Raw genomic sequence first — 55807 nt, 5'->3', positions numbered from 1 at the left:
GGTGCGGGGCTCCCCGTCGATGTCCAGCGTCACCGCCTTGTCCTCGGCGACGAAGGCGGTCGTCCCGCCCGCCAGGAACGCGACCACGAGGGCCCGCGGCACCAGGCGGCTCAGTTGCCCGGGACGGACGGACACCCGCCGCCGCGCGCCCCGCCGGCCGGACCTGGCGCCGGGGGCGGGCACGGTGAGAGCGGTGACGGTGGGGGCCTGCGCGGGGTGACCCGTGCCGCCGGTCGCGACCGCGGTCCACCCTGTCGGCACGTCGACGACGGTGGGTGTGCGCAGGGGCCACGCGGCGAGCGTCAGCTCCTCGTGCGGGGGCACGGGGGACGGGCCGGGCACGACGACGGTGGCGGGTCCCCGCGCTCCGGTGACCGCCGTACGCCCTTTGCCGCGTGCTGCACGGTGACTGCCCTGCGAATTGCTCACGACGCTCGCTCCAGAAGGTCCGTACCGGCCGGCTCGCTCTTGGCGCCCGGGAGGATAGCGGAGCGGTACGTCACTCTCCAATGCGGAGCGATCACCCAGCGTGTCGGGCCCTGGCTCAGTAGTCGAACGCGCGAGCCGTGTTCCCGTCGATCGCCGACGCCAGGGTGTCCTCGTCGACGCCCTTGACCGCGGCCATGGCGCGCAGCGTGACCGGAATCAGATAGGGCGCGTTAGGCCGTCCGCGGTACGGGGCGGGGGTGAGGAAGGGCGCGTCGGTCTCGACCAGGACCAGTTCCATGGGTGCCACGACAAGCGCGTCGCGCAGCGGCTGGGCGTTCTTGAACGTCATGTTGCCCGCGAAGGACATGAAGTACCCGGCGTCCGCGCAGATGCGGGCCATGTCGGCGTCGCCGGAGTAGCAGTGGAAGACGGTCCGCTCGGGGGCGCCCGCGTCTGCCAGGATGCGCAGCACATCGGCGTGCGCATCGCGATCGTGGATGACGAGCGCCTTGCCGTGCCTCTTGGCGATCTCGATGTGGGCCCGGAAGGACTCCTCCTGGGCGGCCATGCCCTCGGGGCCGGTCCGGAAGTGGTCGAGCCCCGTCTCGCCGACACCGCGTACGTGGTCGAGCGCGGCCATGGCGTCGATCTCGGCGAGCGCCTCGTGGAGTGCCGCGGTCCCGCCGCCCTCGCGCGCCCCCTGCCGCGACCAGCCGTCCGGGTCCCCGTGCACGATCCGCGGCGCCTCGTTGGGATGCAGCGCCACGGCGGCGTGCACGCTCGGATGCGCGGCCGCGGTCTCGGCCGCCCAGCGCGAGCCCTTCACGTCGCAGCCGACCTGGATCACGGTCGTCACGTTCACCGCGGCGGCCCTGGCCAGGCCCTCCTCGACGGTGCCGTCCTGCATGTCCAGGTGGGTGTGCGAATCGGCGACCGGCACCCGGAGGGGCTCGGGCAGCGGCGGGGCTTCGGTGCGGCTCATGGCCACGATCGTACGAGGACCGTGGCCCGGAGCGTCACCGGCGGTGGAAGGGGTGGAGCAGGTCGGAGAGGTGCCAGTGACGGTCGCCCCCGGGAGCGGCGGTGGCTGCCACGGCCTCGCCCTCCGGCACCTCGGGCTGCGGATCGGCGGGCGACTGCCGGCGGTTCTGGTTCTGGAGCAGCTGCTGCACCGTCGAGACCCGGCCGGCCCGCATGATCCGTACGACATGTCCGCCGCAGTTCGTGCAGGTCGGCGTGGAAAGTGGCGACGGCACTCGTTCGCCGTCCGCCTTGTACACCACGAATGCGTGGTGGGAGGCGTCGACGTGGTGCTCTATTTCGTAGGCCTGTTCCCAGCCGTATCCACACCTCATGCAGGCGAAGGCATACGCCTCGTGCACGGTGGTTGCTGCGATCTCGCTCATGCCTGCTCCTCTTGTCCGCCGGACAAGCACTCCGGAGAATGCGTCCTGGATCCAGTGGACGCCCTTACCGGCGGGAGCGCACCGGGCCCTGTCGAGTGTTGGAGCGGTTTTGGCCTTCTCGTGGCAAAAGGGGCCGGAACGCGGCTCGCGCTTTGCCTTTCACGATAGTCCTTTGCCGTCCGCCGGGCCGGTCCGAGCCGCATTCTTTGCTGCGACGACCGCGTCGAACACCTCGCGTTTGGGCAGCCCCGCCGCCGCGGCGACCGCGGCGATCGCCTCCTTGCGCCGCTCCCCCGCCTCCTCGCGCACCTGCACCCTGCGCACCAGCTCCTCGGCGTCCAGTTCCTCGGCTCCGGAGTCGGCCGCGCCCTCGACGACGACGGTGATCTCTCCGCGTACGCCCTCCGCCGCCCAGAGGGCGAGCTCGCCCAGCGGACCGCGCTTCACTTCCTCGTACGTCTTGGTCAGCTCCCGGCACACCGCGGCGCGCCGGTCCGCGCCGAAGACCTCGGCCATCGCGGCAAGGGTGTCGTCGAGCCGGTGCGGGGCCTCGAAGAAGACCATCGTGCGGCGCTCGTCGGCGACCTCGCGGAGCTTTCCGAGGCGCTCACCGGCCTTGCGCGGCAGGAAGCCCTCGAAGCAGAACCGGTCCACGGGCAGGGCGGACAGGGCGAGTGCGGTGAGCACCGCCGAGGGGCCAGGCACCGCGGTGACCTTGATGTCCTTCTCGACGGCGGCGGCGACCAGCCGGTAGCCGGGGTCGGACACGGACGGCATTCCGGCGTCCGTGACCAGCAGCACCCGGGCGCCGCCCATCAGCGCCTCGACGAGTTCGGGCGTACGGGCGGACTCGTTGCCCTCGAAATAGGAGACGACACGCCCCGTCGTGTGGATGCCCAGCGCCTGGGTCAGCCGGCGCAACCGGCGGGTGTCCTCCGCGGCGACGACATCGGCCGTCTCCAGTTCTGCCGCGAGGCGTGGCGGGGCGTCCGCCACATCGCCGATGGGGGTCCCTGCGAGTACGAGCGTTCCAGTCGTTCCAGTCACAACGTCCATCCTCCCAGCACGGGCGGCAGCACTCGCACAGATGCGTTCCCTACGATGGCGCGGTGACGAGTACTGCGCCCGAAGCCCGGCAGGGCCAAGACGCCGGGGAAGAGCACGGCCCGGAGCCGACTTCCTGGCAGCAGCGGCTGCGCCGCTTCGGCCATTTCCCGCTCCCCGGTATCGGCCTGCGGGAGCGGCTGGTTCCGCCGTACACCCGCCCTGGGGGCCAGTTGTGGGCGGTGCTCGGGGTGCCCCCGCTGCTCGCGGACCGGCTGGTGCGCTGGTCGGCCTGGGGCGGTCCGCTGCTGGTCGCGGCGGTCGCCGGAGTGCTGCGGTTCTGGAAGCTGGGCAGCCCGCACGCGGTGATATTCGATGAGACGTACTACGCCAAGGACTCCTGGGCGCTCATCAAGCAGGGGTACGAGGGGTCGTGGCCCAAGGACGTCGACAAGCTGATCCTCAACGACCCGTCGCAGGTGCCGGTCCCGACCGATCCGGGATATGTGGTGCACCCGCCGGTCGGCAAGTGGATCATCGGGATCGGTGAGCAGCTCTTCGGTTTCACGCCGTTCGGCTGGCGGTTCATGGTCGCCGTGCTCGGCACGCTGTCGGTGCTGATGCTGTGCCGGATCGGCCGCAGGCTGTTCCGTTCGACGTTCCTGGGCTGTCTTGCGGGCGCACTGCTCGCGGTCGACGGGCTGCACTTCGTGATGAGCCGCACCGCGCTGCTCGACCTGGTGCTGATGTTCTTCGTGCTGGCCTCGTTCGGCTGTCTGCTGATCGACCGGGACTGGGCGAGACGCCGGTTCGCGGCCGCGCTCCCGGTCGACGAGGACGGCGTGCTGCGGCCGGACACCGGGGTCGCCGAGGGGCTGCGGCTCGGCTGGCGTCCGTGGCGGATCGCGGCGGGGATCTCACTGGGGCTGGCCTTCGCCACCAAGTGGAACGGGCTGTACATCATGGTCGCGTTCGGCCTGATGACGGTGTTGTGGGACGTGGGCGCGCGGCGGACCGCGGGCGCGGTGCAGCCGTACAAGGCGGTGCTGAAGCGGGATCTGGTGCCGGCGTTCGTCTCCACGGTGCCGGTCGCGGTCCTCACGTACATCGCATCGTGGACCGGCTGGATCATCCGCAACGACCCGGACCGGCACGGCTACTACCGCGACTGGGCGGCGACCGACGGCAAGGGCGGCAGCTGGACCTGGCTGCCGGACTGGCTGCGCAGCCTGTGGCACTACGAGAACCAGGTCTACGAGTTCCATGTGAACCTGACGTCCGGTCACACCTACCAGTCCAATCCGTGGAGCTGGATCGTGCTGGGCAGGCCCGTCTCGTACTTCTACGAGGAGCAGAACGGCTGCACCGCCTCGGCGAACGGCAAGTGCGCGCGTGAGGTGCTGGCGCTCGGCACGCCCCTGCTGTGGTGGGCCGCGTGCTTCGCCCTGCTGTACGTACTGTGGCGCTGGTTCTTCCGCCGCGACTGGCGGGCGGGCGCGATCGCCTGCGGGGTGGCCGCGGGGTGGGTGCCGTGGTTCCTGTACCAGGAACGCACCATTTTCCTTTTCTACGCGGTCGTGTTCGTACCCTTCCTCTGCCTCGCGGTCTCGATGATGATCGGCGCGATGCTGGGGCCTGCGGCGGGCACCGGGCCGAGACACGAACTGGGTCTGGAGAAGAGCGATCCCTCGGGTGAACGACGCCGGACTCTGGGGGCGGTCGCGGCCGGCGTGCTGGTCCTTCTGATCGTCTGGAATTTCATCTATTTCTGGCCGCTGTATACGGGGACCCCCATTCCGGAGGACTCCTGGCGGGATCGCATGTGGCTGGATACCTGGATTTGACCGGTCTGTTCACGCCATCCGGGATCGCATTCCGATAACAACCGGCTCCGCTGTCACGGCAGTCCCGTAAAGTTCCCGGAACGACCCCCTTGAACATGTTCAAGGGGGTCTCCTGGGGAGGGGGACTGCGGGATGCGCAGTGGAGCGAAGGTAGCCGTCGTCGGCGGAGTGTTCGCGGTCGTGGTCGGCGGCGTGGGTTACGGGGCGTACAACATCCTGGACGGGCTCGGCGACAGCGGTGTCGGGGGCGGCTCGGACACCAGAGCGACTTCGGCCGAGGTGAAGACGGGCCCGGTCACCGAGGACGAGATCGCCGAGACGTCCGAGAAGTTCCTCGCCGCGTGGGCGAAGGGCGATGCGGCGGTCGCCGCCGAGCTCACCAACAACAAGGGCGACGCGGAGCCCGCACTGGCCGGCTACAGCGAATCCGCCCATGTCACCGGGGCCGTGATCACCCCGGGCCCGGCGACCGGCTCGAAGGTCCCGTTCACCGTCAAGGCGACCGTCTCCTACGAGGGGAAGACGAAGCCCTGGTCGTACGCCTCCGAGCTCACCGTGGTACGCGGCCTGACCACCGGTCACCCGCTCGTCGACTGGGTCCCCTCCGTCATCCACCCGGAACTGGACAAGGGCGAGTCGCTGGAGACGGGCGAGTCGAAGACCGCGTCGATCGAGGCGGTCGACCGCAAGGGCAATGTGCTCACCAAGGAGAAGTACCCGTCGCTGGGCGGCATCCTGGACGAGCTCCGCAAGAAGTACGGCGAGAAGGCCGGCGGCACCACGGGCATCGAGACCTGGATCAACAGCGCCAACGCCGATGGCGCGGACCAGACTCTGCTGACCCTGGTCAAGGGCAGGCCGGGCCGGGTCCCGACCACACTGGACGCGGGGATCCAGGCTGCGGCCGAGAAGGCCGTGAAGAAGTACGACAAGTCGTCCGTGGCGGCCGTCGAGCCGTCGTCCGGCGCCATCCGCGCCATAGCCAACAACCCGGCGAGCGGCTTCGAAGCGGCGCGCTGGGCCAAGGTGGCGCCGGGCTCGACGATGAAGATCGTGACGGCGGCGATGATCATCCAGAACGGCCTGGGCAGCGCGAACGCGCCGGCCGAGTGCCCGTCCACGGTTCCCTGGGAGGGCCGGACCTTCCACAACCTGGAGGACTTCTCGCTGCCGAACGCCACGCTGAAGCGAGCCTTCGCGAAGTCCTGCAACACCACGTTCATCAAGCCGGTCCTGCCGCTGGGCAGCGGCAAGCGGGACACGGCGCTCGGCAACGAGGCCTCGCAGTACTTCGGGATCGGCCAGGTCTGGAACACCGGCATCGTCACGTGGGACGGCAAGGTACCGCCCTCCGAGGGCGCGGAGACCGCCGCGTCGTTCATCGGCCAGGGCAAGATCCAGATGAACCCGCTGAACATGGCGTCCATCACCGCCACCGCCGTCAACGGCCGGTTCCTCCAGCCCTACATCGTCCCGAAGGACCTCGACAACCGGAAGTTCGCCGCCGCGAGCCCACTGCCGACGGGGGTGGCGGCGCAGCTGAAGGACATGCTGAAGTACACGGCCACCAGCCCGGAGGGCACGGCCACGAAGGCCATGGCGGCCGTGGGCGGCGAGAAGGGCGGCAAGACCGGCTCGTCGGAGATCGGCGGTCAGGCCACGTCCGACAGCTGGTTCACCGGATTCAGCAACGACCTCTCCGCGGCGGCCCTCGTCCAGTCCGGCGGCCACGGCGGGGACGCGGCCGGTCCGGTCGTCGCGGAGGTCCTGCTCGCGGGGCCGTGAACGTACGGCAGGGGAGAAGAAGCACCATGATCGCCGGCTGCACACTGCTGCTCGTACTGGCCGCCGCTGACCGGAACCCGGGTACCACGTGACTCCGCTCGTCGCCCTCGCCGTCCTGACGGCCGCCTTCACCCACGCCGGCTGGAACGCCATCGCCCATGCGATCAAGGACCAGTTGCTCTCCTTCACCCTGATCTCCGGAGGCGGTCTGCTGATCGGCGCGGCCGCCGCCTGCTTCGTACCGCTCCCGGCCGCCGAGGCCTGGCCGTACCTGCTCGTGTCCGCCGCCCTGCACGTGGCATACATGCTGCTGCTGATGCGGTCGTTCACGCTGGGTGACTTCGGCCAGATGTATCCGATCGCCCGCGGCACGGCCCCGCTCGTGGTCACCGTCCTCGCCGCCGTCTTCGTGGGCGAGCGCCCGGACGGCTGGGCGGCGGCGGGCGTCGCCGTCGCCTCGGCGGGGCTGGTCGGGCTGGCGCTCTGGGGCGTCCGGGGCGCCGGCAAGCGCCCCCAGTGGCCCGCGATCCTCGCCGCGCTCGCCACCGGCCTGGCCATCGCCGGATATACGACCGTCGACGGCGTGGGGGTGCGCGCCTCGGGCAGTTCGCTCGGGTACGTCGCCTGGCTGATGATCCTCGAGGGCCTCGCCATCCCCCTCTACGCCCTGTACCGCCGCCGCTCCGCCCTTCCGGCCCAGCTCCGCCCCCATGCCGTACGCGGCCTGCTGGGCGCGGCCCTGTCGGTCACGGCGTACGGCCTCGTCCTGTGGGCGCAGACCCGCGCGGCGCTCGCCCCGGTCGCGGCGCTGCGCGAGTCGTCGATCATCGTGGGCGCGGCGATCGGCGCGGTGTTCTTCAAGGAACGCTTCGGCGTCCCGCGCATCGCGGCGGCCGGGCTGATGGTGGTCGGCATCGGGCTGATGCTGCACACGAGCTGAGGCAGGCCGGGACCCGCTCGGGACAGCCCTTGGAGGCTATGGGCGCCATTCCTGCCGGCAGGCGGGGTGTTCGGCGTATGGCCGGCCAAGGACGCGCAGCGCGTGGCGAGTTCTGTGCTCCGCGCTTCGAAGTGGTCCTCGACCGCGATGGGGTGTGCGCTGCTGATCGGTCGGCGGGTGGCCCCACCGTCTCGGCGCTGAAGCACCGTCGGCGTGCTCGCACGGACGGACGGGCCAAGGTACGGGCGCGGCGCCCTGTTCGTCGGTGACCGGCCTGGACCGGCCGGGACGCTCGACGTCGGGGGTGCCGGGGCCCGGGAGCACACCCCCCAGTTCGTCCGATGCGAGGGAAGACCGCGTCGAGGAGCCGGGGGGTCATGCCGGGAGCTCCGAGACGGATCAGCTCGATGAACCTGCAGCGGTCGGCATGTGGCGGGCCGACCGGGGATCCGGGTGCACTCGGCGGCCCAGTTCAGCAGCCGCCTCGAGAACGAAATTGCGAGGCGTGAACACCGTATCGCCGGGCACAAGGCCTATCGCACAGCAATCCTGGAAGTCGGAGCCAGCCGGGATCAACCAAAAGCACACTTGGGCCGTTGTGGAAGCCTGAGTCGGACTTGACGATGGGAGCTTAAAATGATCATTCTTGGGCTAATTCTCCTGATCATCGGCCTGCTTGTCGGCATGGGGCTGCTGACGACGATCGGCGGTATCCTCATTCTGGTGGGCGTCATCCTGTGGATCCTGGGTGCGACCGGTCGCGCGGTCGGTGGACGGAAGCACTTCTTCTGACCCCGGGCTTTCGCTTGACGGGTTACCCAAGGCTTGGACAAATAGGCATAGGGTGCTCCTGACCTGCGACGATGGGACTTCCCTAAGGGCTGTCCCGCAATTCCTGGTGAAACAGCGCGCGGCGTCAGATGCGGTGCATCGCAAAGCGGAGAGGCGCCCGAATGCTCGATGCATTCGGGCGTTTCGACAATGCGGCGAGGTGTCGTAGCTGTCGCCGCACGCCCGCCAGGAATTGCGGGACAGCCCTTACTTCATCGTTTCCGTGGCGAGGAAGACCGCGACCTGTCTCAAGTTCTCGATGATCTGCTGCTGCTCACGGTTCCCGCCGTCGCAGTCGTGCGAACTCGTCCTTCTCCGCGCCGGTCAGTGCGACACGGGGCCGCGGCAGGAGCAGCACCTGGGTGTTCCCGTCCGAGGGGGCGGGCGCACCCTGCGCACCGGCCTCCCGGGACTGCCCCCGGGAGGCCGGTGCCGTGTGAGGCCCTACTCCTGCGTGAGCGCCTGCCGGAAGCCCGTGTTGACCGCGGTCAGCCCGCCGTCCACGCACAGTGTCGTGCCGGTGACCCACGCGGCGTCGCGCGAGGCGAGGAAGGCGACGGCCGCCGCGATGTCCTCCGGTTCGCCGACCCGGCCGAGCGGGTACAGGCCGCTCACCCGGGCCAGTTCGGCCTCCCGGTCGGCCCAGCCGCCGGTGCGGACCGTGCCGGGCGCGACCAGGTTGACCCGCACCCCGCGCGGTCCCGCGTGGCCGGCGAGCGTACGGGTGAGGCTTGCCAGGCCCGCCTTGGCAGCGCTGTAGGCGTGGTTGCCGAAGTCCTGCACACCGTTGACCGAGCCGATGCTCACGATCGCGCCCCTGCCCGACGCGGCGAGGTGCGGCAGCGCCGCACGCGCACACCGGTAGGCACCGGAGAGCGTGATGTCCAGGTCGCGCTGCCAGACCTCGTCCGGCTCGTCCTCGAAGAGCGCCGCGTCCGGTGTGCACGCGTAGGCGTTGTTGACCAGCACGTCGAGCCCGCCGAACACCGAGACGGCGTGGGCCACCGCCGCCTCGACCGCCGCCCGGTCGGCCACGTCGCAGGAGAGCGCCTCGGCCGCCCCGCCGCTCTCCCGGATCTGCGCCGCCACCGCCTCCGCCCGGTCGCCGTCCAGGTCGGTGACCAGGACGCGGGCCCCCTCGGCGGCCAGCCGGCGGGCGGTGGCGGCGCCGATGCCCTGGGCGGCGCCGGTGATGAGGACGCCGTATTCGTCGAAGCGCGGGAGCGCGGCAGAAGTCATGCGACCGAACGTAGTGCGCGCACCAGTGCCTGGGCACGGGGGTCGGCGGTGACTCCCTTCTGCAGACCGTTCGTCACATAGCCGAAGGCGATGCCTGATTCGGGGTCGGCGAAGCCCAGCGAACCACCCCGGCCCGGGTGGCCGAAGGAGCCCGGGGCCAGGAACGGGGAGGCCGACCCGTGGAGCATGTAGCCGAGGCCGAACCGGGTGCCCACGACCAGGACGCGGTCCGGTCCCGCCGACTCCTCGGTGCGGGCCAGGGTGAGGGTGGCGGGGGCGAACAGCCGGTGGCCGTCGACGGGGCCGATCATCGCGGCGTAGCAGCGGGCCAGACCGCGGGCGGTGGCGATGCCGTTGGACGCGGGGAGTTCGGCGGCCCGGTAGCCGGGATCGTTCTCGTCGGGGAACGGGTCGATGGCGCCGAACGCCCGGCGGGTCAGCGACTCCGGGTCCCGGTACGCGTCGACGACCGAGCGTTTGGGCCGCATCCGCAGCGCGCCCGTGCCGTCCCCGGCGGGCGGTTCGACCGGGCCGATCCGTCCGGCCCGGTGCGCCTCGTCGGCCGGGATCCCGAACCAGAAGTCCAGGCCGAGCGGGCGGGCGATCTCCTCGGCGACCCAGCGGCCGACGGTCCGGCCGGTGACGCGCCGCACCAGTTCACCGACGAGCCAGCTGTAGGTCTGCGCGTGGTAGCCGTGGTCGGTGCCGGGCTCCCACTGGGGGCGCTGGGCGGCGACCGCCCTCGGCCCGCTCACCCCGTCCGCCGCCTCCTCGGGCGTCAGGGGCCGGTCCAGGGCCGCGATCCCTGCCCGGTGGGCGAGGAGGTGGCGGACGAGGACGCGTTCCTTGCCGTTCGCCTTGAACTCCGGCCAGTACGTGCCGACCGGGGCGTGCAGGTCGATCTGGCCGCGCTGGTGCAGCAGCAGCGGGACGGCGGCGGCGATGCCCTTGCCGGCCGAGCGGACGATCTGCACGGTGTCGACCGCCCACGGTTCCGCGCCGTCGACGTCTCTGGTGCCGGCCCACAGGTCGACGACCTTCTGCCCGTGCCGGTAGACGGTGACCGCCGCCCCGCGGTCACCCCGCTGTTCGAAGTTCCGGATGAAAGCATCCCGGACCGGTTCGAATCCGGGTGCTGCCGTGCCCCGTACGTCCACGCCTGCTCCTGCGCTCCCGCTCATCCCCCCATGGTGCATTGCGCCGCAGGTCGCGGGTGGGGCGGGTCACCTCATGTTCACCGTCACGGAACGCGGATCGAACCCGAAGGGGAGCTCCAGCCGGTGGGCGCGCATGAGTTCCTCGTCGCACAGGAGGTCCTGGGTGCGGTCGTCGGCGGCGATGACTCCCTCGCTGAGGATGACCGCGCGGCCGCAGAGCTCCAGGGCGTACGGCAGGTCGTGCGTCACCATCAGCACGGTGACGTCCAACGACCGGAGGATGTCCGCGAGTTCGCGTCGCGCCGCGGGGTCCAGGTTGGAGGAGGGTTCGTCCAGGACGAGGATCTCCGGTCGCATGGCGAGGACCGTGGCGACGGCGATGCGGCGGCGCTGGCCGAAGGAGAGGTGGTGCGGCGGCCGGTCGGCGTACTCCTCCATGCCCACCTGCTTGAGGGCCTCGGTGACCCGCTCCTCCAGCTCGGCACCGCGGAGCCCGCCGGCGGCGGGCCCGAAGGCGACGTCCTCGCGGACGGTCGGCATGAAGAGCTGGTCGTCGGGGTCCTGGAAGACGATGCCGACGCGGCGGCGGATCTCGGCGAGGTTGCGCTTGTCGACCGGGAGTCCGGCGACGTGGACGGTACCGGCGCCCGCGTCGAGGATGCCGTTGAGGTGGAGGACGAGAGTGGTCTTGCCGGCCCCGTTCGGGCCGAGCAGGGCGACCCGCTCACCGCGCGCGACGGTCAGGTCGACGCCGAAGAGCGCCTGGTGGCCGTCGGGGTAGGCGTAGGCGAGACCGCTGACCTCGAGGGACGGCGGCAGGGTCGGCTCAGGGGCGGCGGGGGGCTGGCTCATAGGGTCCATCCCAGCAGACAGACGACGAGGGCGAGCACGGGGAGTGCCGAGGCGTACGCCCACTGGGCGCGCGAGGCCGTCACCTCGTCGATGACCGGCATCGAGCCGGTGTAGCCGCGGCTGACCATCGCGAGGTGGACGCGCTCGCCTCGTTCGTACGAGCGGATGAACAGGGCGCCCGCCGACTTGCCCAGGACCCCCCAGTGCCTGATTCCGCGTGCCTCGAATCCGCGCGAGCGGCGGGCGATGGACATCCGGCGCATCTCGTCGGTGATCACGTCGCCGTAGCGGATCATGAAGGAGGCGATCTGGACGAGCATCGGCGGCAGCTTCAGGCGCTGGAGGCCGAGCAGCAGGGAGCGCAGTTCGGTGGTGGAGGCGAGGAGGACGGAGGCGGCGACGCCGAGGGTGCCCTTGGCGAGGACGTTCCAGGCGCCCCAGAGGCCGGGGACGCTGACGGAGAGACCGAGTACGTGCGTCTGCTCGCCGGGTACGACGAACGGCATGAGCAGCGCGAACGCGACGAACGGCACCTCGATCAGCAGCCGCTTGAGCAGGAAGCCGGCCGGGACGCGGGCTGCCGCGGCGGCGCCCGCGATCAGCAGTGCGTAGAGCGCGAAGGCCCACATCGCCTCGCGCGGGGTGATGACGACGACCACGACGAAGGCGAAGACGGCGGCGAGTTTGCAGTGGGGCGGCAGGTCGTGGACCGGCGAGTGCCCGTGCCGGTAGAGCTTGTGGGCGTGCCCGGCGCCCATCAGACCTTCTCGCCGGTACGGGAGTCGCCCACGGGCTCGTCCGTCGCACGGCGGCGACGGCTGACCACGTAGAACGCGCCGCTGCCGACGACGAGGGTGGCTCCGACGCCGATGATTCCGGCCAGTCCGCCGGAGATCCTGGCGTCGGAGACGTCCTTGACGCCGTAGTCGGCGAGCGGGGAGTCCTTGGCCGCGTGGTCCTTGGCCTCCTTGTCGATGCCCTGGTCGGTGGCGACCTTCTCCAGGCCGTCCGGGTTCGCCGAGGCGTAGAAGGAGACGAAGCCGGCCAGGACGAGCGCGGTCACCAGGCCGGTGGCCCACACGCCCCGGTGGGAGCGGTGTGCGGCGACGGGTTCACGGGTGGGCGCGGCGGGCGCGTCGACGAGCTCACCGTCGACGCGGAGCTTGAGCGGGGCGGTCAGACCGCGGGCGCCGTACACCAGGTCGGGGCGGACGGCGATGACGGCGCCGACGGTCAGCGCGGTGATCACGGCCTCGCCGAGACCGATCAGGACGTGGACCCCGACCATGGCGGTGAAGACCTTGCCGATCGGGATGTCGGTGGTTCCGCCGATCCAGTACATCAGCGTGAACGCGGCGGCGGCGGCCGGCACGGAGACCAGCGCGGCGACGAAGGACGCCGCGGTCATGGAGCGGCGGGTGCGCGGCAGCACGCTCACGAGGCCGCGGAAGAGGGCGTACGCGACGACGGTGGTCACGACGCCCATGTCGAGGATGTTCACACCCAGCGCGGTGAGCCCGCCGTCCGCGAAGAGGATGCCCTGCATCAGCAGGACGACGGATATGCAGAGCACGCCGGTGTACGGACCGACGAGGATCGCGGCCAGTGCCCCGCCGAGCAGGTGCCCGCTGGTGCCGGCCGCGACGGGGAAGTTCAGCATCTGCACGGCGAAGATGAAGGCGGCGACGAGCCCGGCCAGTGGCGCGGTGCGCTCGTTCAGTTCGCGCCGGGCCCCCTTGAGGCTGACGGCCACCGCACCGGCGGCCACGACTCCGGCTACGGCGGAGACGGGTGCGTTGATGAATCCGTCGGGTACATGCATGGGGGAGGCTCCGCTTCCTGCGTTCCTGCATTGCTGCGCGGGGTCGTGAACCTCTCAATGATAGGACCTTGTTGCGAAACGTTTGCAAGAGCGGGGGCGTCACAACTGCCCAGAGTTCTCACAGTGCTCTTTAATGAAAATATGGGACATTAGAGGACGAAGACGTATATACAGGAGGAGCCGGCCCATGTCCCCCGTGATCAAAGAACATGCCCGCGCCCGGCTCGTCACCGACGCCCGCGACCTGCCCGTGGTCCCGGTGGAGTTGCGCTACGACACCGCGAACGCCCCCGACACGATCCGGATCGCCTTCCCCGGCGGCTCCGAGTGGGACGTTCCGCGCGATCTGCTGGAGCGCGGGCTGCGCTCCCCCGTCGAACACGAAAGCCTCCGGATCTGGCCGTGCGGCCGGGTCCAGCTGGTCGTCGAACGTCATGCGGCGGGCGGCGTCGAGGTGGTGCAGTTCGACTGCGCGCCACTGATCCGCTTCCTGCGGCGCACCCACAGCACCCACAGCCGGGCCGGAGCCGAGACCGCGCCCGCCTGATCCACGACGGCAGGACGAGAGCCCCCGTGCGCATGCGCACGGGGGCTCTCGTCGCCCCGGTCCCCCGTCCCCACAGGTAACCGGCGCTTCCGGGGCCTCGTTCCGCTCAGACGCGGCCCCGGAGGTCAGCGGCTCATCGGCCGGACCGGACCGGCCGTCGGACCGGCCGGTTCAGGCCGGCCCGATCGGCCCGGCCGGATCAGACGCGGGTCAGCTCGCGCTCGCCCCCGGCCTCCGGGCCGGCGTCGCCCGCGTCGTCGGAGGGGGTGGCGAGCTCCTTGCGCAGGCCCTCACCCTCGACGTCCACGTTGGGCAGCGCCCGGTCCAGCCAGCGCGGCAGCCACCAGGCACGCTTCCCGAGCAGCGCGAGGACCGCGGGCACGATGGCCATGCGGACGACGAACGCGTCGAAGAAGACGGCGATGGCGAGCGAGAAGCCGATCATCTTGATCATCGACTCGCTGGATCCGATGAACCCGGAGAAGACCGCGATCATGATCACCGCTGCGGCCGTGACGACCCGGGCACCGTGCTTGAAGCCGGTGACGATCGCCTGGCCGGGCTTCTCCCCGTGGACGTACGCCTCCCGCATCCGGGTGACGAGGAAGACCTCGTAGTCCATCGCGAGACCGAAGACCACACCCACCATGAAGATCGGCATCATCGACATGATCGGACCGGTCTGCTCGACCCCCAGGAGCGAGCCGAGCCAGCCCCACTGGAAGACCGCGACGACCGCACCCAGGGCGGCGACCACCGAGAGCAGGAAGCCGAGCGCCGCCTTCAGGGGCACCAGCACCGACCGGAAGACCAGCATCAGGAGCAGGAAGGCAAGGCCGACGACGAGCGCCAGGTACGGCAGCAGCGCGTCGTTCATCTTCTGCGAGAAGTCGATGTTCATCGCGGTGGAGCCGGTGACCAGGACCTCGGCGCCGGTGTCGGACTTGATGTCCTTGCCCGCGTCGCGGATCGCGTGGACCACGTTCTCCGTCTCGACGGAGCTCGGCCGGTCCTTCGGGACGACCGTGATCATCGCGGCGTCGCCGGCCTTGTTGAAGTTGGCCGGGCTGACCGCGACGACACCCTTCATGCCGGAGATCTCGTCGGTGACCTGCTTGGCGGCGGCCTTGCCGTCCGAGCTGTTCGCCGTGTCGACGACCACCATCAGCGGGCCGTTGAAGCCGGGGCCGAAGCCGTCCGAGAGCAGGTCGTAGGCGCGGCGCTGGGTGGTGCTGGTGGGCTGGGAGCCGTCGTCCGGCAGGCCCATCTCCAGGGACGCGGCCGGGACCGCGATCGCACCCAGGCCGAGGACGCCGACCAGGAGCACCCACACCGGCTTGCGCAGCACGAACCGCGCCCAGCGGGTGCCCATGTTCGGCTTGGCGTCGGGCCTGTTCTCCGCCTCGGCGGCCTTGCGCGCCTTGCGTCCCATGACCCGCTTGCCCACGAAGCCGAGCATGGCCGGGACGAGGGTGAGGGCGATGAGGACGGCGATCGCGACCGTGCCGGCCGCGGCGAAGCCCATCTTCGACAGCATCGGGATGTTGACGACGGCCAGGCCGACCAGGGCGATGACCACGGTGAGCCCGGCGAAGACGACCGCGGAGCCCGCGGTGCCGACGGCACGTCCGGCCGCTTCCTCGCGCTCCCGGCCCTCGGCCAGTTCGGCCCGGTAGCGGGAGACGATGAAGAGCGCGTAGTCGATGCCGACCGCGAGGCCGATCATCATCGCGAGGGTGGAGGTGGTCGAGCCCAGGTCCAGGACATTGGCCAGCGCGGTGATCGACGAGACGCCGATCCCGACACCGATCAGGGCGGTCAGCAGCGGCAGCCCCGCCGCGATGAGCGAGCCGAAGGTGATGACGAGCACCACCGCGGCCAGCGCGATGCCGATGACCTCGGTGGCACCCGTCTCCGGCATCACCTGGAGCGCGTCACCACCGATCTCCACGGTCATCCCGGTCTTCTGCGCGCTCTCGCCCACGTCCTCCAGGGAGTCGCGGGTCTTGTCGGTCAGCTCCATGGAGTTGACCTTGTAGGTCACCGAGACGTACGCGGTCGTGCCGTTCTTGGAGACGGCGTTGCCGGTGTACGGGTCGACGACCGAGGCGATCTGGTCCGAGCCCGACTTCAGCTCACCGGTGAGCTTCTGGACGTCGGCCTTGTTGGCCGGGTCCGTCATCTTCTCGCCCTCGGGGGCCTTGAAGACGATGCGCGCGGTCGCGCCGTCGGCGCTGGCCGCGGGGAATCGCTGTTCCAGCAGGTCGAAGGCCTTCTGGGCCTCCGTACCCGGGATCGAGAAGGAGCTGGAGGTGGCGGTGGACGCGGAGGCCGCGCCGAATCCGGCGAGCGCCAGCAACGCCACCCAGATCAGGGCGACATAGCGGCGGCGCCGGAAGGCGAGCCGTCCGAGCTTGTAAAGGAATGTGGCCACGGAGGCGTACTCCCGGTCAGGTCGTTGAGTGGAAAAGGGCGTGAGGAACCAGCCCGACGACGAGAGCGGCGTGTCAGGTGGGGCTTGGGGAGGGGCCGTACGGGGTGGAACAGGGACGGGGGGTCAGACTCCGAGAGCGGGGAGGATCACGGAGTCGACGTAGTCGAGAAGGAACGCCTGGTCGACGGCGCGGTCCTCGACCAGTTGGCGCGCGACGAAGGCGCCGATCATCATGTGGGGTACGTACGGCAGCGCCGGGTTCTCCGGACGCAGCTCTCCCCGGTCCACGGCTCGGCGCAGCAATATGTCGAGACCGGTCATCTCCGGCTCGATCAGCAGTTCGCGCAGGGCCTGGTGCAGATCGGGGTTCTCGTGGACGGCATGGCTCAGGCCCCGCATCAGCGCGGAGTCCTTCTCCATCTGACAGTCGTCACTACGGCTCAGGACGGCATGGAAGTCGCCGCGCAGCGTGCCGGTGTCGACATCGCCGAGGGAAACGGGCTTGTTGTGCCGCAGGGCCGTGACGACGAGCTCGGGCTTGCTCCCCCACTGGCGGTAGAGGGTGGCCTTGCTGGAACGGGTGCGCGCGGCGACGGCGTCCATCGTGAGGGCGTCGTAGCCGACCTCGCGGAGCAGGTCGAGCACGGCGGCGTACAGCTCGCTCTCACGCTCGGGCGTGAGCCGTGTGCGTGCCATGGTCGACCTCCTGTTCCCTGAGCTCGGGTGTTTCGTACGTCAGTCAATCGAACGAAACTGTTTCGTACACCTCGACGGTACTCCGACCATCCAGCGAAACGAAACCGTTTCGCTTGTGTTCCGCACCACAAGTTGCCGCGGTCCCCTCCCACCGAAAGCATTGGGGGGTGAGTGACGACGTCTCGTATCTCCGGTTCCCGCACGTCCACGAGGATCTGCTCTGCTTCGCGGCGGAGGACGATCTCTGGGTGGCCCCCCTCGTCGCCGAGGGCGAGGTTCCCGGACGCGCCTGGCGTGTCACCGTCGATCGCACCAGAGTGAGCCATCCGCGCTTCTCGCCCGACGGCACCCGGATCGCCTACACGACCTGGCGCAGCCTCGACCCCGAGATCCACCTGGCGCCCGTCGCCGGCGGCCCGGCCCGCCGGCTCACCTACTGGGGTTCCACGGACGCCCGGGTCTGCGGCTGGACCCCCGACCCCGGGGACAGCGCGCAGATCCTCGCCGTGTCCTCGCACCGGCAGCCGTTCTCGTACTTCTCCTGGGCCTACAGCGTGCCCACGGACGGCAGCCCCGGCGGCCGGCTGCCCTGGGGCCCGGTCTCCGACATCGCCGTCGCGGAGATCGAGGGCGAGCGCCGCACCCTGCTGCTCACCGGAAAGCCGCCGCACGAGCCGGCCGCCTGGAAGCGGTACCGGGGCGGCGCGACCGGACGTCTGTGGCTGCACGGTGAGCGGCTGCTCCCGGACATCGGCGGACACCTGGACTCCCCGATGTTCGTCGGGGGCCGCATCGCGTTCCTCTCCGACCACGAGGGCGTCGGCAACCTCTACTCCTGCCGGCCCGACGGCGGCGATCTGCGCCGCCACACGGACCACGACGCGTTCTACGCCCGGCACGCCTCCAGCGACGGGCGGCGCGTCGTCTACCAGTGCGCGGGCGAGCTGTGGCTGGTCGACGATCTCCAGTCACCCGACGCCGTGCCCCGGAAGCTGGAGGTCCGGCTCGGCGGACCGCGCGCGGGGCGCCGCACGTACCAGGTGCCGGCCGCCAGCAACGTCGACTCCCTCTCCGTGGACGAGACCGGCCGGGCCAGCGCCGTATCGGTGCGTGGCAGCCTGTACTGGCTCACCCACCGCGACGGCCCCGCCCGCACCATCACGGACACTCCCGGCGTCCGGGTCCGGCTGCCGGAGATGCTCGGCAGCGGCGGCCAGGTCGCGTACGTCACCGACGCGGACGGCGAGGACGCGATCGAGATCGCCACCCTGCCACGGGCCAGCGGCGACCGCCCACGGATCCGGCTCGCCCCCGGCATGCTCGGCCGGGTCCAGGAGATGATCTCCGACCCGGACGGCGAACGGCTGGCGATCGCCTCGCACGACGGCCGGCTGCTCCTCCTGGACACCGACGAGGAGACGTCCACCGGCGAGCCCACGGAACTGATCCGTTCCGACAACGGCCCGGTCCGTGATCTGGCGTTCTCCCCGGACGGCGCCTGGCTCACCTGGTCGCACCCCGGCATCGGCCGCTCCCTGCGCCAGATCAAGCTCGCCCGCATCCAGGGCCCCGGCGCCCCCTCCGTCGTCGACGTCACCAACGGCCGCTTCGAGGACGAGAACCCCGTCTTCACGGGCGACGGGCGCTATCTCGCCTTCCTCTCCTGGCGCGGCTTCGACCCGGTGTACGACGTGCACACCGGCGACCTCTCCTTCCCCCTCGGCTGCCGCCCCTACCTCGTCCCGCTCTCCTCGGCGACCCCCTCCCCCTTCGCCCTCTCCCCCGACGGCCGGCCTGCGGCGGGCGGACTCGACCCGGTGGACTCCGCCGAGGCGGGTACGGCGGAAGGCTCCACGGTCACCGTGGAGTTCGAGGGCCTGGAGAGCCGGGTCACGCCGTTCCCGGTCTCCGCGTCCAAGTACTCGGCGCTGTACCCGGTCAGCGGGGGCGGCCTTGTCTGGCTGCGCTGGCCGATCTCCGGCGCGCTCGGCGAGACGTTCGCCAACCCGGCGGACATGTCGGGCCGGCCGACCCTGGAGCACTTCAACATCGCCAAGGCGAAGAAGACCGAGCTGGTCGACCACCTCGACTGGTTCGCCGTCAGCGGAGACGCCTCCCGCCTCGTCGTCATGGACGACGGCGAACTGCGCGCGGTGCCCGCCACCGAACCCGGCGACAACGACTCCACCGTCTACATCGACCTGCGCCGCATCCTGCACGAGGCCGATCCGGCGGCGGAGTGGCGGCAGGCGTACGGCGAGGCGGGCCGCATCATCCGCTCCTACTTCTGGGAGCCGGACATGTGCGGCATCGACTGGCCCGCGATCCTCGACCAGTACCGCCCCCTGGTCGAACGGGTCGCCACGCCCGACGAGTTCGCGGATCTCCTGCGAGAGGTGCTCGGCGAGCTCGGCACCTCGCACGCGTACGTCTCCCCCGCCCGCCGCAACGAGGGCCCGCCGCACTACCAGCGGGCGATCGGCCTGCTGGGCGCCAACTTCCTCTGCCGGGACGGCGAATGGACCCTCCGGCGCATCCTCCCCGGCGACTCCTCGGACTCCAAGGCCCGCTCCCCGCTGGCCGGTACGGGCATCCGTGAGGGCGCGGTCCTCACCCACGTCGACGGCCGCCCGGTCGACCCGGTCACCGGCCCCTACCCCCTCCTCTCCGCAGCGGGCGGCACCACGGTCGAGCTGACCTTCAGGCCCGCCGAGGGCGAGGGCCGCTCCCGTCGCGTCGCGATCGTCCCGCTGGTCGACGAACGCCCGCTGCGCTACCAGGACTGGGTCGCCAAACGCCGCGAGGTCGTACGGGAGCTGAGCGACGGCCGCTGCGGCTACCTGCACATCCCCGACATGGGCGGCTCCGGCTGGGCCCAGTTCAACCGGGACCTGCGCCTGGAGGTATCCCGCCCGGCCCTGATCGTCGACGTACGCGGCAACGCGGGCGGCCACATCAGCGAACTGGTGGTGGAGAAGCTCACCCGCAAGATCCTCGGCTGGGACCTCACCCGCGACGCCCAGCCGGTGTCGTACGCCTCCAACGCCCCCCGCGGCCCGGTGGTCGCCCTCGCCGACGAGGCGACGTCCTCCGACGGCGACATGATCACCGCCGCGTTCCGGCTGCTGAAGCTGGGCCCCGTGGTGGGCCAGCGGACCTGGGGCGGGGTCGTCGGCATGACCGGGCGCCACCGCCTGGGCGACGGCACGGTGATCACGGTCCCGATGAACGCGGCCTGGTTCGACACGTACGGCTGGTCGGTCGAGAACCACGGCGTCGAACCGGACCTGGAGGCCCTGCGCACCCCGCTCGACTGGGCGGAGGGCCGCCACGCGGTGCTCGACGACGCGGTCCGGGTCGCCCTGGACCTGCTCGCCGCGCACCCGCCGGCGACGCCACCGACCTACGAGACGGCCCCGAACCGAAGGCGGCCGCCGCTGCCGCCGCGGCGGGAGCGCTGAAGCAACTCCGAGCCGGCACCCACGAAAAGCCGGAGCCGTACGAGACGCCCGGTCCGGCCCCACTGGCTTGACAGTTGTGTCCGCATACTCGCTTGTCCGTGGCCCGACACACCCTTACCATGACGTTCGCTTTTGCGAACTTCACATGTGTTTCGGGTGCCGGGGGCGGGTATGGCGTTGGTGATGGCAGTCGCTGCTGTCTGGGGTGTGCTGCAACTGTTCGCGCTGTCGTGGCCTGCGCGGTCGGTACGGCTCTCGACGGTGCTGCTGGCAGTTGCGGTGGGGGCGTACGGGTGCGGTGTGGCGACGGCCCTGCTGCAGCTTGCCTACACCCGCCTGTATGCGGACCAGTCCGCGCGGCCGCTGTCCGACGTGGTGGGGTCCTCCAGCTACACGGTCGCTCCCTGGCTGGAGGAACTGGTCAAGGTATCCCCGCTGTTGCTCGTCGGCCTGTATGCCAAGGTCCGCAGGCAGTGGGGGCTCACCGACTTCGTCGTTCTGGGTGCGGGACTGGGAGCCGGGTTCGGGCTCCTGGAGGCGGTGCTCCGGTACGGACTGGACGCGAACCGGGCGATCCCGCGCGCAGGCGGCGGGTGGGTCATCCCCGACAGTCTCTTGCCGCCGTACATCCCAGGTCCGGAGCAGGTGTTCACCGCTTGGCTGCCCGGCCCCACCGGCCGGTCGGCCATCGTCGGGCCACAGGTCGCCGAGACCTTCTCCCACCTCGTATGGACGGCCTTGGCAGGGCTGGGCGTCGGCTTGCTGTGGCGAGCCCGGGGCTGGTTGCGCTCACTGGCGGTCCTGCCCGTGGCGGCCGCGTCCGCGCACCACACGGTGAACAACTACGTGGCCGAGAAGCCCGGGGGGCAGGCCGAGCACTGGCTGCAGGCCCTGAACGAGCAGGCCTGGGCGGTGCCCCTGGCGTGTCTGGCCATCGCCATGATCCTCGACATGTATCAACTGCACCGCGGCAAACGCACTGTTCCGGGAGTGCTGCCGACTGCCGAACGGACCGACGGCGACGCGGCGGCCGCCATGCTCCGCTACGCCTCCTGGCGCCCGAGATGGACGCTGCTCATCGCATTGCGCTACATCCGGCTCCGCCGCTCCCTGCTGTACGCCACCGCCCTCTCGCCTCCACGCGAGACCGAGCCGCTCCGCCAGGCAGTAGCCCGGATCACCGAACAGATGGACGCCACCGACCGGCAGAGAGCCTGGCACCCCGAAGAGATACGCGCCCGCCTCAAGGCCGCCCGCTCCGGCACTCAAGGGCGCAGATGGCTGCTCCTCATTCCTTGCGTGCTCATGCTCCCCGGGCTGCTCGTCCTGGGCGTCGGCTCGTTCACCTCCACCGCCGAACTGCAGGAGCACTTCGCCACGGGCAACGGCCCGAAGATCCTGATGGGCTTCGGAATCGCAGCCCTGGCCTGGATCGCCTGGCAGCTGATCACTCTGCTCCGCACCTGGCAGCCGACCTCGATCCAGCCACACGGCGAGCCCCTGGCCGCCCACCGCTTCCGCATCGCGACCGCCCTGGGAGGCGCCACCACCGGGCTCCTGCTCCTCTACCGGGGACTGGGCGACGCCGGCCCCGGCGGCAAGGCCGTCCCCACCACGCTCCACCTGCTCGATGCCCTTGACGACTTCTTGGTCCACCTCGGCTTCGCCCTCCTCCTGATCTCGCTCCTCGCCCTGTTCCCGCCCGGCGGACTCGCACTCGCCGGCGTCGGAGTGGTGGGCGCCGTCACCGCCGAAGCCGCTGTCAATGCCGCCCTCCTCGGCACTGCGGGCGTGGTCCTCATGGCGGCGGGGTCCCAGGTGGCGAGTACGAGTGGGTCGGGCGGCGAGGGTCGCACGACGCCGCAGTGGCTCAAGGAACGGTGGAAAAAGGGACGTCAGTTCAACAGCGACAATTGGCCCCGCTACCCTGCCAACGAGATCTATCTCGAGAATGGAAAATACCTTGACTCGTATCGCCCGGGCAGAGAAATCGTGTCGCGAAAGAATACGCAGATAGCCAAGATCAAACGAAGCACGTTCCGGAGGAACCTGAGTGAACTGCTTGGCAAATACAAGGAAGGCACCAAGATCCCGGACACAGCAAAGGCGCGTAAGGAGTACCCGGATCTCATAGGCAAGAGACTGGAAGGTGATTACTACCTTGAGGTCCCCGTTCAAAATTCCCCAGTCCCGAAATGGGCGCTCAAGGACGCAGAGAACAGCGGCGTGATAATCAGAGACATCAAGGGATTCATCCACAAACTCCCGACGGGATAGGATCAGGAACCATGAACTGGACGTACAGCGAACGATGGAACAAGCTTCTCGAACGCCCCATCACTCCGTTGACCGAAAAGAAGGCCCGCGCCCGGCACTCGTCCGGTCAGCTGTACACCGCCATTCCCGCCCCCGATGGGCAGCACTCTCCGACCCTGCGCGTCGAGATCCGCTGGGAGACCGAATACGCCGGAGTCATCTTCATGGACCACTACGGCCGCGACGAGTTGCGCTATTCATTCTCATTGATCAACGGCCTACTCTTTCTCGACGGAGCAAGGCGATACGAATACGGAGATTCGCAGGTACGCGGAGGATACGCGGACGCCACCTACACGGAATCGTACGACTTCACCCCCGACGGCGTCGCCCATCGAACCATTGAGTCCGGGGAAGAATCCTCCAAGGAGAGCCGGGAAATCGATGTCACCCTTAACTGGGAGAGAATTCCAGAATTCGGGGAATATGATTCGCTCGTGCGACGTGACCGCAACCAACCCTGACTGCCAGCTCTATCAAGGTCGTCCTCATCCTCGCCCACGCGTCAGCATGTGACCGGAAGAGGATCACCGGAAGACCTTGTACTTGACGCCATGGGCGGCATCAACCGGACGCAGCCCGCAGCTCGCATCAGGCTGTTCTCCCGGGCTGCCGCTGCGAGTTGCACGCGCACGTTCGTCAGCAACTCCGACACGGCCACCCCGGCCACGTCCCCATCCGCGATGCGAAGCGCCCCCACGGGCCCGTGCTCGTCGTGGACGCGGCCGCCCGGGCGCCCTTCGTCGAGCCGGCAAGTCGTCCTGAAGCACCTCGTGAACGGTGGTCAGCCGTAGTAGCCGGCGACCACCGCCCGCACCTCCTCCAGCAGCGCCGGTCCCTCCTGCGGCACGGGCCGGCGGCCGCTGCCCGGCCTGATGTCCAGGAGCTGTGCGCCGGACAGGGCGAACACCACCCGCCGCAGCCCCGCCTGCTGGATGACCGCCTCGCACATCGTGCACGGCTCGCAGCTGGTGTACATCGTGGTGGCCGCCGCCGTGGCCGCGTCCAGTTCCCTCGCCGCCCACCTCGCGAGCTTCAGTTCGGGGTGCGCGGTGATGTCCCGCTCGGTGAGCGTCGTGTTGCGGTCCTCGGCCAGGACCGTCCCGTCCGGGGCCGCCAGCAGCGAGCCGAACGGCGGGTTGCCGCTCTCGCGTGCCTCGGCCGCGAGGGCGATGGCGCGCCTGAGGAGGGTGTGGTCGGCGGGCGTGGTCATGACTGCTCCGTCAGGTGGAGGTGAGCGGCCACCGCGGCGAGTACGTCCCAGGCCGGCTCCGGGTGGCTGATCTCGCGCGGGTCGCCGTTGTACGGGTCGAGGACGACCGTGTCGGCGCCCAGCAGCCTCAGTTGGTCGAGGTCGTCCATGATCTGGTCGATCGTGCCCTCACCGGCGAGGCGTTCCGGGCCGATGACCGGTGCCGTGGTGGGGCGGAGCGCGATCCGGGGTGCGAAGGCGGGTACGGGCAGGTGGTGTTCGTCCGCGCACACCTTCAGCCGGTCCGCCGCTTCCCGCAGCCAGGGCATCGTGCAGCGCAGCGGGTGCCAGGCGTCCCCGAGTCTCACGGCCCGGCGCATTCCCGCGTCGCTGTTGCCACCGACCCACAGCGGGATCCTCCTGTTCCCGTATCCGGCCGTGTCCGCCCAGGCCTCCCGCACGTCCCGCAGTACGCCGTCGGTCAGCCGTCCGCGCTGCTCGAAGGGGATGCCGAGGGCGGCGAACTCCTGGCGGGCCCAGCCCACCCCCACACCGAGGACCAGGCGACCGCCGCTCAGCTCGTTCAGGTTGGCCGCCATCCGGGCGGTGAGCAGGGCGTGCCGGTAGGGGGCGATGAGGACAGTCGTGCCGAGCCTGACCCGGGTGGTGAGGCCGGCCAGCCAGGACAAGGTGGTGAAGGGCTCGTAGAAGGGGGCGGGATACTGCTCGGCGACGTCGGGCGTGATGGCGATGTGGTCGGACAGCATCAACAGGTCGAAGCCCTGGCCCTCCACCGTCCGGGCCCAGTCGCGCAGGACTCCGGGGTCGGTGCCGGGTCCGAAATTGGGGACGTTCACTCCGGTCTTCACCCGGTCGAGCCTAGCCACGCCGTACGGGCCGGCAGAAGTGATTCCTGCCTGTCCAGGCCGACTTCACCCGTGGATCTCCCGGTAATCTGGGCAGATGGCCGAGAATCTCGACGCGACGGACTGGGCGATCCTGGACGAGCTCCAGCGGGACGGCAGGATCGCCTTCACGGAGCTGGCCCGGCGGGTGAACCTGAGCGCCTCGGCGACGACGGAGCGGGTGCGGCGGCTGGAGGCGGCCGGGGTGGTCACGGGGTACCGGGCCGAGGTGGATCTGGAGCGGGCCGGGTATGTGGCCCTGGCGGTCGTCCGGCTCAAGTACCCGGGGAGCAGGCACGAGCCGTTGCGCCGGATGCTCAGGGAGCGTCCGGAGATCCTGGAGTGTCTGCGTACCACCGGGGACGACTGCTACGTCCTGAAGGTGGCAGCCACCTCGATGGCCCATCTGGAGGAAGTCGTGGACGCGCTGGCCGAGTTCGGGAGCACGACCACCAATCTCGTCTTCAGCCGGACACTGCCGTTCCGGGGCCCGCGGGAGCCCTGCGCTCCGCCTTCGAAGGAAGCAACACTCCCTTGACCACGTGCGGTTCGGCGAAACGGCCGAGCCGTGCAGGACAGCGAGTGGGGCGAGGACGAACGGTCCCGGGCCCGAGCCCCGACCTCGCCGCGAGCAATCGCGCCGGTGGCGGTGACGGGGGCCTTGCGATCGAGTGGACGGCTCGTACGAGGCCCGGGTGGGGGCGCCATGTCAGAGATCGCTCAGTGGCTCAAGAGCTGACATCCCGCCCATGATCACGAGCTCCGCTCTCGTGGGATCGACTCCACAGTGAAGCTGCCGGACCCGGGGACCCCGTCGCTACGGCGGCCGAAAGCCATGGCAGCGAGGCTGACGCTGGAATCGGGCGAGCGCACGGGGATGGTGGCCCTGTGGCAGTCGGGTGCCGCTTCCCTGCTCTTCGTCGACTCCGGCACCGAGCACACCTGGCAGGACCGGCCGGTGCTTGCCTCGGAGGACGACCTGCCACGGCTGCTCGGGCCCCTCGTGAAGCCGGTCGAAGCAACTGCCGAACGCACTTGAAGGACCGGCCGGGGTACGGCACCCGCGCCACGCGGAAGGGCGCACCCGGAACGAACCGGGTGCGCCCCTCAGCACGCAACGCTCAGAAACGCGACGTCAACGGTCGAAGCGCTCCTGCACGTCGTCCGCCGCACCATGGGCGCGGTCACGACCCTGCTCGGACGCCTGACGGGCCCGGTCGGACGCGTCCTGGCGACGGTCCTGGCCCTGGCCCTGGCGCTGGCTCTCGCCCTTGCCGCCCTTCATCTTCTTCTGACCCTGGTCGGCAAGCTCCTGCGCCTTGTCCTTGAACTGGTCGGCGATGCCCATGCTGTTCACTCCTATGTGAGGGTGCTTGGGGGTGGCCCGGTGGGGGCCTCGACCAGACTTACACGGCAGGACATCCCACGCATTTCGATCACTTACGCTGCGTGTTCGGCGCCCGTCGCGCCGCCCGTTCGTCCTGGTCAGCCGCTCCTCCGGCGCCCACGAGCCCCTTGCCGACGCCCTCCAGACGGGACCCGAACCGCTTCATCTCGCGCTGGCCGACGATGCCGATCAAGGACGGCAGGTAGCCCCGTACGGACTGCATCCCGCGCAGCCACCACTGGGCGTACACATGCGGCGAGCGCCGCTCGATGCCGGCCACGATGCGGTCGACGGCCGGGCCCAGCGGGTACGTGCGGTTGGACGGCCACGGCAGCCGCTGGCGCAGCTCCCGCATCACGTCGTCCTCGTCCGCGCCGCGCACCATGTCGGTGTCGGTCCAGGAGAGGTAGCCGACGCCGACCTTCACGCCCCGGTAACCGACCTCCGCCCGCAGGCTGTGTGCGAACGCCTCGACGCCCGACTTGGAGGCGCAGTACGCCGTCATCATGGGCGCCGGGGTGATCGCGGCCAGGGAGGCGATCTGGAGGAAGTAGCCGCGGCTCTCCATCAGCACCGGCAGGAATGCCCGGCCGGTGACCGCGCCACCGATCAGGTTGACCTCGATGACCCGCCGCCAGGCCACCGGATCGGAGTCGACGAACGGCCCGCCCGAGGCGACGCCCGCGTTGGCGACGACGATGTCGACCTTCCCGAAGCGTTCCTTGACCTCCTGCGCGACCCGCTCCATCGCCTCGTGGTCCGTGACGTCCGCGTGCCAGTGGTCGCTGTCCCCGTGCAGCCGCTCGGAGACCTTCTTCAGCTCGTCCGGCTCCAGGCCGACCAGCGCCAGCGTGGCCCCCCGCGCCGAGAGCTTGCGAGCCAGCAGCTCGCCCACGCCGCGCGCCGCGCCCGTGACGACGACGACCTGTCCTTCGAGACTCCGCGTGCCGCTCATACGACCTCCTCCTTGCCCTCGACATCGGCCGTGCCCCGTACCGGGAGGTACGTGGTCACCAGTTCCCGGATCTTCGCCGTGACGATCTCCGGTGCCTCGACCGGCGTCATGTGGCCCATGCCCGCCAGTTCGGTGAGGCCGAGGCAGTCGGGCAGCGCCGCAGCGAGGTCACGGGCGTGGACGGGCGGGGTCAGCCGGTCGTCCGTCCCCGCGATCACCGCGGTGGGCACCCGCAGCTCCCGTACGCCCTCGACGAGATCGAGGTCCGCGAGCACGTGCCCCCAGGCGACCCGGGCCGCCCGCGGGCAGTCGTGCACGATCCGTGCGCAGGCGTCGACCCGGTCCGGGGCCGAACCAGCCCCCATCGTCGCGTACTTGAGGATTCGCCGGGAGACCGGCGTGACCGGCCCGAGCGGCGCCCGCGCCCCGAGGATCGCACGCGTCATCCGGGTGCGCACGGCGCCGGGCCGCAGCGGCACGACCAGGGACTCCGCGATCAGCCGGGCGCTGCCCGTGCTGCACAGCAGGGCGGCGGCCGCGTGCTCGCGCAGCCCGGCCCGCCGCGAGGCGGACATGATCGTCATGCCGCCCATGGAGTGCCCGGCCAGGACGGCCTTCTCGCCCGGGGCGAGGGTGGCCGCGAGCACCGCTTCGAGGTCGTCGGCCAGCGCGTCGGTGCTGTAGCCCCGGGGCCCCACGGCGGGCGAGGTGCCGTGCCCGCGCTGGTCGTAGGCGATGACGCGGTGGTCCACGGCCAGGTCGCGGATCTGGGCGTCCCAGAAGTGGGTGTTGCAGGTCCAGCCGTGGGCGAGGACCACGGCCGGGGCGCCGTCCTGTCCGTGCACCTCGACGTGGATGCGGGAGCCGTCGGCGGAGACGGCCATCAGTTCGCGCACCGGCACCGGCCGGACGTCGGCGCTGCGCAGCTGCCGGCTCATCCCGCCACCTCCTCGGCGACGGCCCGCTTCGCGTCCCGCTGCGCGGGCACCCGTACGACCTCGTACTCCGCGAGGTCGACCTCCCGCGTCACCTTGCGGAACTCGGCGGTGGTGCCGGGCCAGACCGTGGTGTTGCGGCCGTTGGCGTCCAGGTACCAGCTGTTGCAGCCGCCGGTGTTCCACACCGTGCGCTTCATGCGCTCCTGGACGCGACGGTTCCAGGCGCCGACGGACGAGGGGCGCGCGTCGAGTGCGACGCGGCCTCCCAGCACGTGCAACTGCTTCATGTAGTCGGCCATGTAGTTCAACTGTGCCTCGATCATGAGGATCATCGAGGAGTTGCCGAGCCCGGTGTTGGGTCCGATGATCGTCATCCAGTTGGGGAAGCCGGCCGCGCTCGCTCCGCGCAGCGCCTGCATTCCGTCCTTCCAGGACTCGGCGAGCGTGATGCCGTCCGCGCCCACCACCCGCTCGGCGATCGGCATGTCGGTGACGTGGAAGCCGGTGCCGAAGATGATCGCGTCGACCTCGGTCTCCGTGCCGTCGGCGGCGACGACCGTGGAGCCGCGCACCTCGCTCAGGCCGGAGGCGACCACATCCACATTGGGCTGGGCGAGCGCCGGGTAGTAGGCGCTGGAGAGCAGGATGCGCTTGCAGCCGATGCGGTACGAGGGGGTCAGCTTGGCCCGCAGCGCGGGGTCCTTGATCGCCCTTGCCATGTTGGACTTGGCTATCCGCTCGACCAGGCCCAGTTCGTTCGGGTGCTTGGTGAAGGCGCTGACCTGCAATTCCCTTATGCCCCACAGCAGACCGCGGCGCGCGGTACCGGTGAAGGGGAGCGTGCGGTGCAGCCAGCGCTCGGCTCCGCTGATCTGCCGGTCCATGCGCGGCATGACCCACGGCGGGGTGCGCTGGAAGAGCGTCAGCTTGCCGACCTTCGGCTGGATGGACGGCACGATCTGGATCGCGGAGGCGCCGGTGCCGATCATCGCGACGCGCTTGCCGGTCAGATCGGCGTCGTGGTCCCAGCGTGCGGAGTGGAAGACCTTGCCGGGGAAGTCGGCGAGCCCCGGGATGTCGGGCATCTTCGGGTCGGAGAGCGGACCGGTCGCGGAGACGACGACGTCGGCGACGATCGTGGTGCCGTTCGCGCTGTCGATGACCCAGTTCAGTTCACCGTTGTCCCAACGCATCTGCTTCACCTCATGGTTGAGCCTGAGGTGGGGTCGCAGCCCGAAGGTGTCCGCGACGTGCTCCAGGTAGGCACGGATGTGTTCCTGCCCGGAAAAGGTGCGCGGCCACTCGGGGTTGGGTGCGAACGAGAACGAGTAGAGATGGGACGGGACGTCACAGGCGCAGCCCGGATAGCTGTTGTCGCGCCAGGTACCGCCGACCGAACCGGCCCGCTCCAGGATCACGAAATCGGTGATGCCTTCGCGGCGCAGCCGGACGGCGGCGCCGAGGCCCCCGAATCCGGATCCGATCACCGCCACGCGTACATGCTCGTGCTGGGCCATGCTGCCGCCTCCTGCGGTACGTCACACGACTCTGCCAGCAATCACTGGCATTGTTGGGAGACTAGAGCAGCTTCGTACCGATGGGTAGGGGTCCGGCGAGGGAAAGTTACCGGCGGTACAACAAGCGGCCCCCCGATGGCGGAGGCCGGTAGGGTGCGGGGGTGGCAGAAGGACGCGCGCACCGCGAATACCGCATGGAGGAGCTGGCCAAGGAGGCCGGCATCCCCGTGCGGACCCTGCGCTTCTACCGGGAACGCGGCCTGATCTCGCCGCCCCGGCGCGAGGGCCGCATCGCGTGGTACGACGACCATCACCTGGCCCGCCTGCGCACCATCGCGGGCCTGCTGGAGCGCGGCCACACCCTCACCGGCATCGCCGACCTGGCCCGCACCTTCGAGAGCGGCCGCGATGTCGCCGAGGTGCTGGGCCTGGGCGAACCGACCGAGGAGACCCCGATCCGGCTGACGCCCGAGCAGCTGGCGGACTACTTCAGGGACGAGTCCACCCCGGAGAACCTCGCGACGGCCATGGAGCTGGGCTACCTCGGCACGGACGGCGACGAGATCGTGCACATCAGCCGCCGCCTGCTGGAGGTGTCGGCCGAACTCGTACGCGAAGGGGTCCCCCTCGCCGAGGTGCTCGCCTCCGGCCGCCGGGTCCGCGAGCACGCGGACGCCCTGGCCGACCTCTTCGTCGCGACCCTGCGCGCCCACAGCACCGAGGCCGAACCACCCCAACTGCGCCCACTGGCCCGGGCGGTGGTGGACGCGGAACTCTCCATGGCCCTGGACCGGCGGCTGCGCCGCGACGCGGAGGCCCCGCAGCCGCCGGCGTAGCCCGTACGGCGCCCTACCGCTCGTACACCACCGTCACCGGGGCGTGGTCGCTCCACCGCTCCCCGTGCGTGGCGGCCCGCTCGACCAGGGCCTTCACCGCACGCGCGGCAAGACCGGGCGTCGCCACCTGGTAGTCGATCCGCCAGCCCGTGTCGTTGTCGAAGGCGCGCCCGCGGTAGGACCACCACGAGTACGGCCCCTCGACGTCCGGGTGCAGGGCGCGCACGACGTCGACGTACGCGGCCTCCTCGAAGACCCGGGTCAGCCACTCCCGCTCCTCGGGCAGGAAGCCGGAGCTCTTCCTGTTGGCCTTCCAGTTCTTGAGGTCGGCCTCCCGGTGCGCGATGTTCCAGTCGCCGCACACGACGACCTCGCGGCCCTCTGCGGCGGCTCGCGCCTTCAGTCCGGTGAGGTAGGGGAGGAAGGCCGCCATGAAGCGTTCCTTCTCGTCCTGCTTCTCCGTACCGACCTCGCCAGAGGGCAGGTACAGGCTCGCGACCGTGACTCCGGGAAGGTCGATCTCGACGTACCGGCCGCTCGCGTCGAACTCCTCGCTCCCCTCGACCCCGAATCCGCCGAAGCCGATCTGTACGCGCTCCGGCGCCCGGCGGGAGTAGAGCGAGACCCCGGCCCGGCCCTTGGCGGCGGCCGGCGCGTGGACGGTGTGCCAGCCCTCGGGCTCACGCACCTCCTCGGGCAGCTGCTGCGGCTCGGCCCGCACCTCCTGGAGGCAGATCACATCGGCGTCGGTCTGCGCCAGCCACTCGACGAAGCCCTTTTTCGCGGCGGCGCGGAGACCGTTTACATTCACGGAGGTCACAGTGAGCATTCCGGCACGATACCGACCCCATCGCGCGCATACATGTACCATCTAACGCATGATTATCCAGCAGCGCCCGTACGATCACCCCGACGCCGTCAAACTCAACGATCTCGTGCAGCTCGAATACGCCGAGCGTTACGGGGACGAGGGCGACATCACACCGCTGGACGCCACGATGTTCGACCCGCCGCACGGCCTGTATCTGCTCGCCTACGACGCGTCGGACCGCCCCGTCGCCACCGGCGGCTGGCGCTCGCAGGAACGCAACGACGAGGGTTACTCGGACGGTGACGCCGAGCTCAAGCGGATGTTCGTGATACCCGAGGGGCGCGGGCAGGGCCTGGCCCGCCGCATCCTGGCCGCCCTGGAGGCCGACGCCCGCGCGGCGGGCCGCACCCGCATGGTCCTGGAGACGGGCGACCAGCAGCCCGAGGCGATAGCGCTGTACCTCTCCAGCGGCTACACGGCCTGCGAGAAGTTCGGCCACTACCGCACGTACGACAGCAGCCTCTGCTTCGCGAAGCCGCTCCAGCCCGACGGGCTTTCGTAGGGCCCTCGGATCCGCCGCCCACCTCTAGGCCCCGACGCCCACCCTCGCCAGGAAGGTCACCACCGCGTCGCTGAACGGCTCGGGCCGCTCCAGACCCGGCAGGTGCCCCGCCCCCTCGACCACGACCAGCTCCGCGTCCGGGATGAGCCCGTGCAGGGCCCGGGCCTCCGAGACGGGCGTGTAGACGTCGTCGGCACCGACCACGACCAGGACGGGCACCCCGGCCCCGGCGAGCGAGTCACGGTAGTCGGGCCGCTCCGCCCGGCCCCGCAACGCGGCGGCCGCCCCCTGGGGGTCGGTCATCCGCATCATCCCCGTCACGTGCGCGGCGACGTCCGGCAGCCCGGTGACGTTGTACGGAGCCAGCATCTTGTCGATGACCTCGTTCGCGTACCCGTCCATCCCTTCGGCGAGCAAGCGGTCGGCGAGGCGGTTGCGGAACGCCTTGCCCTCCTCGGTCTCGGCGACCGGCGAGGTGTCGGCCAGGACCAGCGCCGCCACCCGGCCCGGGTGCGAACGGTGGAACTCCATGGCGATCTGGCCGCCCATGGACACCCCGCCCACCACCGCCCGCGCAAGGCCCAGCCGGTCCAGCAGCGCGGCGATGTCGTCGGCGAACTGCGCGAACAGGGTCCGCCCCGCGACGACGCCGCTCTCCCCGTACCCCCGCAGATCGGGCACGATCACCCGGTACCCCGCCGCGACGAGCGCGGTCGCCTGCGGCTGCCACATGCTCCGGTTGAACGGATGCCCGTGGACGAGGACGACGGGCGGCTGATCACCGGCCTTTCCCAGGTCGTCGTACGCGAGCACGGTGCCGTCCTCCGCCGTGAACCGCGTACTCACCGGACCACCCGCCCCACACCCACGTAGAAGCCGCTGCGCTCCACGACGGGCGCCGGCTCCTCCCGGTACCACTCGGTCGCCGGGACGAGGCCCGGCTCGACGAGCTCCAGCCCCTCGAAGAACTGCTCGACCTCGGCACGCGTACGCATCCGCAGCGCGATGGCGCCCTTCCTGTACGCCGACTCCGTCTCCTGCTTCAGCTCCGGGTGCTGATCGGCGGTGCCGTGCGACAGGGCCAGGTAACTCCCGGTGGGCAGGGCGTCGACCAGGGTGCGGGTGATGCCGTACGGGTCCTGGTCGTCCGGCAGGAAGTGCATCAGCGCCAGCAGCGACAGGGCGATGGGCCGCTCGAAGTCCAGGAACTCCTTGGCCCGTTCGAGAATCGCCTCCGGCTCACGTACGTCGGCGTGGAGGTAGTCGATGGCCCCCTCGGGAGCACCGGCGAGGAGGGTCTCCGCGTGCCGGAGGACGATCGGGTCGTGGTCCGCGTAGACGATCCGGGCCGTCGGAGTGATCGCCTGCACGACCTGGTGGAGGTTGGGCTCCGTGGGGATGCCGGCGCCGATGTCCAGGAACTGGTCGATCCCGGCACGCGCCAGCCAGGCGGAGGCCCGGTGCATGAACGCCCGGTTGCGCGCGGCGTTCCCGCGCGTCTCCTCCGGCAGAGTCCGCGCGAACTGCTGGTCCGCCGGGTAGTTCTCCTTGCCGCCCAGGAACCAGTCGTAGACGCGGGCGGGGTGGGGCTTGCCGGTGTCGATCCGGGGCTGGGGCTCGGGTATGCCTGCCGTCACAAATCGCTCCTCGGTGCGGAGTGCTTCACATGCGGGTCAACGCGTTCAGCCTAGGCGACGGCCATCAGGCTCCGTCAGCCGATTTCCTGCCGACACCCTTGCCTTGAAGCGCACTTCAACAAGCACACTCCCTTCCGCGGCCACCGGACGACGGTGACCGGAACCGGAGGGGAACGTCATGAAGTACCGCACCATCGGCACAGATCCCGCCACCCGCCGGGAGGTGAGCGTCCTCGCACTCGGCGCCATGCTCTTCGGGTCGGTCACCGACGAGAAGACCTCGTTCGCGATCCTGGACCACTTCGTGGAGGCCGGCGGCACGTTCATCGACACCTCCGACAACTACGCGTACTGGGTCGACGGCGGTCTCGGCGGCCAGAGCGAGCGGCTGCTCGGCAAGTGGCGGCGCAGCCGTGGGATCGGGGACGAGATCGTCATCGCCACCAAGCTGGGCGCCGAACCGCTCGCGCCCGGCACCGGGTTCGTCGACAACCCGGAGGGCCTGTCGGCGAAGGCGGTCCGCGAGGCCGTGGAGCGCAGCCGGGACCGCCTCGGGGTGGAACGGCTCGACCTGCTCTACGCCCACATCGAGGACCGGACCGTCCCGCTCGCCGAGACCGTCGAGGCACTCGGGGAGCTGAGCGCGGCCGGCACGGTCGGTCTCCTGGGCGCCAGCAACCACGCCATCTGGCGCGTGGAACGGGCCCGCGCGCTCGCGGCGTCGGCCGGACTGCCCGGTTACGAGGTGCTGCAGTACCAGCACAGCCACCTGCGCCCCCGATTCGACGTCCCCAGCCCCCTGTTCGAGGACGGCAGCCTGGGCCACGCCGGACCCGAACTGCTCAGCTACCTGCGCGCCGACCCCGCCCTGACCCTGGTCGCGTACTCCCCGCTGCTCGCCGGCGCGTACACCCGCCCGGACAAGCCGCTCCCCCAGGACTACGACCACCCCGGCACCCCCGCCCGCCTCACGGTCCTGCGCGAGGTCGCCGCCGAGACGGGGGCGGGCATCAACCAGGTCGTCCTGGCCTGGCAGATCGGTGGCCGGCTTCCCGTGATCCCGCTGGCCGGGGCGTCGTCGGTGGCGCAGCTGAAGGAGAACCTGGCCGCGGTGGAGCTGGAGCTGACGGACGAACAGCGGGCCCGGCTGGACGGGGCGCACTGAGCCGACGGGGCCCCGCCCGGCCGACCCTCAATTCTTCCTCAGAGTTTCCGACGGACGCCCGGCAAAGGCTTCCGAGGCCGTAGGTTCTCGACTGACCTCGTTGACCTGACCAGTCAACTGAGCATCTATCGAGGGGGAATTGAATGCACGGCACAACTCTCAGGCGTGTTCTCGTCCCGACTGCCGCGGTGGCATTCGCCATGGCGGCGACCACCACGGCCCATGCCGCGGGGGGAGGCGGGGCGCTCGTCGTGCCCCGCTGTGACAACCCGGTCAAGCAGTGGGTCCAGGTGAGCGGCAAGAAGAGCTACCACGTTCCGTCGTGGTGGCACGGCACCAGCTTCAAGGACGGCCCCGGCGGCTCCATCAGGGTCAGCGTCGAGAAGGCGGGCAAGATCGGCGTCGAGGTCAGCGGCACCGCCGGGGTGAGCGCCGGTGTCCTCCTCGCCGAGGTGAAGGCGGAGTACAGCGTCAAGGTGGTGGGCGAGGTGGGGGTGACCGTGGGGCACCACTACACGCACGCCGTCCCGGCAAGGAAGTACGGGCACCTGCAGTACGGCTCATGGGGCTACAAGGTGAACTGGACGAAGTACAAGACCAGTGCTGACCGGTGCGGCAAGGTGAAGATCGGCTCAGGCACGGCGAAGCTCCCCACGAAGGAGACGGGCTGGCGCTACTGGACGACCAGCTCATGACCCCTCGCCCGCACGCCGTGCGGCGCGGCCCGGTGCTGGGTCTCGCTTCCGCGGTGGTCCTCTCCTTCGCCGTCGGGTGCACGAGCGAGTCCGGCGGTCCGGGGGGACCGAGCGCCTCGCCGAGCAGCCGGGCGACGCCTCCGCGGTCCGCATCCGCATCGGAGGCCGCCGCCGAGAAGCAGCTCGGCAGGCAGGTCCAGGAGACGCTCGGCACGGCGGGTCTCGGCGACAGCGAGCCGCGTTTCGTCGAGGCGGGCCTGGAGCGGGTCGGCGACGGTTCCCACAGCGCACCGGAACTGGACCGCGGGAACGCGTACGAGCTGGCGGTCGTCTGCGCCGGATCGGGGAAGATCACGCTGTCCACGGCCATCAGGAGCCCCGCCCGCCGGACGGTGGCCTGCGACGGCGTCCCCGTCCGTCAGAGCCTCACCGCCCCGGCCAACGGCAAGGTCCGCATCGACACCGCGGCGTTGCCGGGAGCCACCGGAATGGTGGCCTGGCGCCTGGACAGGGCTGAAGGGTGACCGCTGAGCCGGGCCCGGCTCAGGTCCCGCGCCCCGCTCCCGCCCCGGCGGGGGCGGGGCGCGGGCCGGTTGCGTGGGGACCGGGCGCGCATCCCCACTCCCAGGCCGACGCGTCACGCGCTCACACCTGGCCGCTCAGCTCGGCCGGTGACGTCACCCGCCTCCCCCGCGAAGCGTGTCCGTGCGCCTCAGCGCAGCCTCAGTTGCTCGCGGAGCCGTTTCACGTGCGCCTGGATGTCACGCTCGATGCCCGGCCCGTCCGCGGCCGCCCGATCGGCGGCGGGGGCATGAGCCGGCTGACGGCAGGGGCCGCACAGCCCGTCGCGAAATGCCTCGGCCTTGCCTGGCGCGCCGCAGTCGCTGCACTCGATCATCAGACGGCGAACTGAGGCGTCCGGGGCGGCCGGTACCGGGGCGGGGGGCAGGTACGGCGGGAGCTTCTTGACGAGGCGGGACCTGACGAAGCCGAGGGGCGAATCGATGATCTTGGGGAGCCCGGCGGTGAGGGCGTGGACGAGGTAGTCCGCGTCCACGCCGCGCCGAGCCATGCGGCGGCCGCACGCTCCAGCGACCTGCAGTCGTCGTCGGACAGGCCCAGGCGCGGCTGGACGCGGCCCAGCCGGGCCAGGGCGAGGAAGGCCGGAGAGTCGTCGTCCTGCGATGGCGCGGTGCGCTGCTGCGGCACAGGAGCGGCGAGGTCGGCGGACGGTACGGAGTCGGCCCGGGCCGGAGGTTCGGGCACGGCGGCCGGGGCCGCAGCCTCGGCCGGGCCCCATGGCGGCGGGGGCGCCACGCAGGCGACGGCCGGCTGCGGCGCGCAGCGCCTCTCCTCCGCGGCGAGGAAGGCGGTCCACCACTCGTTGTCGCGGGCCGTACGTGACCAGAAGGTGCGGGTGACCCAGCGAACCTTTTCACCGTCGCCGACCGCGCACCGCACATGGCGCAGATGACCGGCCACGCCCAGGGCCCTCAACGCGCTGCCGACGGCCATCTGCCCGTACAGCGTCAGGCACTTGGCCAGCGACTTGATGTTCATTGCCGCACCATCGGGAAGCCGGTCGACGTACCCGGCGATGTGCCGCTCCCGCTCGGGAAGAAGCGCGAAGTCGTCCGCGCGGGGCGGGCTCTGGTCGGGGACGGACCGCTTTCCGTAGCCCGGCCCGGCCTTCGGGTACGGAGCCGAGCGAGCAGGCGCCGGCGGGGCGGGGATAGGGTTTTGGGTAGCCACGGGATCGCCGCTTTCTCGATCTTGGGGTGAGACCCCGGCCGGTGCGTTCAACACCGCGTCGGGGTCACTTGCGTCTGGCGGCACCGTAGGCAGCCGCGACGCTGTGTCGCAAGTCGGTCACAAACAGTCACACTCGCTCGTCATGGCGGGCGGGGAGGGCGGGGAGGTTCTCCCAAACCCCTTCTTTTACCTACCGGTTGCAGGACATCGCTCGAATCTCGGAACCCGGATCCCGACGCTCGGGTCCCGAAGCCCAAGACTCGGGCCGAGCCCCCGCCACATACCCACGAAAGAGTGAACGGGCCCCTTCGGCGCTCGAATCCCGAAGCTCGGGGCTCGAAGCCCGGGACCCGAGCACCGGGGCGACGACGCGGCGGGCGCGGCCGGTTCACCCGGGGCCGGTCGGCGGGGGCGGACACGCACGACGCGCGAGCGCCCCCGTGACGCCAACTCCGTACGACGCCAAAGAGCCCCTACCGGATTTCCCCGGTAGGGGCTCTGAGCTGCGGTGGACCTGTGGGGATTTGAACCCCAGACCCCCTCGATGCGAACGAGGTGCGCTACCAGACTGCGCCACAGGCCCTTGCAACGAGTGAAACTTTAGCACCCCGACAGGGGTGCTCGGAAATCCGTTCCGCGCTGGTCAGCCGAGTCGGTGTCGCAGCGGGCGGGCGGGCGTCTCACTCGTTGGCCGCGCGGGGGCGGTCGTCCTCGTCGTACTGGTCGAAGAGCGGAGTCCGGCCCCGGTCGCGGGAGCGGCGGGACCGGTCCGAGCGCTGGCGTGGCGCCGGGTCCACCGGGGCCGTCGCCGCCTGCGTGGTGGACGGCTGGGCGGGTTCGGCGGAGGAGGAGCGGGCCGCGCTCCAGGTCTCCGGGTTGCCGACCTCGATGCCGCCCGTGGCGCGCGGGGCGACCGGGGCGGTGACATAGGTCGGCAGCGGAACCGGTACGGGCTCCCAGCTGTCGCCCTGGACCCGGCCCCGCTCGCGCTGCTGGTCGACCCACTCCGCGTGGTCGGTCTGCTCGACCAGGGCACGGCGGCCCGCCTCCTGCGGGGAGACCGTGGGCGTGGGCTCGGGGGCGGGGTGGCGGGCTTCGGAGTCCTCGTCGGTGTCTGCGGGGGCCGTCGAGGCCGGCTGATGGCGGCGGGGGCGGCTCTCCCGGAGCCGCTGCGCCGCGACCTCCGCCCGGCGCCGGTCCATGGTGAAGGCGAACCGGCGGCGCTCCTGGGCGCGGAGATGGACGATGTACGTGCTCAGCAGCACGGCGGGCACCGCCGGGGCCCAGAGGAAGCGGAGGCCGCCGACCGCCGCGACGACAGCGCCGAGCGTGAAGCCGAGGAAGAGGACGACGGTGGTACGCCTGCGGCGCGCGAGGACCTGCAGGCGCTGCGCGCGCCTGGCGCGTTCCGCGTCGATGCCCCCGGGACGCGGGCGCCGCGCGGCGACGGACGCATCGGAGGGGGACTCGGGGCGATCACGCGCCGGGCGCTTCTGCGCCGGGCGTTCCCGGTCGGAGTGCTCCGGCGGCCGAGCCGGGTCGTGGACCCGGGCCTCGGTGTGCGCCGGAGGCGCGGAAAAGGCCCGGACGTCGACGGAATCCATTCGGTCCGTGACTACGTCCGGGTCGGCGTCGGGCGCCGCCTCCTCGTCGGTCCGCTCCCGCAGCTCCTTGGCGTACCGGCGCTCCATCGCCGCCCGTCCGGACAGCAGCCGGATGGCGGTGCTGAAGCGTTCCGTGGGACGGGCTTCGTTGAGCTCGTCCTGCCTGCGGAGCCACATCGGTACCAAGTAGGCGGCCCAGGCCCCGACAATGACTGCGTAGATGAGGCCGCTGCTGCTCACATCTCACACCGTAGAGGGGTTTGCCTGGAGGCATCCGCCAATTGGCGCGGTGTGTCGCACGATCCGGCTGATATCACGGACTTTTTTTGTGATTGTTCGGATCAACAGTCGGTGTTTGTGCGTTCGGTAGCGGTCATAGCCCGATCAATTTCGAACATACATTTTATTTCGAGCGCTGTTCCGGACGCTCCGGACGCGCCCGGTGCCACCTCCGGAGCAGCCCGTCGGGCACCTCTTCGGCGGTCAGGGCGTAGATCAGATGGTCCCGCCAGGCGCCGTCGATGTGGAGATAGCGGGGCCGGAGCCCTTCCTCACGGAATCCGAGTTTCTCCACGACCCGCCGGCTCGGCCCGTTCTCCGGGCGAATGCACACCTCGATGCGGTGGAGTCCGACCACCCGGAAGCAATGGTCCACGGCGAGGGCGACCGCGGTCGGCATCACGCCGCGGCCCGCCACGTCCTGGTCCACCCAGTAGCCGACATGGCCGGAGCACATCGATCCCCAGGTGATCCCGGCCACGGTCAGCTGGCCGACCAGCCGGCCCTCGTACTCGATCGCGAACGGCAGCATCCGGCCGGCGTTCGCCTCGGAGCGCAGATGGCGGACCATCTGGCGGTACGTGGGGCGCTGGGCCACCGGCCCGCCGGGGGCGGGCGGGGGCACGGTCGCCTCCCACGGGCGCAGCCAGTCCCGGTTGCGCCGGTTGACCTCGCGCCACATGCGCTGGTCGCGCACCTTTATCGGCCGGAGGGCGACGGCGCCGTCCACCAGGATCACCGGCCAGGTCGGGACGTTCAGCTCGGGCTCCCGGGTCGGGGGTGATCGCCGCCGCGGAGCTGGTCGACGGCGTGCACCAGGATGCGGCTCAGGACCGCGAGCCCGTCGCGCACCCCGCCGGTGGAACCGGGCAGATTGACGATGAGCGTACGGCCGGCCACGCCCGCCAGACCGCGAGAGAGCGCGGCCGTGGGGACCTTGTCACGGCTCTCGGCGCGGATCGCCTCGGGGATGCCGGGGACCTCGTGGTCCAGGACGTTGCGCGTGACGTCCGGAGTGAGGTCGGTCGGCGAGATGCCGGTGCCGCCGGTGGTCACGATGACGTCGTACGCGGCGGCCACCCCGTCCCACAGCGCCTGCTCGACCGGGTCGCCGTCGGGGACGACCTGCGGTCCTTCGACGGTGAAGCCGAGCTCGGCCAGCGCCTCGACGATCAGCGGTCCGCCCTTGTCGGCGTAGACCCCTGCGGCGGCCCTGTTCGACGCCGTCACCACGAGGGCGCGGTAGCCGCCGGAAGCCTCCGGGGCGCTCATGCTTCCGCCCCGCCGGGCGCGGTGCGCCGGTAGTCGCCGGACTTGCCGCCCGACTTCGCCTCGACCCGGACGTCCGTGATGACCGCGGACTTGTCGACGGCCTTGATCATGTCGACGACGGTGAGCGCGGCGACCGACACGGCGGTCAGCGCCTCCATCTCCACGCCGGTGCGGTCCGCCGTCCTCACGGTGGCCGTGATCTCCACCGCGTCGTCGGCCACCCCCAGGTCGACCGTGACACCGGAGACCGCGAGGGGGTGGCAGAGGGGGATGAGGTCCGGGGTGCGCTTGGCGCCCATGATCCCGGCGATGCGTGCGGTGGCGAGGGCGTCGCCCTTGGGGACCCCCTCGCCCCGGAGCAGCTCGATGACACGCGGTGAGACGAGGACCCGGCCGCTGGCGCGGGCGACGCGCGCGGTGACGTCCTTCGCGGAGACGTCGACCATGCGGGCGGCGCCCGCCTCGTCGATGTGCGTCAGCCTGTTCTGCGTACTCAACTAACTCCGCCTAGCGGTAGGGCGCCGGTTGCCCCGGTGCTGCACCGGGGTGCAGGTCCGGGGTCCGGGGGGTGTCCCCCGGAAGGCACAGCGGCAGACACCGTACCGCCACCGGGCGCCGGTCAGCGGAGCAGGATCACCTCGGTGTCCGCGCCGGGCTCCGCGGAGGTGACGTCCTCGGGCAGCACGATGAGCGCGTCCGCCTGGGCGAGAGCGGCGATCAGATGCGATCCGGAACCGCCGACGGGGGCCACGGTGCCGGCCTCGGCGTCGTACGTCCCGCGCAGGAACTGCCGCTTGCCGGCCGGTGAGGACAGGGCCTTGTCGGTGACCAGCGACGCCCTGACGGTCGGGCGGTTCACGTCGGGCAGGCCCATCAGGGCCCGGATCGCGGGGCGTACGAACAGTTCGAAGGAGACGTAACTGGAGACCGGGTTCCCCGGGAGCGCCAGCAGTGGGGTGTGGTCCGGGCCGATGGAGCCGAAGCCCTGCGGCTTGCCGGGCTGCATGGCGAGCTTGCGGAAGTCGACGCCGCCGCCGGACCCGTCCTCGTCGCCGGCCGGGGAGAGGGCCTCCTTGACGACGTCGTACGCGCCCACGCTGACGCCGCCGGTGGTGACGACGATGTCCGCCCGGATCAGCTGGTCCTCGATCGTGGCCCGGAGCGTATCGGCGTCGTCGGAGACGGCGCCGACGCGGTAGGCGATCGCTCCGGCCTCGCGCGCCGCGGCGGTCAGCGCGAAGCTGTTCGAGTCGTAGATCTGGCCGCCGGTCAGCTCCTCGCCGGGCTGGACCAGTTCGCTGCCGGTGGAGATGACGACGACGCGCGGCCGGGGCCGCACCTTCACCGTCGAGCGGCCGATCGCGGCGAGCAGGCCGATCTGCGGTGCTCCCACCACCGAACCGGCACGGAGCGCCAGGTCGCCCGGCCGCACGTCGCTGCCGCGGGCCCGGACGTGGGCGCGGGCCTCGGCCGGGCGGTGGACGCGGACCTCGCCTCGGGCGCCTTCCGGGGCGTCGCTGTGGGCGCGCATGGTGGCGGCGGGCCCACCGCCCGTACCGCCGTCGGTCCACTCGACCGGGATCACGGCTTCGGCACCGGCCGGGAGCGGGGCGCCCGTCATGATGCGGGCGGCCTCGCCGGGGCCCACGCGCTGGTCGCCGAGCAGACCGGCATCGCCCGCCGCGACGTCCCCGATGACCGTGAGGACCGCGGGGAACTCCTCGGTGGCGCCCTTCACATCGGCGACGCGGACCGCGTAACCGTCCATCGAGCTGTTGTCGAAGGGCGGCAGGGCGATCTCCACCACGACGTCCTCCACCAGGACGCAGCCCTGGGCCTCGGGCAGTTGCAGCTCGATGGGTTCGAGCGGCCTCACCGCGGCGAGGATGTCTTCCAGGTGCTCGTCCACCGACCAGATCGTGCTGCTCAAGGTCCTACATCTCCTCGGTGACGTAACTGCGGAGCCAGGTCCGGAACTCCGGCCCCAGGTCTTCACGTTCGCACGCGAGTCTGACAATGGCACGGAGGTAGTCGCTCCGGTCACCGGTGTCATAGCGGCGGCCCTTGAAGACGACGCCGTGCACCGGCCCGCCGGCCTTCTCGTCCTCGGCGAGGAGCTGGAGGGCGTCCGTCAGCTGGATCTCGTCGCCACGTCCCGGCTCGGTCCTGCGCAGTATGCCGAACACGGCGGGGTCCAGCACGTAGCGGCCGATGATGGCGAGATTGCTGGGCGCGTCGGCCTGTTCGGGCTTCTCGACCAGGCCGGTGATCCGCACCACGTCGCCCTCCGCGGTCGGCTCGACGGCCGCGCAGCCGTACTGGTGGATCAGTTCGGGCGGGACCTCCATGAGAGCGATGACGCTGCCGCCCTCGCGCTCCTGGATCTCCACCATGCGCGCCAGCAACGGGTCGCGCGGGTCGATCAGGTCGTCGCCGAGGAGGACCGCGAACGGCTGGTCGCCGACGTGCGGAGCGGCGCACAGCACCGCGTGGCCCAGCCCTCTCGGGTCGCCCTGGCGGACGTAGTGCATGGTGGCGAGGTCGCTCGACTCCTGGACCCTGCGCAGCCGTTCGGCGTCGCCCTTACGGGTCAGGGCCGACTCCAGTTCGTAATTGCGGTCGAAGTGGTCCTCCAGGGGACGCTTGTTGCGACCGGTGATCATCAGGACGTCGGAGAGTCCGGCGGCGACCGCCTCCTCGACGACGTACTGGATGGCAGGCTTGTCGACGACAGGCAGCATTTCCTTGGGAGTGGCCTTGGTGGCCGGCAGGAAGCGGGTGCCGAGGCCCGCCGCCGGGATGACAGCCTTGCTGATCCTGGGGTTCGACTGAGTCATGCGCAGAACCCTAACCGGCGCGCATGGGCGGAAGATGATCCTCCGGTTAACTTTGTACTTAAATATGACGGTACGTGAGAGCTAGAGGTGCCCCGTTGAACACCGACATGTCCGCAAAGGCACTGCTGCGGCGTGAACTGCTCGCCGCGCGACGCCTTCTGACCGGTGAGGACGTCCAGCGGGCGGGCACGGCCCTGGCGCGCCGTGCGCTCGAACTCCCGGAGGTCGCGGGGGCCCGTACGGTCGCCGCGTACGTTTCGGTGGGGAGCGAACCGGGGACCCGCGCCCTGCTGGACGCGCTGCGCACGCGGGGCGTACGCGTCCTGCTGCCGGTGCTCCTCGCGGACAACGACCTGGACTGGGCGGCGTACGAGGGAGCGGGGAGCCTCGAGAGGGCCGGGCGCGGGCTCCTGGAGCCCGTCGGTGGGCGTCTCGGCCCCGACGCCGTGCTGGAAGCGGACGTGGTGCTGCTGCCGGGCCTCGCGGTGGACGGGCGCGGCATGCGGCTCGGCCGCGGCGGAGGCAGCTACGACCGGGTGCTGGCGCGCCTCGCGGCGGCCGGGGCCCATCCCGCGCTGATCGTCCTGCTGTACGAGGACGAGGTGGCCGCGCGGGTCCCGGAGGAACCGCACGACCACCCCGTGGACGCCGTGGTGACACCCGCCGGCCCGCGGCGCTTCGGCAGCGGCTGAGGCCCCGGAGACCGCGGCCCGCGGCGCTTCGGCGGCAACTGAAGGGCCCCGGGCACCAGCCGGCCCGCGGGGCTCCGGAGTGTTCCCGAAGCCCCGCGGGCCCGCCCGACGCCTACGGCTTCAGCGTCAGCGTGTCCTTCGTCGCCCCGGCCACCGCGTTCGTCCCGAAGGACCAGTCGAGCAGCTCGCCGTTGACCCACTTGTCGGTCTGGTCGGTGTAGTGCGCGCTGAACGCGTGCCCGGAGGCGCCGGTGAGGTTGATCCAGCGGGACTTGTCCCAGTCCCCCACGTTGACGACCATCCGCATCGACGGGACCCAGACGACCTCGTAGCCGCCGGCCGCGTTCCACCCCGTGGCGTTCACCGCGGCCTCGCCGCCGCCGAGGTTCCACGGGCCCCGGTTGAGCGCCCGCTGAAGCAGTCCGGGACCTTCCGTGCCGAGGGTCTGGTTCTTCAGGGTCAGCTGGTGCAGCCGGCCCCAGGTCCACGTGGTGATGTCCTTGCCGAGCTTGGCGGTCAGCTCCCAGCGGGCGTCCTCCATGGCGCGGGCGAAGAGCTCCTCACGGTTCTCGGTGGCCTTGTCCTTGCGGGACTTCGGAGCCTTCCACCACTTGCTGTCCGGCTTGTCCATGAGGTTCGCGACGACCTGGTACCAGCGGTCGCCGCCGTCCGGCTGCGCCGAGTCCGGGTCGCGCTGACCGCATTCGCGTACCAGCTTGTCCTGCTCGTCGAGCGGGCCCGAGCTCTTGGCCGGGGGCACGTTCAGGCACTCGCCCTCGACGCGCATCTCCTTGGGCAGCTTGTCACCGAAGGCCAGCTTGAGGATGTTGCGCCAGACCGCGTTGAAGTACGCGGCGGCCGCCGAGTCCGCCTCCTGGGTGTAGTCCCAGCCCTCCAGCAGCTTCTGCGCCTGACGGACGTCCTTGTCCGAGATGTTGATCTTCATCAGCTCGGGCACCAGCAGCGCGGCGATCTCGCTGGTGTTGTCCATCTGCATCTTCTGCATGTCTTCGGTCGAGATCTTCCCGCCGCCCTTGATCTTCGACTCGATGAGGTCGTTGATCCGCTGGCTGCGGCTGCCGTAGCCCCAGTCCTTGGTGAGCAGGTTCGGGTACGTGTCCTCGTCGATCACGGCCTGGTTGGCGGTGACGACGTAGCCGCGCTCCGGGTCGTACTCGTAGGGCAGCTCGTCGAACGGGATCGGGTCCTTCTTCCAGCCGTACGACGAGGACCAGCCGGGGCTGGGCAGCGTGCCGTCACCGGACTTGCGGACCGGGATCCTCCCCGGCGCCTGGTAGCCGATGTGGCCCTTGGTGTCGGCGTAGATGAGGTTCTGCGAGGGAACCTCGAAGTGCTCGGCCGCCTTGCGGAAGGTGGTGAAGTCCTTGGCCCGGTTGAGCTCGAAGACGGCGTCCATGGAGTGACCCGGCTCCAGCGCCGTCCACTTGAGCGCCACTCCGTAGCCGTCAGCACGGTCGGGGGCGGCGTTGCTGACGGGCGCCTTCTGGCCGACCTTCTCCAGCTCGCCGCTCCGGTCGGAGACCAGCGGGCCGTTGTTGGTCTCGCGCACGGTGATGTGCCGGCTCCTGCCGCCCGCGACCTTGATGGTCTCCTCGCGGACGGTGAAGGGCTTCACCTTGCCGTCGTACAGGTAGCCGTCGCCCGAGACCTTCTCCAGGAAGAGGTCGGTGACGTCGGCGCCGAGATTGGTGAAGCCCCAGGCGATGTCCTGGTTGTGGCCGATGATCACACCGGGCATGCCGGAGAAGGTGTAACCGGCGGTGTCGTACTTGCAGGTCGCCGAGACGGCGCGGCAGTGCAGCCCCATCTGGTACCAGAGCGAGGGCAGCTGCGGCGCCAGGTGCGGGTCGTTGGCGAGCAGCGGCTTGCCGGTGGTCGTGTACTTCCCCGCGACGACCCAGGAGTTCGACCCGATGCCGGTGCCGTTGGGGCCCAGCAGCGCGGGGATCTCGTCAAGGGTGTCGGACAGTGCGCCGAGCTGGGAGGTGAGTCCTTCGGTGGCGCCCTGGGCGGTCGACGAACCGATGCCGTCGGACGGCGTCGCCTCGGCGTCGAACTTCCCGGTGACCGGGGAGACGGCGCCCTCACTGACGATCGGCTTGTGCTTCTCGTACGGGTAGGGCGGGTACAGGTCCTCGATCTGGTTCGCGTCGAGCCGGCTGGTCATCAGCGAACGGTCGATCTCGTCCTGCATGTTGCCGCGCAGGTCCCAGGCCATGGCCTTCAGCCACGCGACCGAGTCGACCGGGGTCCACTCGGTGGGCTTGTAGTCGTTGGTGAAGCCGAGGGCCGCGTACTCGACGGAGATGTCCTTGCCGTCGCGGTCCTTGAGGTAGGCGTTCACACCGTCCGCGTACGACTGGAGGTTCTTCTTGGTCTCGTCCGACAGGACGGTGTCGTACTCCTCCTGTGCGACCTTGCGCCAGCCCAGCGTGCGCAGGAAGGAGTCCGTCTCGACCTGGCCGGAGCCGAACATCTCGGAGAGCCGGCCGGCCGTCATGTGACGGCGGACGTCCATCTCCCAGAAGCGGTCCTGTGCCTGGACGAAGCCCTGGGCGCGGAACAGGTCGGCGTCGGAGTCCGCGTAGATCTGCGGGATTCCGTAACTGTCGCGCTTGACCTCGACGTTGCCGCCGAGTCCGGCGAGCTGGATCGTCCCGTTGGTCTGCGGGTAGGAGGCGCGCACAGTGGATACGGACCAGTACGTTCCGTAACCGACACCTGCGACGAGCGCCAGCACCAGGACGATCACGATCAGGCGGGCGCGTCGCCCCTTCTTCTTCTTGCGCGGCCCGCCGCCGGCGGAACCGGTGGAGCCGGAAGAGGCGGTTGTGTTGGCGGGCATCGCTGTCCTTCGAGGGGCAGGGTGGTCCTGGGAGTGCAGGAGCAACCATAGGCGCAGCGTCGAGGCCGGTCGGACGCGGTATCGGGATGGTTCGAATTGCGTAGCGATCGTACGAGTACTCGAACGCATCAAGAAAACGTTAAAGATTAGGTAAGGTAACGAAGTACCGGCCGCCGGAAGTCGATCCGGCAGGCGTACGCAGGGAAGGACCGGCCACTGACTGTCCACGCGCTCAACGAACTCCTGCTCGTCTGCTCGCTTGTTCTGCTCGTCGCGGTGGCGGCGGTGCGCATCTCGTCGCGCAGCGGGCTCCCCAGCCTGCTCCTGTATCTCGGCATCGGGATCGCCATGGGGCAGGACGGGTTCTTCGACGTCAAGTTCGACAACGCCGAGCTGACACAGGTGATCGGCTACGCGGCCCTGGTCGTGATCCTCGCCGAGGGCGGCCTCGGCACGAAGTGGAAAGAGATCAAACCCGCGCTGCCCGCGGCCGTTGTCCTCTCGCTCGTCGGCGTCGGCGTGAGCGTGGGCGTGACCGCGGCCGGAGCCCACTACCTGGTCGGTCTGGAATGGCGGCAGGCGCTGATCATCGGAGCGGTCGTCTCCTCCACGGACGCCGCCGCGGTCTTCTCCGTCCTGCGCAAGGTGCCCCTGCCCGCGCGCATCACCGGCGTCCTGGAGGCGGAGTCCGGCTTCAACGACGCCCCTGTGGTGATCCTCGTGGTGGCCTTCTCGACCGTGGGGCCGGTCGACAGCTGGTACGTACTCGTGGGCGAGATAGCCCTGGAGCTGGCGATCGGCGCCGCGCTCGGCATCGCCGTCGGCTGGCTCGGCTCGTACGGACTGAGGCATGTGGCCCTGCCCGCCTCGGGCCTCTACCCGATCGCCGTGATGGCCATCGCGGTGTCCGCGTACGCGGCGGGCGCGATGCTCCACGGAAGCGGATTCCTCGCCGTCTACCTCGCCGCGATGATCCTCGGCAACGCCAAGCTGCCGCACTGGCCCGCCACCCGCGGCTTCGCCGACGGACTCGGCTGGCTGGCCCAGATCGGCATGTTCGTCCTGCTCGGACTGCTGGTCACCCCGCACGACCTGATCGACGACTTCTGGCCCGCCGTCGTCGTGGGGCTGGTGCTGACCGTGGTGGCCCGGCCGCTGGAGGTCTTCATCTCGCTGGCGCCCTTCCGGCTGCCCTGGCAGGAGAAGGCCCTCATGTCCTGGGCGGGGCTGCGCGGCGCGGTCCCCATCATCCTGGCGACCATTCCCATGGTGTCCGGTATCGAGGGCTCCACCCGGGTCTTCAACATCGTCTTCGTGCTCGTCGTCGTCTACACCCTCATCCAGGGGCCGACCCTGCCCTGGCTCGCGAGGGCCCTCAAGATCGCCGACGACCCGTCCGAGACGGCCGACCTGGGCATCGAGTCCGCGCCCCTGGAACGGCTGCGCGGACATCTGCTCTCGGTGGCCATCCCCGCGAAGTCGAAGATGCACGGCGTCGAGGTCGGCGAACTGCGCCTGCCCGCGGGAGCGGCCGTGACGCTGGTCGTCCGGGACGGCAAGAGCTTCGTCCCGGCACCCTCGACCGTGCTGCGCCGCGGCGACGAGCTGCTGGTCGTCACGACCGACCCCGTGCGCGACGCGACCGAGGCCCGGCTGCGCGCGATCGGCGAGGGCGGCAAGCTGGCCGGCTGGCTGGGGACCGGCGGGAACGCCGCCGACGAGACCCTCGCCGGACCGAACGTGGCCAACGCGCTCAAGGCAGTGAAGAAGCTCGGCAGGACGGACGACCCCCAGAAACACGAGGGCCGGTCCGCCCGCGATACCAGGGCGCACCACTGAGGATGCGGGCAGGCGCCCTGTCCGAGCGCGGGGCGCCTGCACCTGAGGCGTTAGCGCCCCAGCGTTCACAGGTGACAGACGTTGCCTTGCGCACAATCACAGGCGTTCCGGGACCCTTGCCTGTAGCATGAAGGAAACCTAGATCGACCTATTTGATCCACCAACTCTGCCTGACGCAGAGCTGGCGCGACCGTATGGCGGTCGTGGCGTCCTCCGCCTCTGCTGTGAGCGCCCGGCATCTACCGCAGTTCCGCGCGAAGAGGACAGCTCTCGGCAGCTCCTGACCGGGTCCGCACCCCTGTGCCGGCCCGCTCCGCAGGGGCACGGCCACCAGGCGGCAGAAAGGCAAGGACCGTGGCGTCCACGGTCTCCGACCGCCCCGGTTACGGGCAGTTGCTGCGCACCCCGGGTGCGTGGACCTTCCTCCTTCCGGGCTTCGCCGCACGGCAGCCCTTCGCGATGCTGACCATCGGCATCGTCCTGCTCGTCCAGCACACCACCGGTTCGTACGGCAGCGCCGGCGCCGTCGCCGCCGTCACCGGGGTGTCCATGGCCCTGTTCGCCCCGCAGACCGGCAAGCTCGCCGACCGCCTCGGCCAGCGTGCCGTGCTGCTGCCGGGCGTCCTCGTGCACACGGCGTCCGTCTCCGGCCTGACCGCACTCGCGCTGGCGGGCGCCCCGATGTGGGCGCTGTTCGCAGCCGCCGTACCCACCGGGGCCTCGGTCCCGCAGATCGGCCCGATGGTGCGGGCCCGTTGGGCGGCCGTGCTCGGCGCGGCACCGGGCCGGGAGGCCTCGCCGCTCATGTCGACGGCGGCGGCCTTCGAGTCGGTGACGGACGAGTTCACCTTCGTCATCGGTCCGGTCCTCGCCACCGCGCTGTGCACCGGGGTGCACCCGGCGGCGGGGCTGATCGCCGAAGCCGCCCTGACCCTGTTCGGCGGCCTGTTCTTCGCCGCGCAGCGCGCCACCCAGCCCGCGGTGCGCAACGCCGGCTCCGCGGGATCGCAGCGGCACGCCTCCGCCCTGTCCATCCCCGGCGTACGTGTGCTCGCGGTGTCCTTCCTGGGGATCGGCGCGGTCTTCGGCGGGATGCAGGTCTCGCTGACCGCCTTCGCCGAGGAGATCGGCAGCCCCGGTGCGAACGGTCTGCTGTACGGGATCTTCGCGGCCGGCAACATGCTGGCCGGTATCGCCTGCGGTGCCATCGCCTGGAAGACGGGCCCGCGACGCCGGCTGATCGCCGGGTACGCGGCCCTGACCCTCACCGCTTCGGGCCTGTGGGCGGTGCACTCCGTGCCGCTTCTGGCCGGTCTCGGACTTCTGGTCGGCCTGTCCATCGCCCCCGCCCTGATCAGCGGCTACACCTTGGTCGAGGCACTGGTCCCGGGCTCCGCCCGGACCGAGGCGTTCACCTGGCTGACGGGCGCGGTCGCACTCGGGCAGGCTGCCGCGGTGACGGTGGCCGGGCGGCTCGCGGACGCCCACGGCGCGAGCACCGGATTCCTGGTGCCACTGGTGGGCACGGTGCTGGCGCTGGTGACGCTGGTGGCGCTGCGTTCGCGGCTGCTCCCGAAGGTCCCGGGGCGGACCGTGGCACGTGGGATCGGTCACCGCGGACCGGTCACGGTGGACTGATGCCGCGGAATACGTCAGTATGGAGCGTCGTTAGCACTCATCGAGTCAGAGTGCCAGGAGGAACAAGTGCCGACCTACCAGTACCAGTGCACCGAGTGTGGCGAGGGCCTCGAAGCGGTGCAGAAGTTCACCGATGACGCCCTCACGGTGTGCCCGAGCTGCGATGGACGCCTGAAGAAGGTGTTCTCGGCGGTCGGCATCGTCTTCAAGGGTTCCGGTTTCTACCGGAACGACAGCCGCGGATCCTCGTCGAGCAGCACGCCGGCCCCGGCCGCTGCGAAGACTTCGGGTTCCGGATCGTCGTCCTCGACGGGATCGGACGCGAAGTCGTCGTCCTCGTCGTCGACGTCCTCCACCGGTTCGTCCAGCTCTTCCACGGCGTCGTCATCCTCTTCTTCGTCGTCCTCGTCGAGCGGTTCGTCGGCCGCCTGAGGCGCCGCCCAACCGTTTCACCTGGCTTCACCGGGACCCCGCCGATGTGCTCGGCGGGGTCCTCGGCGTCCCCGCCCGGTCTCCCCGGCCGTTCGGGGAACGCCTACTGTGACCGCATGGTGAACGCAGAGATCGGTGTGATCGGTGGCTCGGGGCTGTACTCCTTCCTGGAGGACGTCACCGAGGTGCGCGTGGAGACCCCTTACGGAGCGCCGAGCGACTCCGTCTTCCTCGGCGAGATCGGCGGCCGCCGGGTCGCCTTCCTCCCCCGTCATGGACGCGGCCACCATGTGCCGCCGCACCGCATCAACTACCGCGCCAATCTGTGGGCGCTGCGCTCGGTCGGTGTACGCCAGGTACTCGGCCCGTGCGCGGTGGGCGGGCTGCGGCCGGACTACGGGCCGGGGACGCTGCTCGTGCCGGACCAGCTGGTCGACCGCACGAAGACCCGTGTCCAGACGTTCTACGACGGGGAGACCCGCGCGGACGGGGTGGCACCGAAGGTGGTGCACCTCGGCTTCGCGGACCCGTACTGCCCCAAGGGGCGCAGGGTCGCCCTCGCGGCGGCCCGGGGACGGGACTGGGAAGCGGTGGACGGCGGGACGCTCGTGGTCGTCGAGGGGCCGCGCTTCTCGACCCGGGCGGAGTCGCGCTGGCATGCGGCGATGGGCTGGTCGGTGGTCGGGATGACCGGGCACCCCGAGGCCGTGCTAGCCCGTGAGCTGGGCCTCTGCTACACGACGATGACGCTGGTGACAGACCTGGACGCGGGCGCGGAGGCCGGCGAGGCCGTCTCGCACGGCGAAGTGCTCAAGGTCTTCGCGGCCAATGTCGACCGTCTGCGTACGGTCCTCTTCGACGCGGTCGCCGCGCTGCCGGCGGAGGGCGACCGGGACTGTCTGTGCGCGCATGCCCTGGACGGGATCGACACGGGGATCGCGCTGCCGTAGGCGCTCAACTCCTGTCGCCCCTCGATCGGGTGGGGGAGTTCTCCACATCGCGTGGGCCGTCCACAGGGCTCAGCGGGAATCTCGCGGGTGGTGAATCGTGGGTGCTGTCCGGCCGGTCGGGTCCGGCCGGACCTCCGGATCCGGTTCCTCTGCCCCCTTCCCTCTGAACTCCCGTAGCGCAGGCGGTGTTTGGCATGCTCCCGTACGGTCACTCCTCCGGGCCCCCGCAGCCCTCGACCCTCTCCCGGCCCTCTCCCCTTCCTCTCTCCGGCTCCCCGCAGCCCTCCCTCTCCCCCTCCGCTCCCCCGCCCCTGCCCACCCCCGTGCCGCCGCCCGGCGGGGTGCCGTCGTTTCCTCCGCTGCGGGTGCGCGGGGGCAGCGGGCACCGGCTGCGGCGGGCGGTGTGGCGGCAGCGGCGGGCGATGGCCGCGGGGCTGGCGCTGACGGCTGCCGCGCTGGCCGCTTCGGGGCTCGGGGGCGGTGGGGCCGGGGGCGAGGGTGGGCACGGCGGGCACGCGGCCGCCGCGGCCGGAACCGCTTCGCGCCGGGTGGCGTCGCCGGCCCGTCTGGTGTCCGCGCCCGTCCGGATCACCGATGCGGCGACCGTCCGGCTGCTGCGGCCGGGGGACCGGGTCGACGTGATCGCGTCCGAGGGTTCCGCAACCGGCTCCCGAGTGGTGGCGAAGGGTGCGCGCGTTGCCCAGGTGCCCGCGGCATCCGCCGAGGCCACCACGGAGAACGGGGCACTGATCGTGCTCTCCGTGCCGCGGGCGACGGCCGCGACGCTGGCCGGTGCGGGGATCTCGTCGGGTTTCGCGGTGATCCTGTGCTGATTCGCACTGACGAACCATCACGTCACCTGCCATCAGCCGCAGATGGGGTCGATACCCCTTGTACTGCCGTAGGTTGCGGAACGGTTTGCTCCTCTTACGGCACATACGAAGGACGGCTCAGGCGTGAGCGAGAAGAAGAAGGTCAGTCTGCTGGAGGGCTTCAAGGCCTTCCTGATGCGTGGCAACGTGATCGACCTGGCGGTGGCCGTCGTCATCGGCGCGGCGTTCACGAACATCGTGAACGCCATCGTCAAGGGCGTCATCAATCCGCTCGTCGGTGCGTTCGGCACCAAGGATCTGGAGAGCTACAGCTCCTGCCTCAAGGGCCCCTGCGTGACGGACCCGAAGTCGGGCGAGGCGACCGAGGGCATCCGGATCCTGTGGGGTTCGGTGCTCAGCGCCACGCTCGGCTTCCTGATCACCGCTGCCGTCGTCTACTTCCTGATGGTGCTCCCGATGGCGAAGTACCTCGCCAGGCGGGCCGCGATGCAGGCGGCGAAGGAGGGCGTCCAGGAGACGATGGAGGTGAGCGAGCTGGAGGTCCTGAAGGAGATCCGCGACGCGCTCGTCGCTCAGCGCAGCGGCCCGGTGGAGCGGAACCACGGCGAGGGCCCGGGGCGTGGCGCCCCGGAGTAGGGCCGGGGGCCGGAAGAGCGCCGGCTCAGATCTGGCGGGGCGGGGCTTCTCGTCGCGGCTCAGATGTGGTGGGGCGGCTTCTCGTCGCGGCTCAGATGTGGTGGGGCGGCTTCTCGTCGAGGAAGCGGGCCAGGTCGGCGGCGCCACCACCGGAGGGGGCCCGCTCACCCCACCCCCGGTCCGTATCATCCGCGGACTGCTGGTCCAGCGGATCGTCGAAGATCAGTGCCGGCTTGGGCTTCGGCAGGTCCGGCACGCTCGGATTCGAATCGCGCGGTCCGGGGGCGGGGGCGGTACTCATACCTCCCAGGGTACGGCCGTCGTGCCGCGCGGAGGGGCTGTGCCGTCCGCCCCCGGGGCCGGAGCGCCCGGGGCCGGTCAGCGGTCCTTGGGGTCGAGCCACCAGAGGCCGAGGACGACGAGGAACGACAGGCAGAGGAATCCGGCCCCCCACCAGGCGGTACCGGTGTTGCCCTCCATGTATTCGTCGATGATGACCGTGAGCCCCCAGAGCTGCCCGATGACGACGGTCATGGCCAGGGTCAGCCGTGCCGTCAGCTTCGAGGACCGCTCCGGCTCCTGGTCGGTGCCCGCTCCCGGCCCCGGACCGGTGTGGCGGACCCGGGGGTCGCCGTAGCCGCTGGTGGAGCGGATCTGCGGGTACCGCTCGTGGACGGGCCGGTTGAGTTCCGGCCGCGCGCTGCCCGGGTGGTACTCCGGGTAGTGCGGGCCGGCGGGCTGCTGGGCGTCGCTCATGTCCGCCTGCCGGAGGTCTCGGGCTCGGTGGCCCTGGTACGGGAGCCACCGGCGGCCTGGGGGGCTTCGGCGCCACTGCGGACTCCGGGACAGCCGATCCGGGAGGCGAGGTCCGGGCGGTCGTCGCCGAGCTGGCGGCACAGCCCCTTCTCGATGCTCTCGCCGGAGCGGGTGGTGCCGACGGCCCAGATGCTGCCGTCCGTCTGCTCGGTGAGCACCACCTTGGGCAGGCCCCGCGGCGGCGGGCCGGCGGTGACCTCGCCGGTGCGTGCGTCGAAGACGCCCTCGTGGCAGGGGCAGTACAGCTCGCCCTCGGAGCCCCGGTCCTTCCGCCAGAGCACGGCACAGGCCAGATGGGTGCAGATCGCCGAGTAGCCGACGAGGGTGCCGTCGTCGAGACGGACGGCGACCGCCTTGTCCTCCTCCTCCGGGTAGCTGAAGGCGAGCGACTCCCCGGGCAGCAGCTGGGAGCTGATCCTCTTCGGTGCGGGCGCCTTGTCGTCCTCGGGGTCGCCGTGGCGCGGAAGCATGCCGCCCGCGACGCCGAGTCCGCCGACGGCAAGTCCGCCGGAGACCGTGGCGACGATGCGGAGGTAGTCACGGCGGGTGGTGAGGGAGTCGGCGGCGATCCGGTCGTGCAGGGCCTCACGCGGGTCCCCGGAGGACGGCTGTCGCGGGTCTCCGGGGGGCGGCTGTTCGGTGACGGTCATCGGCGGACGTCCTTCCCGTTGATCTCCACGACGGGCAGACCGCCCGGCACCGGCCACTGGACGCGGTCGGCGGGGACGACCATGGCGACGCCCGTGCGCACCTCGGACTCGCCGAAGACGAAGGTGTCGGCCACCTGGACGCCGGGGCGTTCGGCCTGGAGCTCTTCGACGGTGCCGTAGAAGAGCGCCCCGGTCGGGCAGACGGTGGCGCACATGGGGGCGAGGCCGTAGGCGGTGCGGTCGTAGCAGAGGTTGCACTTCATCTGCAGCTTCGCCTGGAGGTCGATCTTCGGCACCCCGAAGGGACAGGCGTTGACGCAGTTGGCGCAGCCGATGCAGCGGGTGGTGTCCGCCTGCTGCACCACCCCGTCCGCGGTCACCAGGATCGCGTCGGCGGGACACACCTCGGCGCAGGGGGCGACGGGGTCCTCGCAGTGCATGCAGACGGTGGGGAGGGAGGCGACGGACTGGCCCTCGTCGGTGTAGTCGAGGTGGATCATCGACTTGCCGCGGTGCGAATCGCATTCCCGGCAGGCGGAGACACAGGCCTGGCAGCCGATGCAGCGCCCCGGGTCGATGAAGATCGTTCTGCCCATCATGCGGGCATCAGCTCCTTTCCGAGGTGCCACGGCCCTGCGGGGACGTGGGCGGCAGCGGGTCGGTGCGGGAGACCTGGGTCTCCGGGTAGGCGACGTGGCCCGGGGCGACCGGGGGCGCGGGCACCTCGTCGATCTCCTCGGCGTGCTCGATCCGGCAGGCGCAGACCTTGTACTCGGGGATCTTGGAGCGGGGGTCCAGGGCGTCGATGGTCAGCGCGTTCGCGGCGGTGGGGACCGGCCAGTGGTACGGGATGAAGACGGTGTCGGGGCGGATCGCCTCGGTGACCAGGGCGGGGAAGACCTCGCTGCCGCGCCGGGTGACGACACGGACCGGTTCGCCGTTGCGGAAGCCGTGGGAGGGGTGGATCTCGGCCCAGGGGCGCGGGGTCTGTTCGACGAGGGCGCCCAGGCGGCGGGTCTGGTTGCCGGAGAGGAAGTGCGCGACGGTACGGCCGGTGGTGAGGGACATGGGGTGGTCGTCGTCGTACGGGTCCATGGGCAGGTGCCATTCGACGACCTGCATATGGATCTTGCCGTCGGGGTGGTAGGTCCTGCCGTCCTCGAAGAGCCGGGGGGTGCCGGGGTGATCGGTGGAGGGGCAGGGCCACGCGATCCCGCCGGTCTCCTCCAGCCGTTCATAGGTGATGCCGTAGTAGTCGTTGACGGTGCCGGCCGAGGCGATCCGCAGTTCGTCGAACACCTCGCGCGA

Annotated in this window: 54 protein-coding genes, 1 tRNA gene and 1 pseudogene (2 of these 56 running past the window's edge); 22 read left to right on the top strand and 34 right to left on the bottom strand. The window is 70.8% G+C overall.

What is annotated here, in order from left to right:
• The 4 genes from ABZ434_RS01555 to rsmI form a co-directional block, all read right to left on the bottom strand.
• Positions 1-429, bottom strand: the start of a protein-coding gene (locus tag ABZ434_RS01555) for a ubiquitin-like domain-containing protein (RefSeq protein WP_359131254.1). 759 nt of this gene lie to the left of the window's left edge; 429 of the gene's 1188 nt are visible here — the first part of the coding sequence; it begins with the start codon at positions 427-429; its stop codon lies off the left edge, out of view.
• 115 nt (positions 430-544) lie between these two features.
• Complete coding sequence (locus ABZ434_RS01550; protein ID WP_359131252.1) at positions 545-1411, bottom strand: TatD family hydrolase; 867 nt, start codon at positions 1409-1411, stop codon at positions 545-547.
• 34 nt (positions 1412-1445) lie between these two features.
• A complete protein-coding gene (locus ABZ434_RS01545; protein ID WP_359131249.1) occupies positions 1446-1835 on the bottom strand; it encodes a hypothetical protein in 390 nt (129 codons plus the stop codon).
• Between the two features lie 159 nt (positions 1836-1994).
• Positions 1995-2891, bottom strand: coding sequence for a 16S rRNA (cytidine(1402)-2'-O)-methyltransferase (gene rsmI, locus ABZ434_RS01540; RefSeq protein ID WP_359131247.1), 897 nt, complete (start codon positions 2889-2891; stop codon positions 1995-1997).
• A gap of 53 nt (positions 2892-2944) precedes the next feature.
• Between rsmI and ABZ434_RS01535 the strand changes: the two genes are divergently transcribed.
• From ABZ434_RS01535 to ABZ434_RS01520, 4 genes are all read left to right on the top strand, one after another.
• Positions 2945-4723 (top strand): phospholipid carrier-dependent glycosyltransferase, encoded by a 1779-nt coding sequence (locus ABZ434_RS01535; protein ID WP_359131245.1) that lies wholly within the window; start codon positions 2945-2947, stop codon positions 4721-4723.
• A 132-nt stretch (positions 4724-4855) separates the two neighbouring features.
• Entirely contained in the window at positions 4856-6508 is a 1653-nt protein-coding gene (locus tag ABZ434_RS01530; protein WP_359131243.1) for a penicillin-binding transpeptidase domain-containing protein, read from the top strand.
• Between the two features lie 88 nt (positions 6509-6596).
• Positions 6597-7448, top strand: a complete 852-nt coding sequence (locus tag ABZ434_RS01525; protein ID WP_359131241.1) for an EamA family transporter — start codon at positions 6597-6599, stop codon at positions 7446-7448.
• Between the two features lie 636 nt (positions 7449-8084).
• On the top strand, positions 8085-8240 hold the full coding sequence (locus ABZ434_RS01520; protein WP_136327069.1) for a hypothetical protein: 156 nt from the start codon (positions 8085-8087) through the stop codon (positions 8238-8240).
• Between the two features lie 483 nt (positions 8241-8723).
• Here the strand turns inward: ABZ434_RS01520 and ABZ434_RS01515 are convergent, their stop codons facing one another.
• From ABZ434_RS01515 to ABZ434_RS01495, 5 genes are all read right to left on the bottom strand, one after another.
• Complete coding sequence (locus ABZ434_RS01515) at positions 8724-9518, bottom strand: SDR family NAD(P)-dependent oxidoreductase (protein WP_359131240.1); 795 nt, start codon at positions 9516-9518, stop codon at positions 8724-8726.
• A complete protein-coding gene (locus tag ABZ434_RS01510; RefSeq protein ID WP_359131420.1) occupies positions 9515-10675 on the bottom strand; it encodes a serine hydrolase domain-containing protein in 1161 nt (386 codons plus the stop codon). Before ABZ434_RS01510 ends, ABZ434_RS01515 begins: the two co-directional genes overlap by 4 nt.
• A 66-nt stretch (positions 10676-10741) precedes the next feature.
• Positions 10742-11527 (bottom strand): ABC transporter ATP-binding protein, encoded by a 786-nt coding sequence (locus ABZ434_RS01505; RefSeq protein ID WP_359131239.1) that lies wholly within the window; start codon positions 11525-11527, stop codon positions 10742-10744.
• Positions 11524-12285 (bottom strand): cobalt ECF transporter T component CbiQ, encoded by a 762-nt coding sequence (cbiQ, locus tag ABZ434_RS01500; protein ID WP_359131238.1) that lies wholly within the window; start codon positions 12283-12285, stop codon positions 11524-11526. Before cbiQ ends, ABZ434_RS01505 begins: the two co-directional genes overlap by 4 nt.
• Positions 12285-13349 carry an energy-coupling factor ABC transporter permease gene (locus ABZ434_RS01495; protein WP_359131237.1) on the bottom strand — a complete coding sequence of 355 codons (1065 nt, stop codon included), beginning with the start codon at positions 13347-13349 and terminating at the stop codon, positions 12285-12287. The genes cbiQ and ABZ434_RS01495 overlap by 1 nt, the downstream gene beginning before the upstream one ends.
• Before the next feature lie 187 nt (positions 13350-13536).
• On the opposite strand from ABZ434_RS01495, the gene ABZ434_RS01490 reads away from it, so the two are divergent.
• Entirely contained in the window at positions 13537-13896 is a 360-nt protein-coding gene (locus ABZ434_RS01490) for an SsgA family sporulation/cell division regulator (RefSeq protein ID WP_359131236.1), read from the top strand.
• A 199-nt stretch (positions 13897-14095) separates the two neighbouring features.
• On the opposite strand, the gene ABZ434_RS01485 is transcribed toward ABZ434_RS01490, so the two are convergent.
• Positions 14096-16330, bottom strand: a complete 2235-nt coding sequence (locus ABZ434_RS01485) for an MMPL family transporter (protein ID WP_359131235.1) — start codon at positions 16328-16330, stop codon at positions 14096-14098.
• Positions 16331-16453: 123 nt separating this feature from the next.
• Positions 16454-17026 (bottom strand): TetR/AcrR family transcriptional regulator, encoded by a 573-nt coding sequence (locus ABZ434_RS01480; protein WP_359131234.1) that lies wholly within the window; start codon positions 17024-17026, stop codon positions 16454-16456.
• A 167-nt stretch (positions 17027-17193) separates the two neighbouring features.
• On the opposite strand from ABZ434_RS01480, the gene ABZ434_RS01475 reads away from it, so the two are divergent.
• The 3 genes from ABZ434_RS01475 to ABZ434_RS01465 all read left to right on the top strand — a co-directional run bounded on the left by ABZ434_RS01475 (position 17194) and on the right by ABZ434_RS01465 (position 23267).
• Complete coding sequence (locus tag ABZ434_RS01475) at positions 17194-20487, top strand: S41 family peptidase (RefSeq protein WP_359131232.1); 3294 nt, start codon at positions 17194-17196, stop codon at positions 20485-20487.
• 183 nt (positions 20488-20670) lie between these two features.
• Positions 20671-22764 (top strand): PrsW family glutamic-type intramembrane protease, encoded by a 2094-nt coding sequence (locus tag ABZ434_RS01470; protein ID WP_359131230.1) that lies wholly within the window; start codon positions 20671-20673, stop codon positions 22762-22764.
• An 11-nt stretch (positions 22765-22775) separates the two neighbouring features.
• On the top strand, positions 22776-23267 hold the full coding sequence (locus ABZ434_RS01465; protein WP_359131229.1) for a hypothetical protein: 492 nt from the start codon (positions 22776-22778) through the stop codon (positions 23265-23267).
• Positions 23268-23587: 320 nt separating this feature from the next.
• On the opposite strand, the gene ABZ434_RS01460 is transcribed toward ABZ434_RS01465, so the two are convergent.
• The gene (locus ABZ434_RS01460) at positions 23588-24016 is read right to left on the bottom strand and encodes a nucleoside deaminase (protein ID WP_359131228.1); all 429 of its coding nucleotides are present in this window, start codon (positions 24014-24016) and stop codon (positions 23588-23590) included.
• Positions 24013-24864, bottom strand: a complete 852-nt coding sequence (locus tag ABZ434_RS01455) for an LLM class flavin-dependent oxidoreductase (RefSeq protein ID WP_359131227.1) — start codon at positions 24862-24864, stop codon at positions 24013-24015. The genes ABZ434_RS01460 and ABZ434_RS01455 overlap by 4 nt, the downstream gene beginning before the upstream one ends.
• Before the next feature lie 94 nt (positions 24865-24958).
• Between ABZ434_RS01455 and ABZ434_RS01450 the strand changes: the two genes are divergently transcribed.
• Together ABZ434_RS01450 and ABZ434_RS01445 are read left to right on the top strand one after the other, a co-directional pair.
• A complete protein-coding gene (locus ABZ434_RS01450; protein ID WP_359131225.1) occupies positions 24959-25438 on the top strand; it encodes an Lrp/AsnC family transcriptional regulator in 480 nt (159 codons plus the stop codon).
• A gap of 297 nt (positions 25439-25735) precedes the next feature.
• A complete protein-coding gene (locus tag ABZ434_RS01445; protein ID WP_359131224.1) occupies positions 25736-25939 on the top strand; it encodes a hypothetical protein in 204 nt (67 codons plus the stop codon).
• A 96-nt stretch (positions 25940-26035) separates the two neighbouring features.
• Here ABZ434_RS01445 and ABZ434_RS01440 read toward each other — a convergent pair whose 3' ends face one another.
• The 4 genes from ABZ434_RS01440 to ABZ434_RS01425 all read right to left on the bottom strand — a co-directional run bounded on the left by ABZ434_RS01440 (position 26036) and on the right by ABZ434_RS01425 (position 29697).
• Positions 26036-26248 carry a hypothetical protein gene (locus ABZ434_RS01440; RefSeq protein WP_359131222.1) on the bottom strand — a complete coding sequence of 71 codons (213 nt, stop codon included), beginning with the start codon at positions 26246-26248 and terminating at the stop codon, positions 26036-26038.
• An 88-nt stretch (positions 26249-26336) separates the two neighbouring features.
• Entirely contained in the window at positions 26337-27242 is a 906-nt protein-coding gene (locus ABZ434_RS01435; protein ID WP_359131221.1) for an SDR family oxidoreductase, read from the bottom strand.
• Complete coding sequence (locus ABZ434_RS01430) at positions 27239-28180, bottom strand: alpha/beta fold hydrolase (RefSeq protein ID WP_359131219.1); 942 nt, start codon at positions 28178-28180, stop codon at positions 27239-27241. Before ABZ434_RS01430 ends, ABZ434_RS01435 begins: the two co-directional genes overlap by 4 nt.
• On the bottom strand, positions 28177-29697 hold the full coding sequence (locus tag ABZ434_RS01425) for an NAD(P)/FAD-dependent oxidoreductase (RefSeq protein WP_359131218.1): 1521 nt from the start codon (positions 29695-29697) through the stop codon (positions 28177-28179). The genes ABZ434_RS01430 and ABZ434_RS01425 overlap by 4 nt, the downstream gene beginning before the upstream one ends.
• Positions 29698-29891: 194 nt before the next feature.
• Between ABZ434_RS01425 and ABZ434_RS01420 the strand changes: the two genes are divergently transcribed.
• A complete protein-coding gene (locus ABZ434_RS01420) occupies positions 29892-30533 on the top strand; it encodes a MerR family transcriptional regulator (RefSeq protein WP_359131419.1) in 642 nt (213 codons plus the stop codon).
• A 13-nt stretch (positions 30534-30546) separates the two neighbouring features.
• Here the strand turns inward: ABZ434_RS01420 and ABZ434_RS01415 are convergent, their stop codons facing one another.
• The gene (locus tag ABZ434_RS01415; protein ID WP_359131216.1) at positions 30547-31362 is read right to left on the bottom strand and encodes an exodeoxyribonuclease III; all 816 of its coding nucleotides are present in this window, start codon (positions 31360-31362) and stop codon (positions 30547-30549) included.
• A gap of 49 nt (positions 31363-31411) precedes the next feature.
• Here ABZ434_RS01415 and ABZ434_RS01410 point away from each other — a divergent pair, with 49 nt between their 5' ends.
• Complete coding sequence (locus ABZ434_RS01410; protein WP_359131215.1) at positions 31412-31906, top strand: GNAT family N-acetyltransferase; 495 nt, start codon at positions 31412-31414, stop codon at positions 31904-31906.
• 24 nt (positions 31907-31930) lie between these two features.
• Here ABZ434_RS01410 and ABZ434_RS01405 read toward each other — a convergent pair whose 3' ends face one another.
• The gene (locus ABZ434_RS01405; protein ID WP_359131213.1) at positions 31931-32752 is read right to left on the bottom strand and encodes an alpha/beta hydrolase; all 822 of its coding nucleotides are present in this window, start codon (positions 32750-32752) and stop codon (positions 31931-31933) included.
• On the bottom strand, positions 32749-33543 hold the full coding sequence (locus tag ABZ434_RS01400) for an SAM-dependent methyltransferase (RefSeq protein ID WP_359131211.1): 795 nt from the start codon (positions 33541-33543) through the stop codon (positions 32749-32751). Before ABZ434_RS01400 ends, ABZ434_RS01405 begins: the two co-directional genes overlap by 4 nt.
• A gap of 178 nt (positions 33544-33721) precedes the next feature.
• Between ABZ434_RS01400 and ABZ434_RS01395 the strand changes: the two genes are divergently transcribed.
• The 3 genes from ABZ434_RS01395 to ABZ434_RS01385 all read left to right on the top strand — a co-directional run bounded on the left by ABZ434_RS01395 (position 33722) and on the right by ABZ434_RS01385 (position 35927).
• Positions 33722-34708 carry an aldo/keto reductase gene (locus tag ABZ434_RS01395; RefSeq protein ID WP_359131210.1) on the top strand — a complete coding sequence of 329 codons (987 nt, stop codon included), beginning with the start codon at positions 33722-33724 and terminating at the stop codon, positions 34706-34708.
• Positions 34709-34851: 143 nt separating this feature from the next.
• The gene (locus tag ABZ434_RS01390) at positions 34852-35403 is read left to right on the top strand and encodes a hypothetical protein (RefSeq protein ID WP_359131208.1); all 552 of its coding nucleotides are present in this window, start codon (positions 34852-34854) and stop codon (positions 35401-35403) included.
• Entirely contained in the window at positions 35400-35927 is a 528-nt protein-coding gene (locus tag ABZ434_RS01385) for a hypothetical protein (protein ID WP_359131207.1), read from the top strand. Before ABZ434_RS01390 ends, ABZ434_RS01385 begins: the two co-directional genes overlap by 4 nt.
• A 188-nt stretch (positions 35928-36115) precedes the next feature.
• On the opposite strand, the pseudogene ABZ434_RS01380 reads toward ABZ434_RS01385, so the two are convergent.
• The 8 genes and pseudogenes from ABZ434_RS01380 to galU form a co-directional block, all read right to left on the bottom strand.
• Positions 36116-37155, bottom strand: a pseudogene (locus ABZ434_RS01380) (MarR family transcriptional regulator).
• Positions 37156-37664: 509 nt separating this feature from the next.
• Positions 37665-37738 (bottom strand) — tRNA-Ala (locus ABZ434_RS01375).
• A 97-nt stretch (positions 37739-37835) separates the two neighbouring features.
• Positions 37836-38999: a gephyrin-like molybdotransferase receptor GlpR gene (glpR, locus tag ABZ434_RS01370; protein WP_359131205.1), complete on the bottom strand. Its 1164-nt coding sequence runs from the start codon at positions 38997-38999 to the stop codon at positions 37836-37838.
• 163 nt (positions 39000-39162) lie between these two features.
• On the bottom strand, positions 39163-39777 hold the full coding sequence (locus ABZ434_RS01365; protein WP_359131202.1) for a GNAT family protein: 615 nt from the start codon (positions 39775-39777) through the stop codon (positions 39163-39165).
• A 17-nt stretch (positions 39778-39794) separates the two neighbouring features.
• Positions 39795-40310 (bottom strand): MogA/MoaB family molybdenum cofactor biosynthesis protein, encoded by a 516-nt coding sequence (locus ABZ434_RS01360; RefSeq protein ID WP_359131201.1) that lies wholly within the window; start codon positions 40308-40310, stop codon positions 39795-39797.
• A complete protein-coding gene (gene moaC / locus ABZ434_RS01355) occupies positions 40307-40807 on the bottom strand; it encodes a cyclic pyranopterin monophosphate synthase MoaC (RefSeq protein WP_359131200.1) in 501 nt (166 codons plus the stop codon). The genes ABZ434_RS01360 and moaC overlap by 4 nt, the downstream gene beginning before the upstream one ends.
• A gap of 122 nt (positions 40808-40929) precedes the next feature.
• A complete protein-coding gene (gene glp / locus ABZ434_RS01350) occupies positions 40930-42240 on the bottom strand; it encodes a gephyrin-like molybdotransferase Glp (protein WP_359131199.1) in 1311 nt (436 codons plus the stop codon).
• 4 nt (positions 42241-42244) lie between these two features.
• The gene (galU, locus tag ABZ434_RS01345) at positions 42245-43147 is read right to left on the bottom strand and encodes a UTP--glucose-1-phosphate uridylyltransferase GalU (protein WP_359131197.1); all 903 of its coding nucleotides are present in this window, start codon (positions 43145-43147) and stop codon (positions 42245-42247) included.
• Positions 43148-43254: 107 nt separating this feature from the next.
• On the opposite strand from galU, the gene ABZ434_RS01340 reads away from it, so the two are divergent.
• A complete protein-coding gene (locus ABZ434_RS01340; RefSeq protein WP_359131418.1) occupies positions 43255-43839 on the top strand; it encodes a 5-formyltetrahydrofolate cyclo-ligase in 585 nt (194 codons plus the stop codon).
• A gap of 112 nt (positions 43840-43951) precedes the next feature.
• Here ABZ434_RS01340 and ABZ434_RS01335 read toward each other — a convergent pair whose 3' ends face one another.
• Positions 43952-46705 (bottom strand): penicillin acylase family protein, encoded by a 2754-nt coding sequence (locus tag ABZ434_RS01335; protein ID WP_359131196.1) that lies wholly within the window; start codon positions 46703-46705, stop codon positions 43952-43954.
• Between the two features lie 276 nt (positions 46706-46981).
• On the opposite strand from ABZ434_RS01335, the gene ABZ434_RS01330 reads away from it, so the two are divergent.
• The 6 genes from ABZ434_RS01330 (at position 46982) to ABZ434_RS01305 (ending at position 53033) form a co-directional block, all read left to right on the top strand.
• The gene (locus ABZ434_RS01330) at positions 46982-48544 is read left to right on the top strand and encodes a potassium/proton antiporter (RefSeq protein WP_359131194.1); all 1563 of its coding nucleotides are present in this window, start codon (positions 46982-46984) and stop codon (positions 48542-48544) included.
• Between the two features lie 354 nt (positions 48545-48898).
• Positions 48899-50182: an MFS transporter gene (locus ABZ434_RS01325; protein ID WP_359131192.1), complete on the top strand. Its 1284-nt coding sequence runs from the start codon at positions 48899-48901 to the stop codon at positions 50180-50182.
• Positions 50183-50248: 66 nt separating this feature from the next.
• The gene (locus tag ABZ434_RS01320; RefSeq protein WP_359131191.1) at positions 50249-50614 is read left to right on the top strand and encodes an FmdB family zinc ribbon protein; all 366 of its coding nucleotides are present in this window, start codon (positions 50249-50251) and stop codon (positions 50612-50614) included.
• Positions 50615-50730: 116 nt separating this feature from the next.
• Positions 50731-51564: an S-methyl-5'-thioadenosine phosphorylase gene (locus ABZ434_RS01315; protein WP_359131188.1), complete on the top strand. Its 834-nt coding sequence runs from the start codon at positions 50731-50733 to the stop codon at positions 51562-51564.
• Positions 51565-51758: 194 nt separating this feature from the next.
• Positions 51759-52397 (top strand): hypothetical protein, encoded by a 639-nt coding sequence (locus tag ABZ434_RS01310; protein WP_359131187.1) that lies wholly within the window; start codon positions 51759-51761, stop codon positions 52395-52397.
• Between the two features lie 174 nt (positions 52398-52571).
• On the top strand, positions 52572-53033 hold the full coding sequence (locus ABZ434_RS01305) for an MscL family protein (protein WP_359131417.1): 462 nt from the start codon (positions 52572-52574) through the stop codon (positions 53031-53033).
• Positions 53034-53124: 91 nt separating this feature from the next.
• Here the strand turns inward: ABZ434_RS01305 and ABZ434_RS01300 are convergent, their stop codons facing one another.
• From ABZ434_RS01300 to ABZ434_RS01280, 5 genes are all read right to left on the bottom strand, one after another.
• Positions 53125-53334, bottom strand: coding sequence for a hypothetical protein (locus ABZ434_RS01300; protein ID WP_359131186.1), 210 nt, complete (start codon positions 53332-53334; stop codon positions 53125-53127).
• Between the two features lie 77 nt (positions 53335-53411).
• Positions 53412-53789 (bottom strand): hypothetical protein, encoded by a 378-nt coding sequence (locus ABZ434_RS01295; protein WP_359131185.1) that lies wholly within the window; start codon positions 53787-53789, stop codon positions 53412-53414.
• Positions 53786-54499 carry a Rieske (2Fe-2S) protein gene (locus ABZ434_RS01290; RefSeq protein WP_359131184.1) on the bottom strand — a complete coding sequence of 238 codons (714 nt, stop codon included), beginning with the start codon at positions 54497-54499 and terminating at the stop codon, positions 53786-53788. The genes ABZ434_RS01295 and ABZ434_RS01290 overlap by 4 nt, the downstream gene beginning before the upstream one ends.
• Complete coding sequence (locus ABZ434_RS01285; protein ID WP_024489583.1) at positions 54496-55098, bottom strand: 4Fe-4S dicluster domain-containing protein; 603 nt, start codon at positions 55096-55098, stop codon at positions 54496-54498. The genes ABZ434_RS01290 and ABZ434_RS01285 overlap by 4 nt, the downstream gene beginning before the upstream one ends.
• A 7-nt stretch (positions 55099-55105) precedes the next feature.
• Positions 55106-55807 carry the 3' end of a molybdopterin oxidoreductase family protein gene (locus ABZ434_RS01280; RefSeq protein WP_359131183.1) on the bottom strand. It continues 1623 nt past the right edge of the window, so the window shows 702 of its 2325 coding nt (coding positions 1624-2325); its start codon lies off the right edge, out of view; it ends in the stop codon at positions 55106-55108.

It is taken from the genome of Streptomyces sp. NPDC005761 (assembly GCF_040630635.1).
Classification (GTDB): domain Bacteria; phylum Actinomycetota; class Actinomycetes; order Streptomycetales; family Streptomycetaceae; genus Streptomyces.
This window is presented reverse-complemented; position numbering and strand designations above follow the sequence as displayed.

Excerpts from the sequence above, each read along its gene's own strand:
- ABZ434_RS01550 (WP_359131252.1), bottom strand. The coding sequence starts at position 1,411 with ATGAGCCGCACCGAAGCCCCGCCGCTGCCCGAGCCCCTCCGGGTGCCG.
- ABZ434_RS01545 (WP_359131249.1), bottom strand. The coding sequence starts at position 1,835 with ATGAGCGAGATCGCAGCAACCACCGTGCACGAGGCGTATGCCTTCGCC.
- rsmI (WP_359131247.1), bottom strand. The coding sequence starts at position 2,891 with ATGGACGTTGTGACTGGAACGACTGGAACGCTCGTACTCGCAGGGACC.
- ABZ434_RS01530 (WP_359131243.1), top strand. The coding sequence starts at position 4,856 with ATGCGCAGTGGAGCGAAGGTAGCCGTCGTCGGCGGAGTGTTCGCGGTC.
- ABZ434_RS01520 (WP_136327069.1), top strand. The coding sequence starts at position 8,085 with ATGATCATTCTTGGGCTAATTCTCCTGATCATCGGCCTGCTTGTCGGC.
- ABZ434_RS01515 (WP_359131240.1), bottom strand. The coding sequence starts at position 9,518 with ATGACTTCTGCCGCGCTCCCGCGCTTCGACGAATACGGCGTCCTCATC.
- ABZ434_RS01505 (WP_359131239.1), bottom strand. The coding sequence starts at position 11,527 with ATGAGCCAGCCCCCCGCCGCCCCTGAGCCGACCCTGCCGCCGTCCCTC.
- cbiQ (WP_359131238.1), bottom strand. The coding sequence starts at position 12,285 with ATGGGCGCCGGGCACGCCCACAAGCTCTACCGGCACGGGCACTCGCCG.
- ABZ434_RS01495 (WP_359131237.1), bottom strand. The coding sequence starts at position 13,349 with ATGCATGTACCCGACGGATTCATCAACGCACCCGTCTCCGCCGTAGCC.
- ABZ434_RS01490 (WP_359131236.1), top strand. The coding sequence starts at position 13,537 with ATGTCCCCCGTGATCAAAGAACATGCCCGCGCCCGGCTCGTCACCGAC.
- ABZ434_RS01480 (WP_359131234.1), bottom strand. The coding sequence starts at position 17,026 with ATGGCACGCACACGGCTCACGCCCGAGCGTGAGAGCGAGCTGTACGCC.
- ABZ434_RS01470 (WP_359131230.1), top strand. The coding sequence starts at position 20,671 with ATGGCAGTCGCTGCTGTCTGGGGTGTGCTGCAACTGTTCGCGCTGTCG.
- ABZ434_RS01465 (WP_359131229.1), top strand. The coding sequence starts at position 22,776 with ATGAACTGGACGTACAGCGAACGATGGAACAAGCTTCTCGAACGCCCC.
- ABZ434_RS01460 (WP_359131228.1), bottom strand. The coding sequence starts at position 24,016 with ATGACCACGCCCGCCGACCACACCCTCCTCAGGCGCGCCATCGCCCTC.
- ABZ434_RS01450 (WP_359131225.1), top strand. The coding sequence starts at position 24,959 with ATGGCCGAGAATCTCGACGCGACGGACTGGGCGATCCTGGACGAGCTC.
- ABZ434_RS01445 (WP_359131224.1), top strand. The coding sequence starts at position 25,736 with ATGGCAGCGAGGCTGACGCTGGAATCGGGCGAGCGCACGGGGATGGTG.
- ABZ434_RS01440 (WP_359131222.1), bottom strand. The coding sequence starts at position 26,248 with ATGGGCATCGCCGACCAGTTCAAGGACAAGGCGCAGGAGCTTGCCGAC.
- ABZ434_RS01435 (WP_359131221.1), bottom strand. The coding sequence starts at position 27,242 with ATGAGCGGCACGCGGAGTCTCGAAGGACAGGTCGTCGTCGTCACGGGC.
- ABZ434_RS01430 (WP_359131219.1), bottom strand. The coding sequence starts at position 28,180 with ATGAGCCGGCAGCTGCGCAGCGCCGACGTCCGGCCGGTGCCGGTGCGC.
- ABZ434_RS01425 (WP_359131218.1), bottom strand. The coding sequence starts at position 29,697 with ATGGCCCAGCACGAGCATGTACGCGTGGCGGTGATCGGATCCGGATTC.
- ABZ434_RS01420 (WP_359131419.1), top strand. The coding sequence starts at position 29,892 with ATGGAGGAGCTGGCCAAGGAGGCCGGCATCCCCGTGCGGACCCTGCGC.
- ABZ434_RS01415 (WP_359131216.1), bottom strand. The coding sequence starts at position 31,362 with ATGCTCACTGTGACCTCCGTGAATGTAAACGGTCTCCGCGCCGCCGCG.
- ABZ434_RS01410 (WP_359131215.1), top strand. The coding sequence starts at position 31,412 with ATGATTATCCAGCAGCGCCCGTACGATCACCCCGACGCCGTCAAACTC.
- ABZ434_RS01395 (WP_359131210.1), top strand. The coding sequence starts at position 33,722 with ATGAAGTACCGCACCATCGGCACAGATCCCGCCACCCGCCGGGAGGTG.
- ABZ434_RS01390 (WP_359131208.1), top strand. The coding sequence starts at position 34,852 with ATGCACGGCACAACTCTCAGGCGTGTTCTCGTCCCGACTGCCGCGGTG.
- ABZ434_RS01385 (WP_359131207.1), top strand. The coding sequence starts at position 35,400 with ATGACCCCTCGCCCGCACGCCGTGCGGCGCGGCCCGGTGCTGGGTCTC.
- ABZ434_RS01360 (WP_359131201.1), bottom strand. The coding sequence starts at position 40,310 with ATGAGCGCCCCGGAGGCTTCCGGCGGCTACCGCGCCCTCGTGGTGACG.
- galU (WP_359131197.1), bottom strand. The coding sequence starts at position 43,147 with ATGACTCAGTCGAACCCCAGGATCAGCAAGGCTGTCATCCCGGCGGCG.
- ABZ434_RS01340 (WP_359131418.1), top strand. The coding sequence starts at position 43,255 with ATGTCCGCAAAGGCACTGCTGCGGCGTGAACTGCTCGCCGCGCGACGC.
- ABZ434_RS01335 (WP_359131196.1), bottom strand. The coding sequence starts at position 46,705 with ATGCCCGCCAACACAACCGCCTCTTCCGGCTCCACCGGTTCCGCCGGC.
- ABZ434_RS01315 (WP_359131188.1), top strand. The coding sequence starts at position 50,731 with ATGGTGAACGCAGAGATCGGTGTGATCGGTGGCTCGGGGCTGTACTCC.
- ABZ434_RS01310 (WP_359131187.1), top strand. The coding sequence starts at position 51,759 with ATGCTCCCGTACGGTCACTCCTCCGGGCCCCCGCAGCCCTCGACCCTC.
- ABZ434_RS01305 (WP_359131417.1), top strand. The coding sequence starts at position 52,572 with ATGCGTGGCAACGTGATCGACCTGGCGGTGGCCGTCGTCATCGGCGCG.
- ABZ434_RS01300 (WP_359131186.1), bottom strand. The coding sequence starts at position 53,334 with ATGAGTACCGCCCCCGCCCCCGGACCGCGCGATTCGAATCCGAGCGTG.
- ABZ434_RS01295 (WP_359131185.1), bottom strand. The coding sequence starts at position 53,789 with ATGAGCGACGCCCAGCAGCCCGCCGGCCCGCACTACCCGGAGTACCAC.
- ABZ434_RS01290 (WP_359131184.1), bottom strand. The coding sequence starts at position 54,499 with ATGACCGTCACCGAACAGCCGCCCCCCGGAGACCCGCGACAGCCGTCC.
- ABZ434_RS01285 (WP_024489583.1), bottom strand. The coding sequence starts at position 55,098 with ATGATGGGCAGAACGATCTTCATCGACCCGGGGCGCTGCATCGGCTGC.